This is a genomic window from Streptomyces sp. NPDC050161, from assembly GCF_044460025.1.
Classification (GTDB): domain Bacteria; phylum Actinomycetota; class Actinomycetes; order Streptomycetales; family Streptomycetaceae; genus Streptomyces.
The window spans coordinates 1-47,918 of sequence record NZ_JBITJM010000035.1 but is presented as its reverse complement, the minus strand read 5'-3'; the positions used below and the strand labels follow the sequence as shown (position 1 = coordinate 47,918).

General features: G+C 72.2%; 41 protein-coding genes and 1 riboswitch. Of the genes, 25 read left to right on the top strand and 16 right to left on the bottom strand.

What is annotated here, in order from left to right; all coding sequences use genetic code 11:
- Positions 1 to 480 precede the first annotated feature (480 nt).
- Positions 481 to 981: a hypothetical protein gene (locus ACIBK8_RS34060; protein ID WP_399046369.1), complete on the bottom strand. Its 501-nt coding sequence runs from the start codon at positions 979 to 981 to the stop codon at positions 481 to 483.
- A 602-nt stretch (positions 982 to 1,583) separates the two neighbouring features.
- On the opposite strand from ACIBK8_RS34060, the gene ACIBK8_RS34055 reads away from it, so the two are divergent.
- Positions 1,584 to 2,240: a response regulator gene (locus ACIBK8_RS34055; RefSeq protein ID WP_399046367.1), complete on the top strand. Its 657-nt coding sequence runs from the start codon at positions 1,584 to 1,586 to the stop codon at positions 2,238 to 2,240.
- Positions 2,241 to 2,261: 21 nt separating this feature from the next.
- Here the strand turns inward: ACIBK8_RS34055 and ACIBK8_RS34050 are convergent, their stop codons facing one another.
- From ACIBK8_RS34050 to ACIBK8_RS34040, 3 genes are all read right to left on the bottom strand, one after another.
- The gene (locus ACIBK8_RS34050; RefSeq protein ID WP_399046365.1) at positions 2,262 to 3,707 is read right to left on the bottom strand and encodes an MFS transporter; all 1,446 of its coding nucleotides are present in this window, start codon (positions 3,705 to 3,707) and stop codon (positions 2,262 to 2,264) included.
- A 144-nt stretch (positions 3,708 to 3,851) separates the two neighbouring features.
- Positions 3,852 to 5,045 (bottom strand): lipid-transfer protein, encoded by a 1,194-nt coding sequence (locus ACIBK8_RS34045; RefSeq protein WP_399046363.1) that lies wholly within the window; start codon positions 5,043 to 5,045, stop codon positions 3,852 to 3,854.
- Between the two features lie 43 nt (positions 5,046 to 5,088).
- Positions 5,089 to 7,308: an acyl-CoA dehydrogenase gene (locus ACIBK8_RS34040; RefSeq protein WP_399046361.1), complete on the bottom strand. Its 2,220-nt coding sequence runs from the start codon at positions 7,306 to 7,308 to the stop codon at positions 5,089 to 5,091.
- Between the two features lie 640 nt (positions 7,309 to 7,948).
- Between ACIBK8_RS34040 and ACIBK8_RS34035 the strand changes: the two genes are divergently transcribed.
- The 4 genes from ACIBK8_RS34035 (at position 7,949) to ACIBK8_RS34020 (ending at position 11,797) form a co-directional block, all read left to right on the top strand.
- Positions 7,949 to 8,632, top strand: coding sequence for a class I SAM-dependent methyltransferase (locus ACIBK8_RS34035; protein WP_399046359.1), 684 nt, complete (start codon positions 7,949 to 7,951; stop codon positions 8,630 to 8,632).
- Between the two features lie 19 nt (positions 8,633 to 8,651).
- Positions 8,652 to 9,566, top strand: coding sequence for an N-acetylmuramoyl-L-alanine amidase (locus ACIBK8_RS34030; protein WP_399046357.1), 915 nt, complete (start codon positions 8,652 to 8,654; stop codon positions 9,564 to 9,566).
- A gap of 177 nt (positions 9,567 to 9,743) precedes the next feature.
- A complete protein-coding gene (locus ACIBK8_RS34025; RefSeq protein WP_399046356.1) occupies positions 9,744 to 10,622 on the top strand; it encodes a hypothetical protein in 879 nt (292 codons plus the stop codon).
- 164 nt (positions 10,623 to 10,786) lie between these two features.
- Complete coding sequence (locus ACIBK8_RS34020; protein ID WP_399046354.1) at positions 10,787 to 11,797, top strand: LLM class F420-dependent oxidoreductase; 1,011 nt, start codon at positions 10,787 to 10,789, stop codon at positions 11,795 to 11,797.
- 33 nt (positions 11,798 to 11,830) lie between these two features.
- Here ACIBK8_RS34020 and ACIBK8_RS34015 read toward each other — a convergent pair whose 3' ends face one another.
- The 4 genes from ACIBK8_RS34015 to ACIBK8_RS34000 all read right to left on the bottom strand — a co-directional run bounded on the left by ACIBK8_RS34015 (position 11,831) and on the right by ACIBK8_RS34000 (position 15,946).
- A complete protein-coding gene (locus ACIBK8_RS34015; protein ID WP_399046353.1) occupies positions 11,831 to 12,634 on the bottom strand; it encodes a maleylpyruvate isomerase family mycothiol-dependent enzyme in 804 nt (267 codons plus the stop codon).
- A 76-nt stretch (positions 12,635 to 12,710) separates the two neighbouring features.
- Positions 12,711 to 13,781, bottom strand: a complete 1,071-nt coding sequence (locus ACIBK8_RS34010; RefSeq protein ID WP_399046352.1) for a prenyltransferase — start codon at positions 13,779 to 13,781, stop codon at positions 12,711 to 12,713.
- The gene (locus ACIBK8_RS34005) at positions 13,778 to 14,512 is read right to left on the bottom strand and encodes a class I SAM-dependent methyltransferase (protein ID WP_393679833.1); all 735 of its coding nucleotides are present in this window, start codon (positions 14,510 to 14,512) and stop codon (positions 13,778 to 13,780) included. Before ACIBK8_RS34005 ends, ACIBK8_RS34010 begins: the two co-directional genes overlap by 4 nt.
- Positions 14,513 to 14,578: 66 nt before the next feature.
- Positions 14,579 to 15,946, bottom strand: coding sequence for a glycosyltransferase family 4 protein (locus ACIBK8_RS34000; RefSeq protein ID WP_399046350.1), 1,368 nt, complete (start codon positions 15,944 to 15,946; stop codon positions 14,579 to 14,581).
- A 239-nt stretch (positions 15,947 to 16,185) separates the two neighbouring features.
- On the opposite strand from ACIBK8_RS34000, the gene ACIBK8_RS33995 reads away from it, so the two are divergent.
- On the top strand, positions 16,186 to 16,941 hold the full coding sequence (locus ACIBK8_RS33995; protein WP_399046348.1) for a TetR family transcriptional regulator: 756 nt from the start codon (positions 16,186 to 16,188) through the stop codon (positions 16,939 to 16,941).
- A gap of 189 nt (positions 16,942 to 17,130) precedes the next feature.
- Here ACIBK8_RS33995 and ACIBK8_RS33990 read toward each other — a convergent pair whose 3' ends face one another.
- Positions 17,131 to 17,364, bottom strand: coding sequence for a ferredoxin (locus tag ACIBK8_RS33990; protein ID WP_399046347.1), 234 nt, complete (start codon positions 17,362 to 17,364; stop codon positions 17,131 to 17,133).
- Positions 17,364 to 18,815 (bottom strand): aldehyde dehydrogenase, encoded by a 1,452-nt coding sequence (locus ACIBK8_RS33985; protein WP_399046345.1) that lies wholly within the window; start codon positions 18,813 to 18,815, stop codon positions 17,364 to 17,366. Before ACIBK8_RS33985 ends, ACIBK8_RS33990 begins: the two co-directional genes overlap by 1 nt.
- Before the next feature lie 259 nt (positions 18,816 to 19,074).
- On the opposite strand from ACIBK8_RS33985, the gene ACIBK8_RS33980 reads away from it, so the two are divergent.
- The 6 genes from ACIBK8_RS33980 to ACIBK8_RS33955 all read left to right on the top strand — a co-directional run bounded on the left by ACIBK8_RS33980 (position 19,075) and on the right by ACIBK8_RS33955 (position 26,326).
- Positions 19,075 to 20,181: an MBL fold metallo-hydrolase gene (locus tag ACIBK8_RS33980; RefSeq protein ID WP_399046343.1), complete on the top strand. Its 1,107-nt coding sequence runs from the start codon at positions 19,075 to 19,077 to the stop codon at positions 20,179 to 20,181.
- Positions 20,182 to 20,245: 64 nt separating this feature from the next.
- Positions 20,246 to 20,413: riboswitch (cobalamin riboswitch) on the top strand.
- A 178-nt stretch (positions 20,414 to 20,591) separates the two neighbouring features.
- Complete coding sequence (locus ACIBK8_RS33975) at positions 20,592 to 21,860, top strand: prenyltransferase/squalene oxidase repeat-containing protein (RefSeq protein WP_399046342.1); 1,269 nt, start codon at positions 20,592 to 20,594, stop codon at positions 21,858 to 21,860.
- Positions 21,860 to 22,528, top strand: coding sequence for an SCO2322 family protein (locus ACIBK8_RS33970; RefSeq protein ID WP_399046340.1), 669 nt, complete (start codon positions 21,860 to 21,862; stop codon positions 22,526 to 22,528). Before ACIBK8_RS33975 ends, ACIBK8_RS33970 begins: the two co-directional genes overlap by 1 nt.
- Positions 22,525 to 23,688, top strand: a complete 1,164-nt coding sequence (locus ACIBK8_RS33965; RefSeq protein WP_399046375.1) for a CbiQ family ECF transporter T component — start codon at positions 22,525 to 22,527, stop codon at positions 23,686 to 23,688. Before ACIBK8_RS33970 ends, ACIBK8_RS33965 begins: the two co-directional genes overlap by 4 nt.
- A complete protein-coding gene (locus ACIBK8_RS33960) occupies positions 23,685 to 25,451 on the top strand; it encodes an ABC transporter ATP-binding protein (RefSeq protein ID WP_399046339.1) in 1,767 nt (588 codons plus the stop codon). Before ACIBK8_RS33965 ends, ACIBK8_RS33960 begins: the two co-directional genes overlap by 4 nt.
- Positions 25,448 to 26,326 (top strand): ECF transporter S component, encoded by an 879-nt coding sequence (locus ACIBK8_RS33955; protein ID WP_399046337.1) that lies wholly within the window; start codon positions 25,448 to 25,450, stop codon positions 26,324 to 26,326. Before ACIBK8_RS33960 ends, ACIBK8_RS33955 begins: the two co-directional genes overlap by 4 nt.
- A gap of 71 nt (positions 26,327 to 26,397) precedes the next feature.
- Here the strand turns inward: ACIBK8_RS33955 and ACIBK8_RS33950 are convergent, their stop codons facing one another.
- On the bottom strand, positions 26,398 to 27,567 hold the full coding sequence (locus tag ACIBK8_RS33950; RefSeq protein ID WP_399046335.1) for a steroid 3-ketoacyl-CoA thiolase: 1,170 nt from the start codon (positions 27,565 to 27,567) through the stop codon (positions 26,398 to 26,400).
- A gap of 349 nt (positions 27,568 to 27,916) precedes the next feature.
- Between ACIBK8_RS33950 and ACIBK8_RS33945 the strand changes: the two genes are divergently transcribed.
- From ACIBK8_RS33945 to ACIBK8_RS33930, 4 genes are all read left to right on the top strand, one after another.
- Complete coding sequence (locus ACIBK8_RS33945) at positions 27,917 to 29,149, top strand: cytochrome P450 (protein ID WP_399046334.1); 1,233 nt, start codon at positions 27,917 to 27,919, stop codon at positions 29,147 to 29,149.
- Positions 29,150 to 29,465: 316 nt separating this feature from the next.
- Positions 29,466 to 30,086 (top strand): DUF6230 family protein, encoded by a 621-nt coding sequence (locus ACIBK8_RS33940; protein WP_399046333.1) that lies wholly within the window; start codon positions 29,466 to 29,468, stop codon positions 30,084 to 30,086.
- Position 30,087: 1 nt separating this feature from the next.
- Positions 30,088 to 30,486 carry a DUF6114 domain-containing protein gene (locus ACIBK8_RS33935; protein ID WP_399046331.1) on the top strand — a complete coding sequence of 133 codons (399 nt, stop codon included), beginning with the start codon at positions 30,088 to 30,090 and terminating at the stop codon, positions 30,484 to 30,486.
- A gap of 145 nt (positions 30,487 to 30,631) precedes the next feature.
- Positions 30,632 to 31,321 (top strand): hypothetical protein, encoded by a 690-nt coding sequence (locus ACIBK8_RS33930; protein ID WP_399046329.1) that lies wholly within the window; start codon positions 30,632 to 30,634, stop codon positions 31,319 to 31,321.
- An 18-nt stretch (positions 31,322 to 31,339) separates the two neighbouring features.
- Here the strand turns inward: ACIBK8_RS33930 and ACIBK8_RS33925 are convergent, their stop codons facing one another.
- A complete protein-coding gene (locus ACIBK8_RS33925; RefSeq protein ID WP_399046328.1) occupies positions 31,340 to 31,741 on the bottom strand; it encodes a hypothetical protein in 402 nt (133 codons plus the stop codon).
- Entirely contained in the window at positions 31,738 to 33,393 is a 1,656-nt protein-coding gene (gene ctaD / locus ACIBK8_RS33920; RefSeq protein ID WP_399046326.1) for a cytochrome c oxidase subunit I, read from the bottom strand. The genes ACIBK8_RS33925 and ctaD overlap by 4 nt, the downstream gene beginning before the upstream one ends.
- Before the next feature lie 116 nt (positions 33,394 to 33,509).
- Between ctaD and ACIBK8_RS33915 the strand changes: the two genes are divergently transcribed.
- Entirely contained in the window at positions 33,510 to 34,049 is a 540-nt protein-coding gene (locus tag ACIBK8_RS33915) for an RNA polymerase sigma factor (RefSeq protein ID WP_399046324.1), read from the top strand.
- Positions 34,042 to 35,058 (top strand): CU044_5270 family protein, encoded by a 1,017-nt coding sequence (locus tag ACIBK8_RS33910; protein ID WP_399046322.1) that lies wholly within the window; start codon positions 34,042 to 34,044, stop codon positions 35,056 to 35,058. The genes ACIBK8_RS33915 and ACIBK8_RS33910 overlap by 8 nt, the downstream gene beginning before the upstream one ends.
- Before the next feature lie 19 nt (positions 35,059 to 35,077).
- Here ACIBK8_RS33910 and ACIBK8_RS33905 read toward each other — a convergent pair whose 3' ends face one another.
- Entirely contained in the window at positions 35,078 to 36,076 is a 999-nt protein-coding gene (locus tag ACIBK8_RS33905) for an aldo/keto reductase (RefSeq protein WP_399046373.1), read from the bottom strand.
- Positions 36,077 to 36,637: 561 nt separating this feature from the next.
- On the opposite strand from ACIBK8_RS33905, the gene proP reads away from it, so the two are divergent.
- Positions 36,638 to 38,146, top strand: a complete 1,509-nt coding sequence (gene proP, locus ACIBK8_RS33900; protein WP_399046320.1) for a glycine betaine/L-proline transporter ProP — start codon at positions 36,638 to 36,640, stop codon at positions 38,144 to 38,146.
- Between the two features lie 91 nt (positions 38,147 to 38,237).
- Here proP and ACIBK8_RS33895 read toward each other — a convergent pair whose 3' ends face one another.
- Both ACIBK8_RS33895 and ACIBK8_RS33890 read right to left on the bottom strand, forming a co-directional pair.
- Positions 38,238 to 38,771 (bottom strand): nitroreductase family deazaflavin-dependent oxidoreductase, encoded by a 534-nt coding sequence (locus ACIBK8_RS33895; RefSeq protein WP_399046318.1) that lies wholly within the window; start codon positions 38,769 to 38,771, stop codon positions 38,238 to 38,240.
- Complete coding sequence (locus tag ACIBK8_RS33890) at positions 38,765 to 40,345, bottom strand: FAD-dependent monooxygenase (RefSeq protein WP_399046316.1); 1,581 nt, start codon at positions 40,343 to 40,345, stop codon at positions 38,765 to 38,767. The genes ACIBK8_RS33895 and ACIBK8_RS33890 overlap by 7 nt, the downstream gene beginning before the upstream one ends.
- A 129-nt stretch (positions 40,346 to 40,474) precedes the next feature.
- Here ACIBK8_RS33890 and ACIBK8_RS33885 point away from each other — a divergent pair, with 129 nt between their 5' ends.
- The 6 genes from ACIBK8_RS33885 to ACIBK8_RS33860 all read left to right on the top strand — a co-directional run bounded on the left by ACIBK8_RS33885 (position 40,475) and on the right by ACIBK8_RS33860 (position 47,826).
- The gene (locus tag ACIBK8_RS33885) at positions 40,475 to 41,074 is read left to right on the top strand and encodes a TetR/AcrR family transcriptional regulator (RefSeq protein WP_399046314.1); all 600 of its coding nucleotides are present in this window, start codon (positions 40,475 to 40,477) and stop codon (positions 41,072 to 41,074) included.
- 243 nt (positions 41,075 to 41,317) lie between these two features.
- Complete coding sequence (gene cseB / locus ACIBK8_RS33880) at positions 41,318 to 42,022, top strand: two-component system response regulator CseB (protein WP_399046371.1); 705 nt, start codon at positions 41,318 to 41,320, stop codon at positions 42,020 to 42,022.
- A gap of 5 nt (positions 42,023 to 42,027) precedes the next feature.
- Positions 42,028 to 43,302, top strand: coding sequence for a sensor histidine kinase (locus ACIBK8_RS33875; RefSeq protein ID WP_399046313.1), 1,275 nt, complete (start codon positions 42,028 to 42,030; stop codon positions 43,300 to 43,302).
- A 152-nt stretch (positions 43,303 to 43,454) separates the two neighbouring features.
- Positions 43,455 to 44,291: an ABC transporter ATP-binding protein gene (locus ACIBK8_RS33870; protein WP_399046312.1), complete on the top strand. Its 837-nt coding sequence runs from the start codon at positions 43,455 to 43,457 to the stop codon at positions 44,289 to 44,291.
- A gap of 81 nt (positions 44,292 to 44,372) precedes the next feature.
- Positions 44,373 to 46,910 carry an ABC transporter permease gene (locus ACIBK8_RS33865; protein WP_399046310.1) on the top strand — a complete coding sequence of 846 codons (2,538 nt, stop codon included), beginning with the start codon at positions 44,373 to 44,375 and terminating at the stop codon, positions 46,908 to 46,910.
- A gap of 199 nt (positions 46,911 to 47,109) precedes the next feature.
- On the top strand, positions 47,110 to 47,826 hold the full coding sequence (locus ACIBK8_RS33860) for a hypothetical protein (protein ID WP_399046308.1): 717 nt from the start codon (positions 47,110 to 47,112) through the stop codon (positions 47,824 to 47,826).
- Positions 47,827 to 47,918 lie beyond the last annotated feature (92 nt).

The following is a 47,918-nucleotide window of genomic DNA, read 5'->3' as shown; positions in this document are numbered from 1 at the left end:
TCGCTGGAACAACTCCCACAACTCTTCCGGCACCAACCGCTCAACGATCCCCACCACAACCGACAGCCTACCGAACCAAATGAGATGACTTGTAAGACCGCGACGGAGTTCGGGGCGAATGACTATCGGCGTGTCCACATGGCGATCCCTAGCCCGGTGACCGTGGTCATCAGCGTGACGAGCCACGAGGGGAAGCGGAAGCGCTGAATCGTCAAGTGCATTCCACCGCAACGGAGTTCGAACTGAGGTGGGCTGCTGCGGGTGTCGTTGTTCGCCATGCCTCTATCTCACCGGCACCGCTGCGAGTCCGGCAACTCTGGCACATCTTGGATTCCGCCAAAGCCGGTGACGCCATGCCCGTAAGCCCCGCCCCCATACCGTGTCCCTGGGTGCCCCGAGCTTCCTGCCAGCAGTGGCCGGTGCGGATCTCCTGTCCTCGCAGATATGGGGACGTTGACCCACGGAGTTGGGCAGAGATTTTCAGGTATCGATGCTCAGATCACGACGCAGGGCCTGTTTCAGCGAACCTAGCTGTCCGTGGTAATGGTCCCGCCGTTCGAGATAGGCGGCGTCCTGGAACGAAGCACCCTCTTCGATCGCCATGCGTAGGCGACGCAGCGACTTGTACGCGCCCTCTGTGTGCTGCACAACGGATTCCGGTGCAACTAGTTGGAGCTGAGACCTGAGTTCGTACGCCCCGGACTCCAAAAATACTTTTTGCAGTCGGGCGGATCGCTCCGCCGCGGAAGCCGATTCATCGTGGGCCATCTCGCGAAGACCATTCCTGATGCGCGAAAGAGCAGTTAGATACTCCGCATACATGGCGTGGCGGTTGGTTTGCTTGCGCTCCTCTTCTGCGCGCTGTCGCTCTGCCGTGCGTTCCGCTGTTTCACGTCGCCAGCGGACGCGATCCGCCATGAGCGTGGATCCGGAGCCTATGAGTCCGCCAAGGGCTGCGCTTGCCAGGGGGAGCCAGTCCATAGCTACAGGTTAGGCGACAGTGCTGCATACCGATCGGAAACGCCTGAACAGCCAGGTAGTGAGTACCCGGATACCGCGCAGACCTCGACCCGTGCCCGATCCCCAGGTGTCTCGAGTTAACCCAGGCCGGCGGCCGTTGTGCTGAGCATGAGGTGAACCGGGACCATGCGTCACGAGGCCGCCGGATGCGGTGCGGACCGCTCGGACGCCGGCCCCAGCTGATCGGCACGCGGCGGAGCGTATCCGCGTCGATACTCTCGTGGCATGACGGATGAACCGGAACCCACCGGGTGGGGTACCCCAATTCCCGGCCAGGAGGCCGTAGTTGAGTACGTGCTTGCGCTGTGCGCTCATGAACGTGTGCCTCGCGATATGAGGTGCCACTCCTGCTGGGGCGCACGTCAGATCGTTGTGCGGGGTGCCGCAGGAGAGATCTACGCGCAGCCGTGTATCAGGTGCGCGGGCACGGGACGCCGGTAGCCTCTGCGACTCCAAGCCGGATGGCCGGATGGCCGGATAGCCGGATTTTCCGGCGGGAGCGGTCGGCCGGGCAGGGGTTCGGTTCGCGTCGGCCCCGGCTTCCTACTGGCTAGTCTGGGCCCATGACTGACGTGCCCGACGAGCCCCCCGTGAGCCCCGTGAGCCCCGCGAGCCCCGTGAAAGTTCTTCTCGCCGAGGATCAGGGGATGATGCGTGGTGCGTTGGCGCTGTTGCTCGGGCTGGAAGCGGATATGGAGGTCGTCGCGCAGGTCGCGGCGGGGGATCAGATCGTCGGGGCCGCGTTGGAGACCCGGCCGGATGTCGCGTTGCTCGACATCGAGTTGCCGGGGCGCAGTGGTCTTGACGCGGCGGCCGAGCTGCGGGAGCGGTTGCCGTCCTGCAAGGTGCTGATCGTGACGACGTTCGGGCGTCCTGGGTATCTGCGGCGGGCGATGGAGGCCGGGGCTTCGGGATTCCTGGTGAAGGACGGGCCGGTGGAGGAGCTGGCGGCGGCGATCCGGCGGGTGCTGGCCGGGGAGCGGGTGATCGATCCGGCGCTGGCCGCCGCGGCGTTGAGCGCCGGGCCCAATCCGCTGACGCCGCGCGAGCGGGATGTGCTCACCGCGGCCGTGGACGGGGCGACCGTCGCCGATATCGCGGGCCGGGTGCACCTGTCGCAGGCGACGGTCCGCAACTACCTGTCAGCGGCGATCGGCAAGACCGGCACCCGTAACCGCATGGAGGCGGTGCGGGCGGCCCGGCGCAACGGCTGGCTGTAGCCGAAAGCGCCGGGGCCCGGCTCACCCGTGGGCCGTGTCCGCCCGGCGCCTGGGCAGGGCGACGGCCATCAGCGCGACGGCAGCCAGCAGGATCAGCGCGCCGACGTGGAACGCCAGGCCGTAGCCGCTCGCCAGGGCCTCGGCGCCGTGGCCGGTCAGCGCGCGGGCGGCGGCGACGGTGGACAGGACGGAGAGTCCCAGGGCGCCGCCCATCTGGCGTGAGGTGTTGACCAGCCCGGAGACCAGGCCCTGGTCGCCGGGGGCGGCACCGGATGTGGCGATGGCGGCGGTCGGGGTGGCGGCCAGCCCGGCGCCGAGGGCCATCAGGATGCCGGGGCCCAGGATCGTGCCGAGGTAGGTGCCGTCGGCGCCCATCGCGCCCTGCCAGGCCATGCCGCACGCGGAGATCAACGCGCCGGTGAGGGCGAGGGTCTTGGCTCCCATGCGGTTCATCAGCCGCGGGGCGATCTTCGAGCCGATGACGATGCTCAGCGAGTGCGGGATGAAGGAGATACCGGCCTGGAGCGGCGTGTAGGACAGCACGTTCTGCATGTAGAGGGAGAGGAAGTACCACATCGAGAACATGGCGGCGCCGGACAGCACCATCGCGGCGTTGGCCGATGAGACCGTGCGCAGCCGGAACAGGCCGAGCGGCATCAGCGGCGCCTTGGCGCGTGCCTCGACGGCCACGAACGCGGCGATCACGAGGAGTCCGGCGACCAGCGGCAGCAGCGCGTCGGCCGAGCCCCAACCCGCCGTCTCGGTCTGCACGATGCCGAACGCGACGAGGCCGAGCCCGCCGGTCGCCAGCACCGCGCCCGGTACGTCCAGCCGCCGGCCCGTCTCCCGTCGGCTCTCGGTGAGCCAGAGCACCGCCCCGGCCAGCACCAGCGCCCCGATGGGGACGTTGATCAGCAGCACCCAGCGCCACGACAGGTACTGCGTGAGCACGCCGCCGACCAGGCCGCCCACCGCGCCGCCGCCGGCGCCGACCGCCGTCCAGGTGGCGATGGCGCGGGTGCGGGCGGGGCCGGTGGGGAAGGAGGTGGTGAGGATGGTGAGGGTGGCCGGGGAGAGCACTGCCGCTCCGACGCCCTGGATCGTGCGGGCCGCGATCAGCTGCCAGGGCTCCTGCGCGAGGCCGCCCGCCAGGCTCGCGAGGGTGAACAGCGCCAGACCGACGACGAATATCCGCTTGCGCCCGAAGATGTCGGCGACCCGGCCGCCCAGCAGCATGAAACCGGCGAAGGTGATCAGGTAGGCGTTGACGATCCACTGCAGGCCCAGCTCGCTCAGGCCGAGTCCGGTCCGTACCGCGGGCAGCGCCACGTTGACGACGGAGACGTCGAGGACGACGAGGAACTGGCCCGCGCAGACCAGCAGCGTCACGATCCAGGCGGGTGCCGCCGAACGGCGCGGTGGTGCGGACAGGAGAGCGGGAGCGACTATCGGGGGCATGCGGCCCATGTTCGCACCGGGCCGCCGGGCGCCGCATCGGGATATCGGGGCATCCGTCACCCCGCCCGGGGCCTAGGACTTCCGACGGACGCCGCGGGCCCCGGCGCACCGGCGGATCCGGGTGCCAGGACGCCAACTCCCGCCCCTCCACGCTCACTTGCGGAGCAAGGTCACCACCGCGGCGCCGCCCAGACCGATGTTGTGCGCGAGCCCGGTCCTGGCCCCTGCGACCTGCCGCTCCCCCGCCGTGCCGCGCAGCTGCCAGACCAGTTCCGCGGCCTGCGCGAGGCCGGTGGCGCCCAGCGGGTGGCCCTTGGAGATCAGGCCGCCCGACGGGTTGACGACCCAGCGTCCGCCGTACGTCGTGGCGCCGTCGGCGGCCAGCTTCCCCGACTCGCCGTCCCCGCACATCCCCAGCGCCTCATACGTCAGCAGCTCGTTGACCGAAAAGCAGTCGTGCAGTTCGATGACGTCCACGTCCTCGATGCCGAGACCGCTCGCCTCGTACGCCAGGCGGGCCGCGGCGCGGGAGACCGGCTTGCCGACGACGTCGATGCAGGATCCGGAGGCGAAGCTCTCCTCGGTGTCGGTGGTCATGGCCTGCCCGGCGATCTCCACCGCCCGCTCCTGGAGGCCGTGCGCGCGCACGAACCGCTCGGACGCGACGACGGCGGCGGCCGAGCCGTCCGACGTCGGGGAGCACTGGAGCTTGGTCAGCGGCCGGTGGACGGTCCTGGATTCGAGGATCTCGCCGACCGTGTAGACGTCCCGGAACTGGGCGTTGGGGTTGTGCGCCGAGTGCCGGTGGTTCTTGGCGCCGACCGCGGCGAGCTGCTCCGCCGTGGTGCCGTAGCGGTCCATGTGCTCGCGTGCGGCGTTGCCGAAGATCTGCGCGGTGGGCGGGGTCATCTCGAAGCCGTGCGCCTGCGCCATCAGGCCGTAGTGCCGGGCGACCGGGGACGTCGCGAAGTCCTTGCTGTCCGCGCCGCCGCCGAGCGCGCCGCGCTGCATCTTCTCGAAGCCGAGTGCCAGGACGCAGTCGTTGACACCCGCCTCGACGAACTGGCGCGCCATCATGAGCGCGGTGGCGCCGGTCGCGCAGTTGTTGTTGACGTTGTAGACGGGGGCGCCGGTCAGGCCCAGTTCGTAGACGGCGCGCTGGCCGGCCGTCGATGCCTGGTTGCAGTAGCCGACCGGTACCTGCTCGACCGACTCGTAGCCGATCCCGGCGTCCGCGAGCGCCTTGCCGCCCGCCTCCTTCGCCATGTCCCAGTACTGCCAGTCGCGGCTCTCGGGCTTCTCGAACTTCGTCATCCCGACGCCGACGATGTACGCCTTGCCAGTCATGTGTGTCCTCCTGGGGAGTCACCGGGCGGTTGTGGCCCGGCCGTCAGATCAGGGGGCGGGGCTCCGGGTCGCGCGGCAGGCCGAGCAGCCGTTCGGCGACGACGTTGAGCTGTACCTGTGTGGTGCCGCCCGCGATGGTCAGGCAGCGCGACATCAGGAAGCCGTGCAGGGCCCGGTCGCCTGCGCCCTCGCGCACCGCGCCGTCCGGGCCGAGGAGTTCCAGCGCGAGTTCGGCGGTCTTCTGCTGGTGTGCGGTCTGGACGAGCTTGCGGATGCTGGCGCCGGCGCCAGGTTCCTGTCCTGCGACCTGCTGGAGGGTGGTGCGCAGACCGATGCAGCCCAGCGCGTGTGCCTCGGCCGCCAGGGCGCCGACCCGCGCCCTGACGGTGGCGTCGAGCCCGGCCGCACGGTCGATGAGCGTCCGGAGGCCGGTGTCGAAGGTCATCTGGTCGGCCATGTGCACCCGTTCGTTGTCGAGCGTGGTGCGGGCGACCTTCCAGCCGTTGTCGACCTCGCCGACCACCGCGTCGGCGGGCAGCAGCACGTCGTCGAAGTACACCTCGTTGAACAGCGCGTCGCCGGTGATCTCCGTCAGCGGCCTGATGTCGATACCGGGGCTCTTCATGTCGACGACGAAGAACGTCAGGCCCCGGTGCTTGGGCGCGTCCGGGTTCGTCCGGGCGAGCAGGATGCCGTACCCCGCCCACTGGGCCGCCGATGTCCACACCTTCTGGCCGTTGACCCGCCAGCCGTCCTCGGTGCGCTCCGCCCGGGTGCGCAGCGAGGCCAGGTCGGAGCCCGCTTCCGGTTCGGAGAACAGCTGGCACCAGAGCAGGTCGCCGCGGAGCGTGGCGGGCAGGTAGCGCTCGCGCTGCGCGTCGGTGCCGTGCGCGAGCAGCGAGGGGACCACCCAGGTGGCGATGCCCAGTCCGCCGACCTTGACGCCCGCGGCGGCCAACTCCTGCTGGACGGCGAGCTGTTGGACGGGGCCCGCGCCCAGTCCGTAGGGCTCGGGGAGGTGCGGGGCTGCGTAGCCGGTGGGGGCCAGCGCGCGGCGGGCGGCTGCCGGGTCGAGGCCGCGTACGCCGTCGATGACGGTACGGGCGCGGGCGCGGTGTGCGGCGGCTTCGGCGGGGAGTTCGAGGCGCAGGGTGCGGCGCGCGCCGTCGGCGCCGTGCCGGGCGGCCCGTATCCGGTGGCTGTCGCCGCCGCCGAGCAGCTGGCGGGCGACGGTGGCCCGCCGGAGGTAGAGGTGCGCGTCGTGTTCCCAGGTGAAGCCGATGCCGCCGAGGATCTGGAGGGTGTCCTTGGCGCAGCTGAAGGCGGCGTCCAGGGCGGTGGCGGTGGCCAGCGCGCTGACCAGACCGCGGACGCCGGGGTCGGCGTCGAGCGCCTGGGCGGCGTCCCAGACCAGCGCGCGGGCCTGTTCGCAGCGGACCAGCATGTCGGCGCAGAGGTGTTTGACGGCCTGGAACTGTCCGATGGGGCGCCCGAACTGCTCGCGTACGGCGGCGTGCCGGGCCGCGGTCCGCAGGCTGTGCCCGGCCGCGCCGCAGCTCTCGGCGGCGAACAGCACCCCGGCCAGGTCACGGACCAGCGCGCCGTCGACGGCGAGCACCCGGTCGGCGGGCACCGGCACACTGTCGGCACGCACCTCGGCGGTGTGCCGGGTCGGGTCGGCGCTCTCCTGGACGCGTACGGACAGCGCGGTCGCGTCGACGGCGAGCCAGACGGTGCCGGGCGTCCGCAGCTCGCCGCCGTCCCGGTCCGTCTCCGGTGGCCGGGGCTCGGCGGCCAGCACGATCAGGTCCGCGTCGCCGCCCGCCAGGACGGGGGGCGCGATGCCGTCGATGACGTAGCCGTCGGCCGTGGCGACGGCGGTGAGCGAGCCGGCGCCGAGCGCGACGGCGCCGATCAGGGCGCCGCCCGCCAGGTCGGTCACGAGGTCGCGCCGGCCGCCGCGGCGCAGCAGTTCGGCGGCCAGCGCGCTGGGCAGGTACGGGCCGGGGAACGCGGCGGCGCCCAGTTCCTCCAGGACGACGGCCATGTCGAGAAGGGTGCCGCCGCCCCCGCCCACGGCCTCGGGCAGGTGCAGTCCCAGCAGTCCCTGGGCGGCGAGCGCGTCCCAGTGGGCGGGCCTGCCGCGGTGCGGCGGCGAGGTGTCGAGCAGCTTGCGCACCTCTTCGGGTGGCACGGTCCTCGCGACCCAGCCGCGCGCCGCCACGGCCAAGTCGCGTTGCTCTTGCGTGATTCCGATGCCCATGGCGCGCAGAGTAGAACACGTTTCAATATGACGGAAGGTCAGTGGGCGGGTGGAGGGAGAGACCGGGGAGGCGGGGTGCGGGGCGGGGCTTCGCCGCCGTGGGGCCGTGCCCGTGGGGCCCTGCCGTGGGCCGTGCCGCGCGGTCCCTGAGCGCGCACGCCCGCCGACGGGAATCCCGCTGCCGGACGCATTCCGTCAAAACACCGCGATGGCGAACGGCGAGAACACTCCGGCGAATTCCGTCCCGTCCGCGTATTTCCACACCGGCCCTTCCCACCCTCGTCGTCACGCACCTCACGTCCGCGAATTCCGCACCTCCCGCCCCGGAAGGAACGGAAGGAACGGAAGGAACGGGAGGAGAGAGACGGATAGCGGGGGGCAGGAGCGGGGGAACGGAGAGAATCGCGGGTGGTGTCACCGCGCGGGGAGAAGGGCGGGGAAACGGCCGCGCTCTCCGGAATGCGAACTCCGGTTTCCTCTTTTCGTGCGGTGCCGCCACGAACGCACCGGCCCTGTGCACACCTCCCGCCGCGCCACCCGCACTTCGCGCCTCCCGCCCCGTACGGCACGATGAGCCACCGGACCGCACGGCGCACCGGACCGCCCGGTCCGCCGGACCCGCACGACCAGGAGGAAGCCCATGGCCGCTCCCACCGCTCCCCCGCCCGAGCAGCAGCCGGCGGGCGCCGGGCCAGGACCGGAGATCCTCGCCGCCTTCGAGGCGGCCAAGGGCTTCATGCCGGTGGACGAGGGCCTCGCGCTGTACGCCGCCGCGGCGCGGGCGGCGGCGCTCGGGCTGCCTCTGGTGGAGGTCGGCACCTACTGCGGGCGTTCCACGATCCTGCTCGCCGACGCCGCCCGCGCCGCCGGGGTCGTCGCGGTCACCGTCGACCACCACCGGGGCAGCGAGGAGCAGCAGCCGGGCTGGGAGTACCACGATCCGGCGGTCGTCGATCCGGAGGTGGGGCGGATGGACACCCTGCCCACCTTCCGGCGCACCCTGCACGCGGCCGGTCTTGAGGAGCACGTGATCGCGCTGGTCGGGCGGTCGCCGCAGGCGGCGGCGGTCTGGCGGGCACCGGCCGGTCTGGTCTTCATCGACGGCGGGCACACCGACGAGCACGCCACCGCCGACTACGAGGGCTGGGCGCCGCACGTCGCGGACGGCGGGCTGCTCGTGATCCACGACGTCTTCGCCGACCCGGCGGACGGCGGCCAGGCGCCGTACCGGATCTACCGCAGGGCCCTGGAATCCGGCGCGTTCACCGAACTGTCGGCCCACCGTTCCTTGCACGTACTGCAACGCACCGGGCCCGGCATCTGAGCGGGCTACCATCGCCGACGTGTTCAACGGCAGCCCTCGTCCCGCACCCCGGCGCCCGCGTGGTGTCCTCGTCGTCACGCTGGTGGCCCTGGTGGCCGCCGGGGTCGCGAGCTGGCTGATCTGGCGCCCGGCCGCCGGGAGCGAGCCGCCGCGGGCCGCGCCGGGAGCGTCCGGGACGCCGTCCGGCGGCGCCTCGTCCGGCGCGGACGCGCACGGCGGTAAGGGCGGTAAGGGGAGCGACGGGCAAGGCGGCGGGCCCGGCGCGCTGCGCGGCAAGGTCGTCGTCATCGACCCCGGCCACAATCCGCGCAACCGTGACCACCCGGAGCGGATCGCCCGGAAGGTGGACGTCGGCAACGCCCGCAAGGAGTGCGACACCACCGGCACGTCCACCGACGACGGCTACGCCGAGGCGTCCTTCACGCTGGATGTCGCCCGCCGGGCCCGCGCCCTGCTCCGTCAGGAGGGCGCGAAGGTGGTGTTCACGCAGGACGGGGACCGGGCGTACGGGCCGTGCGTGGACGAGCGGGCCGGAGCGGGCAACGCGGCGGGCGCCGATGCCGCGGTCTCCGTGCACGCGGACGGTTCGGCAGCCGGCAACCGCGGCTTCCACGTCATCCTTCCGGCGCGGGTCAGGGCGGGCGCCGCCGACACCTCCGCGATCGTCGGTCCTTCCAGGGATCTGGGGCAGCGGCTGGCGGACCGGTTCGGCGCGGTGACCGGAAGCGCGCCGTCGAATTACCTCGGCCACGGAACGGGACTCGATGTCCGTTCCGATCTCGGCGGCCTCAACCTCTCGAAGGTGCCGAAGGTGTTCATCGAGTGCGGCAATATGCGCGACCCGAAGGACGCGGCGCAATTGACCGATCCGCAATGGCGGCAAAAGGCGGCGCGCGGGATCACCGAGGGCATTACGGACTTCTTGGCGCGATGAACGCGGACGCGGGCCGCGTTCTCGATACCGTGCCGATACCGCTTCCCGACCAGCGGGACGACCCGACCACCCGGGCGATAGGTTCCCCTTTACGATGGTGGGCCACCGCCGTGCCTCGCACCGCGCACACCAGTGACAGCGACGACCAGCACTTCGAAACCGACAAAGGACCTTTACGTGAACATCCGCTCCCTCACTAGAGGCGACGGCGTGGTGATCGGAGCAGCGGTGTTGCTGTTGATCGCCTCGTTCCTGCCTCTCTACTCGACGAGCGCGTCCAACTGCGTCGGCAAGTTCTGCCCGGCGCCCGCCGCCAGCCCGATCGCCTGGGACGCACTGCCGCTGCTGATGAGCGTGTACCTGGCAGGTGTGATCGCGGCGGTCCTGATCGTCCTCGCCCGCGCCCTGCCGCAGCCGCCCAAGGTCGTCGGCCTGGAGCTGAGCCAGGTGGGTGTCGCGCTGTCCGCGTTCGTGGTCTGGAACGCGTTCTGGTGGATCGTCAACGGCGGCGGCCCGTCGATCGGCCTGATCCTCGGCCTGCTCGCCTCGCTGGCGCTGGCCGGCGGGGCCATCGCCACCCCGCTGGTGCCCGCGCTGAAGGCCGCCCTGATCGGCGCGCCCAAGCCGCAGGCCGCCGCGCCGTACGGCGGCCCGCAGCCCGGTTACGGCTACCCGGGTGCGCAGCAGCAGCCGCAGGGGCACGGCTACGGCTACCCCGGCGGCCAGCAGCAGCCGCAGCCGGGCCAGCCGCAGGCGGGCCAGCCCCAGCAGGGGCAGAGCTACGGCGGGCAGCAGCCTCCGGTGGACGCCACCGCGGGCGGCCCGCAGGGCGCGTCCCAGGCGGCCGGTGCGCCCGCGGACTTCGCGGCGTTCTGGTTCGCGGTGCCGGTCGCGCGTCCGCTGTACGGCGAGGACGGTTCACCGTCGCCGATCGCCGAACTGGCGCCCGGCACCTGGTACCTCGCGGTGGAGCAGCGCGGCCAGGCCCTGATCGCGCAGACCCAGGACGGCCGTCGCGGCGTCCTCCAGGACACCACCGGGATCCAGCGCGGCTGACCCGGCGCGCACTGCGTTCCGCACGGCCCCTCGCCTTCGGGCGGGGGGCCGTTGCGCTGCCGGGCGCCGGGCCGTACAGTGCGCCGACAACCGCCCCTGACGGTACGTCAGATATAGCCGGGGTGGCGGGCGCGCGGGCGGCGGGGCATCCGGGAGGGGTGGGCATGCGACTGGGTCTGGCACTCGGCTACTGGGGGCGCGGCCCCGATCCCCGGCATCTCGAACTGGCCCGCGAGGCGGAGCGCCTCGGCTACGGCTCGGTGTGGACGGCGGAAGCCTGGGGCTCGGACGCGTTCACCGCGCTCACCTGGATCGCCGCGCACACCTCCCGCATCGAACTGGGCACCGGCATCGCGCAGATGGCGGCCCGCACCCCGACGGCCACCGCGATGCAGGCGCTGACCCTCGACCATCTCTCCGGCGGCCGGATGCTGCTCGGCCTCGGCCTGTCGGGGCCGCAGGTCGTCGAGGGCTGGTACGGGCGGCCGTTCCCGAAGAGCCCGCTGACCGCGACCCGTGAGTACGTCGACGTGATCCGCCAAGTGCTGCGCAGGCAGGGCCCGGTGGAGGTGGACGGGCGTTTCCATCCGCTGCCCTACCGTGGCGCGGACGGCACCGGTCTCGGCAAGCCGCTCAAGCCGATCACCCATCCGCTGCGGCCCGATCTGCCCGTCCTGCTGGGTGCGGAGGGCCCGAAGAACATCGCCCAGACGACCCGGATCGCGGACGGCTGGCTGCCGCTGTACTGGTCGCCGCTGCGTACCGACGTCTACCGGGCGTCTCTTGAGGGCGCGCCGGACGGCTTCCGTATCGCCCCGATGGCGCGGGCGGTGGTCTGCGACGACATCGCCGAAGGGCTGCTGCCGGTCAAGGCGATGCTGGGCTTCTACATCGGCGGGATGGGGCACGCGGCGAGGAATTTCCACGCGGACCTGATGGCGCGGATGGGCTTCGCGGAGGCGGCCGGGCGGGTGCAGGAGCTGTTCCTCCAGGGCCGCAGGCAGGAGGCGGTGCGTGCGGTGCCGGACGCGTTCGCCGATGAGATCTCGCTGGTGGGGCCGCGGGAGCGGATCGCGGAGCGGCTGGAGCTGTGGCGCGCGGGCCCGGTCACCGATCTGCTCGTCACGGCCCCGGACCCGCACACCCTGCGGGTCCTGGCCGAGCTGACGAGCTGACGACCTGCAACCGGCCCTGCCTCGGCCTCCGCCTCAGCCGAAGGTGGCGTACTCCAGCCACTGGTCGAGCAGCGCGCGGTCGCCCACGACATCGACCAGTTCACTGTCGGCGGGCAGCCTGCGGTAGAAGACCCGCAGCACCTCGGTGAGCGGGCCGCGCAGGGCGACGGTGGCCTTTTCGTGCCCGCGGCGGTGGAGCAGCCGGTCGCCGCTCAGGTCGAGGAACCACTCGGCGTTCAGCTCGGGCGGCGTATCGGTGGCGTGCAGGTGGATGCTGCGTCCTGGCCCGAACAGCGGCTCCCCCTTGGCCGCCAGGTGTTCGGCGAAGGCCGGCAGGGCGCACAGTTGGAGCCACTCCTCCACGCAGTCGGCGGCGACCTCGGGGCCGACCTCGAAGGGCACCCCGGCGGCCAGTGCCGCGTCGGCGCGGTGGATCACCGTCTCGTGCACCATCCGCCGCGCCCAGAACCCGGCCGTGTGCACCGGCGACCAAGTCCACACCGCGGTGCCGGGGCCCGCCTCACGCAGTGCCCTTACGGCCAGGTCGGCGCCATCGGCGAGCCAGGCGTCGAGGGTGTCAGGGGTGACGTCGTCCGGCCCTGTGGCCCCGGGGATGCCCGCCGGGTCGATGTTCTCGGTGGCGCGGACGGCGACCAGGGCACCCGCCCAGCGGTGCGCGCCGCCGACGTGCAGGGCGAGGTCGGCCAGGGACCAGTCGGGGCAGGTGGGAACCGTGGCCGCCAGGTCCCCCGCACGCAGAGCGGCGCGCAACGCGTCGGTCTCGGCGAGGAGTTCGGCGCCATAGCGCTCGTGGGTGAGCGAGCCGTCGAGTGTCATGGGCCGCACAGTAATGCAGGAAACGGCCGGTCAGCTCGGCTTTTGCGGCCCGCGGCGGCCGGCCGTGCGGTGTGGGTCAGCGGCAGCAGTCCGGGGCGAGGCCGGTCGGCAGCAGGTCGCCGCCGAAGACGGAGGTGGTCGCCTCGTCGCCGCCCAGCGCCGCCACCGCGAGGAGCAGCGATCCGGCGGTCCAGGAGGTCCGTTCGACCGGCCAGATCGCGTCGTCGTCGAAGACGTAGCCGGTCCAGTACAGGCCGTCGTCCGCCCGCAGGTGCTGCATCCACTTGAGGATCTGCACCGCGCGGTCGGACTCGCCCATCGCCCAGAGCGCGAGGGCGAGTTCGGCGCTCTCGCCGCCGGTGACCCAGGGGTTGGGCAGCACGCAGCGGACGCCGAGTCCCGGCACGACGAACTGTTCCCAGCTCGCGTCGATCCGGTCGGTGGCGGCCGTGCCGCGCAGCGCGCCGCCGAGCACCGGGTAGTACCAGTCCATGGAGTAGCGGGACTTGTCCAGGAACCGTTCCGGGTGGCTGCGTATCGCGTGGCCCAGGCGGCCGAGTGCCAGCTCCCAGTCGGGCTGCGGCTCCTCGCGCTGCTCGGCGAGTGCCAGTGCGCAGCGCAGCGCCTGGTGGACGGATGACGAGCCGGTCAGCAGCGCGTCGTTGACGGGGGTGCCGTCGTCCTCGCGCTTCCAGCCGATCTGGCCGCCGGGCTGCTGGAGTGCGAGTACGTACTCGACGGCGGCGTAGACGGCGGGCCACATCCGGTCGAGGAAGGTCTCGTCGCCGGTGGACAGGAAGTGGTGCCAGACGCCGACGGCGATGTAGGCGCAGAAGTTGGTCTCGCGTCCGCGGTCGGTGGGGGCCGCGGCGTCGCCGTCGGCGTAGGCCGCGTACCAGGAGCCGTCGGGGTTCTGGGCGCGCACCAGCCAGTCGTACGCGGCCTCGGCGCGCTCGTGTTCGCCGGCCGCGTCCAGGGCCATGGCGGCCTCGGTGTGGTCCCACGGGTCGAGGTGGTGTCCGCGGAACCACGGGATGCCGCCGTCCTCGCGCTGGGCGGCGATGATGCCGGCGACGGTGCGGGCCGCCTGTTCGGCGGTGAGCACGCCCGGCAGGACGAGCCGCTCGGTACGTCCTGGACTCGTCACTTGGCAGCCGCCTCGGGGAGGTGCGGCTTGGTGGCGTAGGCGACGAAGCTCTTGCCGATGAGGGGGTTGAGTGCCTGCTCGGCGAGCCGGGTGGCCAGCGGCTTCTTCATGATGTCCCAGACCAGCAGCTTGTGGTACGCCTTGACCGGCAGCGCCTTGTCGTTGTCGACCCCGAAGGCGCACTTCAGCCACCAGTAGGGGCTGTGCAGTCCGTGGGCGTGGTGGGTGCCGTAGGGCTTGAGTCCCGCGGCGCGCATCTTGGTGAGGAGTTCGTCGCCGCGGTAGATGCGGATGTGGCCGCCCTCGACCTCGTGGTAGGCGTCGCTCAGCGCCCAGCAGACCTTCTCCGGGCCGTAGCGCGGGACGGTGACGGCTATCCGTCCGCCGGGGCGCAGCACCCGCACCATTTCGGCGAGCACGCCCTTGTCGTCCGGGATGTGCTCCATGACCTCGGAGATGATGACGACGTCGAAGCTGTCGTCGGGGAACGGCAGGGCCAGCGCGTCGCCCTCCATGGCGGTGGCGGTGGCGCCCGCCGGGGCCTCGCCGGCCTCCTTCATGGCGGCGAACCACTTGGCGACCTCGCGGATCTCCTCGCCGTTCTGGTCGAGGGCGACGACCTGCGCGCCGCGCCGGTAGCACTCGAAGGCGTGCCGGCCGGCGCCGCAGCCCAGGTCGAGCACGCGGTCGCCCGGGGCGAGCGGGAAACGGGAAAAGTCGACGGTCAGCACGGCGTTCTGCTTTCGTCCGGCGGGTCGGGGCGGTGGTGGTCGCGGGGTGGGTCCGGGGTGGCGGGGCTAGCTCGACGCGGCTGCGGTGCGGCGTCCTGCCGCGGCCTTGTCGTTCTGGAGGGCGATGGCCTCGCGGTAGCGCTCGGCGGTGCCGATGGCGGCCTGCCGCCAGGTGAAGCGGGCCAGGACGCGGGCCCGGCCGGCCGCGCCGAGGCGGGCGCGCAGCGGGGCGTCGCCCAGGAGCCGCAGGAGTCCGGCGGCGAGCGCGTCCGCGTCGCCGGGCGGCACCGCGAGGCAGGTCTCCCCGTCGGGCCCCGCGACCTCGGGGATGGCGCCGCCGGTGGTGGCGAGCAGCGGGGTGCCGGTGGCCATGGCTTCGGCGGCCGGAAGTGAGAAGCCCTCGTAGAGCGAGGGGACGCAGGCGATCTGGGCGCCGCGGACCAGGTCGACGAGTGCGGCGTCGCTGATGCCCTTGACGAACTCGATGGCACCTGACAGGCCGTGCCGTTCGATGGCGGCGGCGACCGGGCCGTCGTCGGCGCGCTTGCCGACCACGACGAGATGGGCCTCGGGGTTCTCGGTGCGCACCTTGGCGAGCGCTTCGACGAGGTGGATGAGGCCCTTGAGGGGCACGTCGGCGCTGGAGGTGGTGACGATCCGGCCCGGCACTTCGGGGACGGAGGGGTCGGGCGCGAACAGGTCGGTGTCGGCGCCGATGTGGACGACGTGGATCCGTTCGTCGGGCACGCCGAGGTCGTCGGAGATCTCCTGGCGGGAGGAGCCGGAGACGGTCAGCACGGAGGGCAGCCGACGGGCCACGCGCTTCTGCATGCGGGTGAAGCCGTACCAGCGGCGGACCGATGCGCGGCGCTTGACGCTGTCGGCCGCGGCGAGGTCGAGGCGGCGGTCGACGGTGATGGGGTGGTGGATGGTGGTGACCAGCGGGGCGCCGATGGCGCCGGGGCCGCCGAGCAGGCCGTAGCCGAGCGTCTGGTTGTCGTGCACGACGTCGAACTGGCCGCGGCGGGCGGCGAGATGGCGGCGGGCCCGCAGCGAGAAGGTCAGCGGTTCGGGGAAGCCGCCGGTCCACATCGTGGCGACTTCGAGTGCGTCGATCCAGTCGCGGTACTCGCCGCGTCCCGGGGTGCGGAACGGGTCGGGCTGGCGGTAGAGGTCGAGGCTGGCCAGTTCGGTGAGCGGCACGCCTTCGTCGAGCACGGGGTAGGGCTGGGCGCCGATCACCTCGACGCTGTGGCCGAGGCGGGCGAGTTCGCGCGAGAGGTGGCGTACGTAGACACCCTGCCCGCCGCAGAACGGGTTCCCCTTGTACGTGAGCATCGCGATGCGCAGCGGGCGGTCGCCAGGTGGCTGGGCGGTGGCAGAGAGGGCCTCGGCGGGGCGAGGCGCGGCTGCCTGGACGGCCTCTGCGGTCACGCGCGGCCCCCTTCTCACTGGACTTTCGCCGGAGCGTAACCGCTGGCGGTAATCTAGAACAAGTTTCAGAACTGCTGGGCTACTCATCAGTTCACGGAGCTGCGAATCTACCGGCCGAGGACGGGACGCGAGGAGCCGCATCAGGTGATTCGCGCCACGACCGGAGCCCCTGCCATGCTGTGCCGATCACACCACCGGTACTCACCGCATCGCGGACGGGATGCCACGGAATGGGACATATGACTACGGAATCCAAGGCGGCCAGGCCGGCGCTTCCCGCGAGTCCTCCCCTGACCGAGCGTCAGGAGGCGCGGCGCCGCCGCATCCTGCACACCAGCGCCAGGCTGGCGAGCCGCGGCGGCTTCGACGCCGTCCAGATGCGCGAGGTCGCCGAGTCGTCCGGCGTCGCCCTCGGCACGCTCTACCGCTACTTCCCCTCCAAGGTGCACCTGCTCGTCGCGACCATGCAGGACCAGCTCCAGCACATGCACGAGACGCTGCGCAAGCGCCCGCCGTCGGAGGAGGACCCGGGCGCGCGGGTGGCGCAGACCCTGATGCGGGCGTTCCGCGCCCTCCAGCGCGAGCCGCATCTGGCGGATGCGATGGTGCGCGCCCTGACCTTCGCCGACCGGTCCGTGAGCCCCGAGGTGGACACCGTCTCCCGGCTGACGACCGCGATCATCCTCGACGCGATGGGGCCGCCCGCCGCCCACCGCAGGCCCCAGGGCCCCGGGGGCACCGCCGCCCCCACACCCGCCCAGCTCTCCGCGGTCCGGGTCATCGAGCACACCTGGCACTCGGCCCTGATCACCTGGCTGTCGGGCCGGGCATCGATCGCCCAGGTGAAGATCGACATCGAGACGGTCTGCCGGCTGATCGACCTGACGGCGGCGGGGGCCGCGGATACGGCTTCGGAGGCGACCGGGAAGGCGCCCGCGGCGACGGAGACCGCTCCGAAATCGGCTGCGGCGGCATCGCGGGGCAGGAAGCGTTAACGGAGCGGGGCGTGTCAGCGGCGCAGGACGTGTAACGGAGCAGGGTGCGCCGACGGCAGAGGAAGCGTCAGCGGCAGAGGAAGCGTTAACTCCGCCTCCGCCTCGGGTAGTTGGCCCGCAAGGGGCCCACCCGCCCCCTACGGGACCACTCCCCCCACCCCCTACGGACCCACCCCTCCCGCCCCCCGCTCACTCCTCCGGCGGAAACACCACTTCCCCGCTGTCGGCCAGGGTCAGGGTGATCGCCTCGACGGGGCAGCTCTCGGCCGCCGCCAGGACGTTCTCGGCGGCGTCCGCCTCCGGTGCCACGGGGTGCGACTGCCGGGCCGAGTCCAGCCGGAAGCCGTCCGGCGCCGCCCCCGCGCACATCCCGGACCCGATGCACACGCCCCGGTCCACCTCCACCCGCCAGCGGTCCGCCATCACGCACCCGCCGGCAGGTGGATCATCTTGTGCTCCAGGTACGCGTCGAAGCCCTCGGGGCCGAACTCCCGGCCGATACCGGAGTTCTTGTAGCCGCCGAAAGGCCCGAGCATGTCGATGCTGAAGGTGTTCACCGAGTACGTGCCGGTGCGCACCTGCCGTGCGATGTCGATGCCGCGTTCGGTGTCGGCGGTCCACACCGAGCCGGACAGGCCGTATTCGGAGTCGTTGGCGATGCGGACCGCCTGCGCCTCGTCCTCGTACGGCAGCAGGCAGATGACCGGGCCGAAGATCTCCTCGCGGGCGATCCGCATGGAGTTGCCGACGTCGCCGAAGAGCGTCGGCTCGACGTACCAGCCTGTCGGCTGTCCGGCCGGTTTGCCGCCGCCCGCAAGGACTTTGGCGCCTTCCTGCTGTCCGAGTGCGATGTAGTCGAGGGAGCGCTGCTGCTGGCGGCGGGCGACCAGCGGGCCGAGTTCGGTGGCCGGGTCCAGCGGGTCGCCGATGGTCAGCGCGTCGGCGGCGGCGGCGAACCGTTCGGCGATCTCGTCGTAGCGGGAGCGCGGTGCGAGGATCCGCGTCTGGGCCACGCACGCCTGGCCGTTGATCATCCAGGCGAACGGCACGATGCCGGCGACGGCCGCGTCCAGGTCGGCGTCCGGGAGGATGACGGCGGCGGATTTGCCGCCCAGTTCCAGCGTGACGCGGCTGAGGTTGCGGGCGGCGACCTCCATGACGCGGCGCCCGGCGGCGACCGATCCGGTGAACGACACCTTGTCGACGCCGGGGTGCCCGACGAGGTACTCGCTGACCTCGCGGTCGGCGGGCAGGATCGACAGCACGCCGTCGGGCAGCCCCGCTTCGGTGGCGATCTCGGCGAGCAGGTACGCGTCGAGCGGCGTTTCGGGCGAGACCTTGAGGATCACCGAGCAGCCGGCCAGCAGGGCGGGCGCGAGTTTGGCCGCCGCGGTGAACTGCGGGACGTTCCAGGGGACCACGGCGGCGACCACTCCCGCCGGCTCCCGGCGGATCAGCAGCGGCCCGAGTATGCCGTCGCGGCGTTCCTCGAAGGGGTGGTCGGCGGCGACCTTCAGGGCGGCGTCCCAGACCAGCATCGCGGCGAGCGACTGCACCATGATCCCGGACGTGAGGGGGGTGCCGTTCTCGGCGCTGATGACCTTGGCGATCTCCTCGCTGCGGACCGCGAAGGCGTCCTTGATCCGGGTGATCACCGCGATCCGTTCGTCGAGCGGGGCGTTCGCCCAGACCCCGGAGTCGAAGGAGGTGCGGGCCGCGGTCACCGCGCGGTCGACGTCGGCCCGCGAGGCGTGCGGGACGCGGCCGATGACCTGTTCGGTGTGGGGTGAGACCACCTCGATCGTGTCGCGTCCTGCCGGATCGACCAGCTCACCACCGATGTAGAGCTTTCCGTACTCGACGAGGTCGCTCATCGCTGCCGCCTCCCGCGGATGGGCCGCCTTGGCCGCCTTGGCCGACCGGAACTGCTGCTCCCGCCGGTTCCTGACGCTGCATCAGAAACTGATACCACCTCCCCCGGGAGGAGTCCACGGCGAGGGCCGAATCCCTCCGCGCCGCCCGTAACGGCCGTTCCACGGTCACCAACTCCGGCCCGGCAGAAGGCCACTTCACGCCGCACTGAAACCGGTTCTAGTTATAGTGGGCCGCCTGGCTGCGCCGAAAGGGGACCGGATGACGCAGGTGACCGACCACAGGGGCGGCGTGTGGAGCATCGCCGTCCCCATCCCCGACAACCCGCTCGGGCACACCCTCGTCCACCTCCTGGAGACCGACCGCGGCCCGGTACTCGTCGACACCGGCTGGGACGACCCGGACTCCTGGGACACCCTCGTCGCCGGCGTCGCGGCCTGCGGCTTCGCCGTCCCCGACCTGCACGGCGTCCTGATCACCCACCACCACCCCGACCACCACGGCCTCTCCGCCGCCGTACGGGAGGCGTCCGGCGCCTGGATCGCGATGCACGAGGCGGACACGGACGTGGTCCGCCGCACCCGCGAGGCCGAACCGGGCCGCTGGCTCGACTACCTGACCGCGAAGCTCACCGCGTCCGGCGCCCCCGACGACCACCTGGCGCCGCTGCGCGCGGCCCGCGCCAGGAAGTCCGGCACCCGCGCGCTGCCCGGCCGCAGCCCCGCGCTGCCCGACCGCCCGATCGCCCCCGGCGAGCTGCTCGACCTGCCGGGCCGCAGGCTGCGCGCCCTGTGGACACCGGGCCACACGCCGGGCCACGTCTGCCTGCACCTGGAGGAGGCCCACCCGGGGCAGGCCGCCCCTGGCGCGCCGCAGGGCCCGGCGGACGGCTTCGGGCGGCTGTTCTCCGGCGACCACCTGCTGCCCGGCATCACCCCGCACATCGGCCTGTACGAGGAGCCGGACGACGCGACGGGCACCGGCAATCCCCCTGGCTCCCGGCGCCCCTCCAACTGGGCAGACCCCCTCGGCGACTACCTCGCCTCCCTGGAGCGGGTCGCCCGCCTCGCGCCCGCCGAGGTGCTGCCCGCCCATCAGTACGCGTTCACCGACGCCGCGGGCCGCGCCAGGGAGCTGATCGCGCACCACGAGGAACGGCTCGACGGGATCCACGCCCTGCTCGGCGAACCGCTGACCCTCTGGCAGCTGGCGGTGGCCATGGAGTGGAACCGGCCCTGGGAGCAGATCCCGCACGGCTCCCGGAACATCGCGGTGTCCGAGGCCGAGGCACATCTGCGCCGTCTGGTGAAGCTCGGGCGGGCCGAGCAGCTGCCGGGCGCCGACCCGGTGCGGTTTCGCGCGATGTGACCGGGGCGGCGGCCCGCGGGCCCGGTCCCGGCGGGCCGCCGCTGGCCCTGCCGTGGCGACCGCCCGCTAAAGTGTGCGGATAACTTCATCCGTGCCCGATCGGGGGAAGCCGGTGGAAATCCGGCGCTGACCCGCAACCGTCAGGGCGGGCCCGTCCCGCGCGCCGCAAGCACGCGCGCGCCGCACGGAGCCCGTACGAGCCGGAGCACCCGGTGGGGCACACCAAGGCTCCCGCCACCGGATCCGCCGCCCGCGGCCGGCCGGTGCGCGGCACCGTCGAGGTATACGGAGCTGAGCCCGGTGCCACCGCGTACGGTCACCACGGCCGCCGACGCGGCGGCCGGCCGAGCGTGGCTGCGTAGGGCGTGCCCGACCACCACCGCTGCGAACCGACCGAGAGGCACCGACCGATGGCCCCCATGGCCCCCTCCTTCGCCGTCCTGGCGCGCCGTGTGGCCGCCGCGCTGGCGGCTGCCGCCGTGCTGGGCACCGCCGCCCCGGCCGCGTTCGCCGACTCGCCGCCGCCCGCCCCGAAGAAGCTGCCCGCGGGCCTGTACGGCTCCGGGGACGCGCAGTACGACGGGGTGTGGCGGCAGTCGCTCGCGCTGCTTGCCCAGCACACGGTGGGGGTGCGTCCTGCCGCGTCCGCCGTGGACTGGCTGGCGGGGCAGCAGTGCGCGGACGGCGCCTTCGCCGCGTTCCGCGCGGACCCGGCGAAGGCGTGTGACGCCAAGACGATGCGGGACACCAACCAGACGGCGGCTGCCGTGCAGGCGCTGGCCGCGCTCGGCGGGCACGACGAGGCCGTGCACAAGGCGGTGGGCTGGCTGAAGTCGGTGCAGAACGACGACGGCGGCTGGCCTTCGACGGCCGGTTCGCCGAGCGACGCCAACTCCACGTCCGTGGTGATCGGCGCGCTGACCGCGGCCGGTGAGCGTCCCGAGTCGGTGACGAAGGGCGGCAGGTCTCCGTACGAGGGGCTGCTCACCTTCCGGCTCGGCTGTGACGTGAAGGAGGGCGAGCGGGGCGCGTTCACCTTCCAGCTCAAGGGCGCGGCGGCGAACGCGGACGCGTCGGCGGCCGCGGCGACCGGCGCCCTGGGCAAGGGCTTCGTCGTCGGCCCGGCGGGCAAGGACGCCGGCGCACCTGCGGCGCCGTCCTGCGAGGACGGCGGGAAGGCCGGTGCGGCGGACCGTGAGGAGGCCGCGGAAGGCGCGGACGCCTACCTCGTGGCGCAGCTCGGCAAGAACGGGCAGCACCTGCCGTCCGCGATGCCGGGGGCGGAGAAGCAGCCCGACGTGGGCAACACCGCCGACGCGGTGGTGGCGCTGGCCGCCGGCGGGCACCGCGCGGCGGCCCGCGAACCGCTGGCGTGGCTGGAGAAGAACGGCGCGCCGTGGGCGAAGACGGGCGGCCCTGCGGCGTACGCGCAGCTGGTGTTCGCCGCGCACGCGACCGGCGCCGACCCGCGGGACTTCGGCGGCAAGGACCTGGTCGCGGGGCTCAACGCGACGGGCCCGAAGCCGGCCGGTGACGGGCAGTCCGTGTCGCCCGCCAAGGATCCGAAGGACACCGGGTCGGACGGCGGCTTCAACGTGTGGTGGGTGATCGTGATCGGTCTCGCCGTGGGTGCCGGTATCGGCTTCCTGATCAGCGGCCGACGGAAGCGCGGGCTGTGATGCGGCGTACGCGCCTCGCCTGTGCCCTGCTGCTCGCGGCGGCCGTGACCGGTCTGGGCGCGGGCCCCGCCCAGGCGCAGGAGTACCGCTACTGGTCTTTCTGGGACGGTGACGGCGGGTCCTGGGCGTACGCCACGCAGGGCCCGGCCACGATGCGTCCGGCCGACGGCGCCGTCACCGGTTTCCGCTTCACCGTCAGCACGGACTCGGCCGCCGCGGGCAAGCCACGTCCCGCGGCCGGTTTCAAGGCGCTGTGTGCCGGTACGCCGGCGAAGGACGGCACGAAGCGGGTCGGGGTCGTCATCGATTTCGGTACGGCGGCGGATGCGCCGAAGGGCGAGCAGCCGCCGAAGCCGCGCGAGGAGTGTGCCCGGGTGCCCGATGACGCGTCGGCGGGTGACGCGCTGGCGGCGGTGGCCACGTCTCTCCGGTACGACGCGCACGGGCTGCTGTGCGGCGTCGCTGACTATCCGAAGGCGGGGTGCGCGGAGCAGGTGAGCGGGTCGGGTGCGTCGGCCGGTGCGTCGCCGTCGTCGGGGAAGCCGGCTGCGGGCGCGGACGGGGGCGGGGACGGCGGTGGTCCTTCCGCCGGGCTGCTCGGCGGGATCGGCGTCGTCGTCGTGCTGGGTGTGGCCGCCGGGTGGCAGGCACGCCGCCGGCGCGGATGAGCGCCCCGCAGGCGACCCGCAGCACGGCCCTGCACGCGGGCGCGTGGTGGCTGTGGGCGCTCGGTCTTGCGACCGCCGCGTCCCGCACCACCAATCCGCTGCTGCTGTGCCTGCTGGTCGGCGTCGCGGGTTACGTCGTCGCGGTGCGCCGTACGGATGCGCCCTGGGCCCGTTCCTACGGGGCGTTCGTGAAGCTGGGGCTGCTGGTGCTCGGTATCCGGCTGGTCTTCGCCTTCCTGCTCGGTTCGCCGATTCCGGGGACGCACACGCTGGTGACGCTGCCCGAACTGCCGCTGCCCGACTGGGCGAAGGGGGTGCGCATCGGTGGCCGGGTCACCGCCGAGGGCATGGTCTTCGCGCTGTACGACGGTCTGAAGCTGGCCACGCTGCTCATCTGCGTCGGCGCGGCCAATGCGCTGGCGAATCCGGCGCGGCTGCTGAAGTCGCTGCCCGGCGCGCTGTACGAGGCGGGGGTCGCGGTGGTCGTCGCGATGACCTTCGCGCCGAATCTGGTCGCCGATGTGCAGCGGCTGCGGGCCGCCCGCCGGCTGCGCGGCCGTCCCGACCGCGGGGTCGCGGCGCTCCTCCAGGTGGGCCTGCCGGTGCTGGAGGGCGCGCTGGAGCGGTCGGTCGCGCTGGCCGCGGCGATGGACGCGCGTGGCTACGGCCGCACCGCTCATGTGCCGCGCGCGGTACGGCACACCACCACCGTCCTGACCCTGGGCGGGCTGCTCGGGGTCTGCGTGGGGACGTACGGGCTGCTGGCCGACGCGGGTGCGGGTCTCGGGCTGCCGCTGCTACTCGTGGGGCTCGCCGCGGCGCTGGCCGGGTTGTGGCTGGGCGGGCGCCGTACGGTGCGCACCCGTTACCGGCCGGAGCGGTGGGGGGTGCGCGCCTGGCTGGTGTCCGGTTCCGGGATCGCCGTCGCCGCCTTGCTGATCGCGGCGAACGGTTATGCGCCCGGCGCGCTGCACCCGTCGGCGGTCCCGCTGACCGCGCCGCAACTGCCGCTGTGGCCCGCCCTGTCCGTGCTGGTGGGGCTGCTGCCCGCGTGGGTGGCGCCGCTGCCTGCCGTGCCGGGCGGCGGGGCGGGGTCCTGCGGGGCGGGGGCGTCGGTGTCCGGCCGGAGTGGCCGGCGGAAGAAGGAGTCTGCGCAGTGATCCGGTTCGAGCAGGTCTCGGTCAGCTACGACGGTGCGGCGCAGCCCGCGCTGCGTGGTGTCGATCTGACCGTGCCCGAGGGCGAGTTGTGTCTTCTCGTCGGCCCTTCGGGGGTCGGCAAGTCGACGCTGCTGAACGCGGTCTGCGGGCTCGTGCCGCACTTCACCGGGGGCACCCTCAGCGGCCGGGTGACCGTCGCGGGGCGTGATACGCGTACCCATGCGCCGCGTGAACTGGCCGATGTCGTCGGCACGGTGGGCCAGGATCCGCTGGCGCATTTCGTCACCGACACCGTGGAGGACGAACTCGCCTACGGGATGGAGTCGCTGGGTCTCGCCCCTGATGTGATGCGCCGCCGTGTCGAGGAGACGCTGGATCTGCTGGGTCTTGCCGGTCTCCGTGACCGTGCGCTGCCCACGTTGTCGGGTGGGCAGCAGCAGCGGGTGGCGATCGGCTCGGTGCTGACCGCGCACCCGCGGGTGCTGGTCCTGGACGAGCCGACGTCGGCGCTCGATCCGGCGGCGGCCGAGGAGGTGCTGGCCGTCCTTCAGCGGCTGGTGCACGATCTGGGTACGACGGTGCTGCTCGCCGAGCACCGTCTTGAGCGGGTGGTGCACTACGCGGACCAGGTCGTGCTGCTGCCGGCGCCGGGTGCGCCGCCCCGGCAGGGCGACCCCGCCGCGATCATGGCGGGCTCGCCGGTGCAGCCGCCGGTGGTCGCCCTCGGTGAGCTGGCGGGCTGGTCGCCGCTGCCGCTGTCGGTGCGCGACGCCAGGCGCCGGGCCGCCCCGCTGCGCGAGCGGCTGGCGGGGCTGGCCCCGGAGGCGGCGCCCGTTCGCGTCGGGGCGGGTGTGGTGCCAGGGCCGGTGGCGCCGGCTGCCGGTGCGCCGGAGCCGGGCCGTCCCACCGGCCGGTGGTGGCGGCGGCGCGGCACGGCGACGCCCGATACCGCGCCCTCACCCGCGCCCGCGCCTGCTTCCGCGCCTGCTTCCGGCGACGCGCACCCGCCCGCCGTCGTCTCGGCGCTGGCCGTCCGCCGTGGCAGGACCGAGGCGCTGCGCGCCGTGGACCTGACCGTACGCGCCGGGGAGACGCTCGCCCTGATGGGCCGTAACGGTGCCGGCAAGTCGACGCTGCTGACCACTCTGGTGGGGATGCACGAGCCGTCGGCCGGCGGTGTGCGGGTCGGCGGCGTGGTCCCGCACCGCACCGCTCCCGGCGCGCTGCTGCGGCACGTCGGGCTGGTTCCGCAGGAGCCGCGCGACCTGCTGTGTGCGGACACCGTCGCCGCGGAGTGCGCGGCGGCCGACCGGGACGCGGGGGCGGCGCCCGGGAGTTGCCGTGCTCTGGTCGCCCGGCTGCTGCCGGACGTTCCGGAGGCGGTTCATCCGCGCGATCTGTCCGAGGGGCAGCGTCTGGCCCTCGCGCTGGCGGTGGTGCTGACGGCGGGGCCGCCCCTGCTGCTGCTCGACGAGCCGACCCGCGGTCTGGACTACGCGGCGAAGGCCCGTCTGGTGGACGTGCTGCGCGGTCTCGCGGCCGAGGGGCACGCCATCGTCCTGGCCACCCATGACGTGGAGCTGGCCGCCGAACTGGCCAGGCGGGTCGTCATCCTGGCCGACGGGGAGATCGTCGCGGACGGGCCGACCGACGAGGTCGTCGTCTCCTCCCCCGCGTTCGCCCCGCAGGTCGCCAAGATCCTCGCCCCGCTGCCCTGGCTCACCGTTCCCCAGGTCGCCCGCGCCCTGGAGGCCGCCTCATGACATCCGACGCTCCGGAGCGGGCCGTGCGCGCGGGCCGCAAGGTGCGGGCCGTCCGGCTCGGGCCGCGTTCCGTCGCGGCGCTGACGCTGGTCTCGGCGATCGGGGTGATGGCGTTCGGCTGGCCGCTGCTCGCCGACTCCGCTTCGGGGCTGGCCCATTCCCGGGACGCGCCGTGGCTGTTCGCGGCGCTGCTGCCGATGTTGCTGGCCGTGGTGGTGGCGACCATCGCCGACAGCGGTCTGGACGCGAAGGCCATCGCGATGCTCGGGGTGCTGGCCGCGGCCGGCGCGGCGATGCGCCCGCTCGGCGCCGGGACGGCCGGTATCGAGCCGATGTTCTTCCTGATGGTGCTGGCGGGCCGGGTGCTGGGTCCTGGGTTCGGGTTCGTGCTGGGCTCGGTGGCGATGTTCGCCTCCGCCCTGCTGACCGGCGGTGTCGGTCCCTGGATGCCGTTCCAGATGCTGTCGATGGGCTGGGTGTCGATGGGCGCGGGGCTGCTTCCGGGGCCTGACCGGCTGCGGGGCCGCCGCGAGCTGGTCCTGCTCGCCGGGTACGGGGCGGTGTCCGCGGTCCTCTACGGGCTGGTCATGAACCTTCAGGGCTGGCCGTACATCGGCGGGATGGCCTCGGGTGTCTCGTTCGTCCCCGGCGATCCGCTGCCCGACAACCTGGCCCGTTATCTCGCGTACTGCCTGGCCACCTCGCTGGGCTGGGACCTGCCCCGTGCGGTGGTCACGGTGCTGCTGACGCTGACGCTGGGCGGCACGCTGCTGAAGGCGCTGCGCCGGGCCACCCGCCGCGCGGCCTTCGACACACCGGTCTCCTTCGACGTGCCGGACGCCGGGGGTGCGCCACGAGGGGGCGCCCCCGGCTGAGGCGACGCCGCGGAGATCCGTCAGCAGCGCCCTGACCGCCGTCCGTCAGGCGCTCCGGGCGGGCGTCCGCATCAGAGCCGCTGGATGATGGTGCCGGTCGCCAGCGCGCCGCCCGCGCACATGGTGATCAGTGCGAACTCCTTGTCCGTGCGTTCCAGTTCGTGCAGCGCCGTGGTGATCAGGCGGGCGCCGGTGGCCCCCACCGGGTGGCCCAGGGCGATGGCGCCGCCGTTGACGTTGACCTTCTCCAGGTCCTGTTCGAAGACCTGCGCCCAGGACAGGACGACGGAGGCGAACGCCTCGTTGATCTCGACGAGGTCGATGTCCTTGAGTGACATCCCCGCTTTGCCCAGGACCGCGCGGGTCGCGTCGATCGGCCCGTCGAGGTGGTAGTGCGGGTCCGAGCCGACCAGTGCCTGGGCGACGATCCGGGCCCGCGGCTTGAGTTTGAGTGCCCGCGCCATCCGCTTGGACGCCCACATCACGGCGGCGGCGCCGTCGGAGATCTGCGAGGAGTTGCCCGCGGTGTGCACGGCGTTCGGCATGACGGGCTTGAGGCGGCCCAGTGCGTCCGTGGTGGTGTCGCGCAGCCCTTCGTCCCGGTCGACGAGCCGCCACATGCCCTGGCCGGCGGCCTGTTCGTCCTCGGTGGTGGGGACCTGGACGGCGAAGGTCTCCCGCTTGAAACGTTCCTCGGCCCAGGCGGCGGCGGCCCGCTCCTGCGAGCGCAGTCCGAGTGCGTCGACGTGTTCGCGGGTCAGTCCGCGGCGGCGGGCGATCCGTTCGGCGGCCTCGAACTGGTTGGGCAGGTCGACGTGCCACTCGTCGGGCCAGGGCTTGCCGGGTCCGTGCTTGGAGCCGCTGCCCAGCGGCACCCGGGACATCGCCTCCACGCCGCAGCCGATGCCGATGTCGATGACGCCGCCCGCGATCATGTTGGCGACCATGTGGTTGGCCTGCTGGGATGATCCGCACTGGCAGTCGACGGTGGTGGCGGCGGTCTCGTAGGGCAGGCCCATGGTGAGCCAGGCGTTGCGTGCCGGGTTCATCGACTGTTCGCCGGCGTGCGTGACGGTGCCCCCGACGACCTGTTCGACGCAGTCGGGCTGGATGCCCGTACGGCCGAGGAGTTCGCGGTAGGTCTCGCCCAGGAGGTAGGCGGGGTGGAGGTTGGCGAGCGCTCCTTGGCGCTTGCCGACCGGGGTGCGTACGGCTTCGACGATGACGGGTTCCGCGGCCATGACTGACTCGTCCTCTCCTCGCGTCCGCGGGGCGTCCCGGCACCCACGGAAGAAGAACTAGTACGCGTTCTAGTTCTGCGCTCAGTCTCGTGAGCGGTCCCCCGCCGCGCAAGGGGCGCGCACCCTCGTTGTCCGATCCCCGGCGCCCCGGAATCGGCCGCCGAAGCGCCCTCGTCCGCAACAGGTGCCGCCGCGACCCTTGCCAGTTGGAGGACTCGTCACTACCTTCACCGCGACATCTGATGAGCCGTCAGAACCCGCAGCGGAGCCGGCACTCCCGGCCCCGGTCCGCGCCCGGCCGGACACGGGACGGGCCCGCGCCGGAGCCGGACCTGACCAGGAGTCGCCGATGCCATGCCCAGCATTGCCCGAGGGATTCGACTTCACCGACCCCGACGTCTACCAGTCCCGCGTCCCGCTCCCGGAGTTCGCGCAGCTGCGGCAGACCGCGCCCGTGTGGTGGAACGCCCAGCCGCACGGCATCGCCGGATTCGACGACGACGGCTACTGGGTGGTGACCCGCCATGAGGACGTCAAGGAGGTGTCCACGAAACCGGACATCTTCTCCGCCCACCTCAACACCTCGATCATCCGCTTCCACCCGTCGATGACCCGCGACCAGATCGACGTCCAGAAGCTGATCATGCTCAACATGGACCCGCCGGAGCACACCCGGGTGCGCCAGATCGTCCAGCGCGGCTTCACCCCGCGGGCCATCCGCGCGCTGGAGGACGCGCTGCGCGACCGCGCCGCGAAGATCGTCACCGAGGCGCGCCGCCGGGGCTCGGGCGACTTCGTCACCGACATCGCCTGCGAACTGCCCCTCCAGGCCATCGCCGAACTCATCGGCATCCCGCAGGCCGACAGGTCCCGCATCTTCGACTGGTCGAACAAGATGATCGCCTACGACGACCCCGAGCTGGCCATCACCGAAGAGGTCGGCACCAACGCGGCGATGGAACTGATCTCGTACGCGATGAACCTCGCCGCTGCCCGCAAGGAGTGCCCGGCCAAGGACATCGTCAGCCGGCTGGTCGCCGCGGAGGACGAGGGCAACCTCGGCTCGGACGAATTCGGCTTCTTCGTCCTGCTGTTGGCGGTGGCGGGCAACGAGACGACCCGCAACGCGATCACCCACGGCATGCACGCCTTCCTCACCCACCCCGAGCAGTGGGAGCTGTACAAGCGCGAGCGCCCGGACACCGCGGCGGAGGAGATCGTGCGCTGGGCGACGCCGGTGGTCTCCTTCCAGCGCACCGCGACCCGGGACACCACCCTGGGCGGCGCGCGGATCGCGAAGGGCCAGCGGGTCGGCATCTTCTACTCGTCCGCCAACAACGACCCCGAGGTCTTCGACCGCCCGGAGTCCTTCGACATCACCCGCGACCCGAACCCGCACCTCGGCTTCGGCGGCGGCGGACCGCACTTCTGCCTCGGCAAGTCGCTGGCCGTCCTGGAGATCAACCTCATCTTCCAGGCCATCGCCGACGCCATGCCGGACATCTCCCTCACGGGCACACCCCGCCGGCTGCGCTCCGCGTGGCTCAACGGCGTGAAGGAACTGCGGGTGCGGTACGGGTGAGGGTGCGCCGGGCGCCGGTGGTCGGCGGCGGCGTAAGTCGTCCGAAAACCGTCGGGCGCCCGGCCTTGCCTGCGATGAGTGGCGGAATTACATTCAACTCGCCGGTAACACCCGGCAGTACAGCGCACCGCCCGTACCGCCCGCCCGGCGCAGCCCGCGTCGGCGGTCCGCCCGGCACAGCGCGTTCGGCACCCCTCATCGCTGCATACCACCGCGCCGCCCCACAGGACGCCGTGCGTAACACCCCTGTGCAGCGCCCTTGTTCGCCCCCCATGTGATCGACAGCGCGCGCCACCGCTCTTCGAAGGGGACTCGTATGAAGGACGCACACGGCAGACAGGTCACGGGACGCATCAGCTGGCGGCGGTTCGCCGCGCTGTCCGTCCCGGCGCTCGCCTGCACGGCAGCACTCGGCATCGCCCTGGCCAACGGAGCCCTTGCGGCCTCGTTCGCCGTCTCGGGACAGCAGTTCAAGGTCTCGGCCGACCGCCTCACGGGCGACGGCTTCGCGCAGTACGGCAGCGTGGACGCCAACGCCAGGGGCGACCTGCTGCCCGTCGCCGTCACCGCCATCAAGTCGGCCGAGCTGCACAGTCTGTGCCAGTCGGTCGTCACGCACCTGCCGGTCATCGGCGACATCTCGCTCAACCTCAGCGCGGGCACGGGGAAGACGCCGGTCAAGGCCGACGACCTCTTCGTGGACGCCACCCAGCTGTCCGGCAACGCGTCCTTCCACCGCATCGAGATCGGCCGGGACGCCTCCACCCTCACCAAGGGTCCTGACGGCGCCCAGGGCCTCCAGGACCTGTTCGCCCAGCAGGCCGACGACGTCGCCATCGATCACCTGCGGCAGACGGCCTGGGCGACCAACGCGGGCACGTTCCGGCTGTCCGGGCTGAGCATGAAGGTCTCCAAGGGCAAGAAGGAATGCTTCTGACATGGCGGCCGGCATCCGGCTCCGCCTGCGGCGCTGGCGCACCGGCCGCCCGTTCTGGGGCGGTCTGGCGGCGGTGCTGGCCGGCGCCGAGATCTGCGCCATCCCGCTCGCACCGCTGAAGATCATGCTCCAGCAGGGCATCGCGGGCATCCCCTCGGTGCTGATGGGCCTGGTGATGATCCTGATGGGCCTGTCGGCCTGGTTCACGCCGCACTACCGGGGCATCGCCGGCATCCTCACGGTGCTGTTCTCGGCCGCCGCGCTGGTGCTGTCGAACCTCGGCGGCTTCCTGATCGGCACCGTGCTCGGCATCATCGGCGGCGCGCTGATCTTCGCCTGGCAGCCGCTGCCCGCCACCGGGGAGCGCGCACCTGGCATCCCGGCCGGCGACACCGCCTAGACACGCAAGCCCGTCCCACCGTTCCGCGGTTCACGGCGGGCCCGTACGCGTACCGCCACGCGCTCGTACGCGTACGGGGCCGTCGTGCCCGCGCACCTTCCCCCTCGCGCCCGGATTCCCGGGCACCCGCAGAAGGAGACCTGACATGACATCCGACGTGAGACCTGCCATGAGATCCGCCCGCACCCCACGTACCGTGCTCACCGCCGTGACCGGCATCGCGGCGGCCGTCGGGCTTCCGCTCGCGGTGGCCGGGCCCGCGGGGGCGGCAACGGCCGCCGCTGCGGCCACCACCGTGACGCCGGCCGGGCACGGCTTCAGCGCCGCGCTCAGCGGCAGCGCCACCTTCTCCGCGGGGTCGGTGACCGTGACCTGTACCGCGTCCGGATCCACCGGCCAGGTCCCGGCGGCCCCCGGCAACCACAACGCGGCCGGGCCGGTGAGCAGCGCCATCTCCGCGCCCACCTACGGCTCCTGCACCACGAGCATGCCGGGGGTCGGCGCCACCGTCAGCACCACCGGCACCTGGGGCGTGGCCATGCAGAACGGCACGCAGGTGACCGCCGGTCTCGCGATGCCGTCGGGCGGCTTCGTCCTCAAGACCAGCGGCCTGGCCAACTGCACGGTGACGGCCGCGCCCACGGCGGCTGCGACCGTCAACGGCACCTGGGCCAACGGCGCGCCGTCGACCCTGAAGTTCACCGACGCGAAGGTGCCGGTGAAGGTGGAGGGCGGGTTCGGCTGCCCGACGACGGCGACCAGCTCGACGTTCAACGCCACCTACAAGGTCACCGACACCACCGATCCGGCGTCCTCGATCACCGTCACCGGCTGATCCTTCCGGCCGTTGTCCTCAGCGCGCGGTGAGGACAACGGCCACCGCCGTCGCAGCCGCCGCCACCGCGACGCTGCCCGCGGCGAACGCGGTGAACAGGCGCCTGCGCAGCACCTGGTAGACACCCGAGTACTCGGCCCGCAGGGAGGCGCTGCGGGTGGCGATGCGTTGCAGGTACGCCTTCGACAGCTCCGCCTGGTCCTGGCAGTAGAGGCGTTCGACCTCGGCGCGCTGACTGTCGGTGAGCCAGGGCAGCCCGGCGCAGAAGGCTTCGGCCCGGGTGCGTGCCCGGCTCTTCTCCGCCTCCCAGAGCAGATAGCCCTCGATTTCGTTGATGGCTTCGTCGGTACGCATTGTGCCGCTCACCTCGCCCATGCCGCTCGGATTGCTCAGGTCGCTCACCCCGCTCCCGCCGCTCATACCCGGGCGCTCCGCTCACCGTCGCGGTCCAGGGCAGCACGGTCGCCCTGCCCCAGCGCGTCGCCTTCCGCGGCGATTTCCGGGTGGTGCAGGTCGAATGCCGGGGATTCGGAACGGATACGGGGAAGGGAAATGAAGTTGTGCCGCGGGGGCGGGCAGGAGGTCGCCCACTCCAGCGAACGGCCGTAGCCCCAGGGGTCGTCGACCTCGATCTTCTTGCCGTACTTCGCGGTCTTCCAGACGTTGTAGAGGAACGGCAGCATGGACAGGCCGAGGAGGAAGGAGAAAATGGTGGACACGGTGTTGAGCGCGGTGAATCCGTCGGCCGCCAGATAGTCGGGGATGCGGCGGAGCATTCCTTCGGCGCCCAGCCAGTGCTGGACGAGGAAGGTGCCGTGGAATCCGATGAACAGCGTCCAGAACGTGATCTTCCCGAGCCGTTCGTCCAGCATCTTGCCGGTGAATTTCGGCCACCAGAAGTGGAATCCGGAGAACATCGCGAAGACGACGGTGCCGAAGATGACGTAGTGGAAGTGGGCGACGACGAAGTAGGTGTCCGTGACGTGGAAGTCGATCGGCGGCGAGGCGAGGATGACGCCGGTCAGACCGCCGAAGGTGAAGGTGATCAGGAAGCCGATCGCCCACAGCATCGGTGTTTCGAAGGACAACGATCCCTTCCACATCGTGCCGATCCAGTTGAAGAACTTCACGCCGGTGGGCACCGCGATGAGGAAGGTCATGAAGGAGAAGAACGGCAGGAGTACGCCGCCGGTCGCGTACATGTGGTGCGCCCAGACCGTGACCGAGAGACCGGCGATCGAAATCGTCGCCGCGATCAGACCGATGTAACCGAACATCGGCTTCCGGGAGAAGACCGGAATGACCTCGGAAATGATGCCGAAGAACGGCAGCGCGATGATGTACACCTCGGGGTGGCCGAAGAACCAGAAGAGGTGCTGCCAGAGCAGTGCCCCGCCGTTCGACGCGTCGAAGACGTGCGCCCCGAATTTACGGTCCGCCTCCAGGGCGAACAGCGCGGCGGCGAGCACCGGGAAGGCCAGCAGGACCAGCACGGCGGTCAGCAGCACGTTCCAGCAGAAGATCGGCATACGGAACATCGTCATGCCGGGTGCGCGCATGCAGATGATCGTGGTGATGAAGTTGACGGCACCGAGGATCGTGCCGAATCCGGAGAAGGCGAGGCCCATGATCCACAGGTCGCCGCCGATACCCGGTGAATGCACGGAGTCGGTGAGCGGCGAATACGCGAACCAGCCGAAGTCCGCCGCGCCTTGCGGCGTGAGGAATCCGCCGACCGCGATCAGCGAGCCGAAGAGGTAGAGCCAGTACGCGAACATGTTCAGCCGCGGGAACGCCACATCGGGCGCGCCGATCTGCAGCGGCATGATCCAGTTGGCGAATCCGGAGAACAGCGGCGTCGCGAACATCAGCAGCATGATCGTGCCGTGCATCGTGAACGCCTGGTTGAACTGCTCGTTCGACAGGATCTGGTGGCCCGGCCTGGCGAGTTCGGCGCGCATCACCAGCGCCATCAGGCCGCCGATGCTGAAGAACGCGAACGAGGTGACGAGGTACATCGTGCCGATGGTCTTGTGGTCGGTGGTCGTCAGCCACTTCACGGGTTGTTTCATGCCTGCTAGGTGTCCGCAGCCCCCTCGGACTTCACTCCTGCGGCCTTTTCGGGGCCGTGTGAAGGATCACCGGAAGAGGGTGTGAAGATCGGGGGCATGCCGGACACCAACGGATCATGAGCACGGACGAAGCCTTCGCCGATGCCTATCGCACGCACTACTGGGCGGTCAGCCGCTTCGTGGCGCGTCGGCTGGACGGGCAGGCAGACGAGGTCGAGGAAGTGGTCGCGGAGGTCTTCTCCATAGCCTGGAGACGCCGCGCCGACCTTCCCGACTCACCCCTGCCCTGGTTGTACGGGGTGGCCAGGAACTGCCTGGCCAACACGGTGCGCGGGCTGGGCCGCTACCGGCGGCTGCTGAACCGCCTGGGCAATCACGAGATCGCGCACCGCCGGGGAACCGTGGAGAGCCCGGACACCGAACGGCCCGGCTCCTGGGTGCACGAGGCGCTGGCCCGCCTCTCCCCCGCCGACCAGGAGGTCCTGCGGCTGACGGCCTGGGAGGAACTGACCATCGAGGAGCTGGCGGTCACCCTCGGGTGCAGCCAGAGCGCGGCGGCGATGCGGCTGCACCGGGCCCGCGGCCGGCTCCGTACGCAGATCGACCGGATGCGGGCGACGGTGTCCGTGCGAGCAGGAGGCTACAGCGATGCGTGACGACGAACTGGACCTGCTGCGCGCCGTCGATCCGGTGTCGTCCCACGAGGGCCCGTGGCGCGAGAGGCCGCTGGACCACCGGGCCGAACGCGCCCTGAACCAGCTGCTGTTCACCACCCGCCGCAGGAAGGTGCGGCGCCGCCTGGTGGTGCGCGCCGAGGCCGCCGTGCTCGCGATCGTCGCGGTGCTCGCGTACACCTTCTCGGGCCCCGGGGCGCAGACGGCCGCCGCCTTGCCCACCGCCCTCCATCTGCGGACCGACGCGCCGTCCGTCTCCCTCGACGTCCTGGCGCACCGGGCCGCGGCCCGTGCGAAGGCGGCAGGGCCCGAGGACGGGCCGCGCCGCGGCAGCCACCTCCAGAGCTGGTACATGAGCATGGAGTCAGGCCCGGACGCGGCGCCGCCGGTCACCGTCCCCGAGGAGCGGATCACCCGGTGGAACGCGGACGGCGGCGGCTCCGAGATGGTGGTGGCGACCGATCCGCGGCACCCGGGCCGCCCCGTGATCCACGCCGACGACAACGGGCGCTGGCGCACCGTCAACGACGGCAAGGTGTTGCACCGCAAGGTGTACCCGGCCGGTTCCGAGGCGCAGCGCGGTGGCCTCGCCTCCCGCACGAAGCCGCCGACCGACCCTGACGACCTGCGCGAACTCCTCCGCATGCTCTACGGAAGCGGCACCGGCGACACCCCGGAGCTGCTCCAGGCGCTGTCCTCGTACCGGCAGGAGTGGACGCCGGGGCCGCGCGAGACCGCCGCCATCGTCGAGCTGCTGGCCTCGGCCGGCGGCCTGCGCCCCGCCGGGATCGTCACCGACCGGCTCGGCCGCCGCGGCCAGGCGTACGTCTACACCGGTCACGACGGTTCGGTGGCGGGCTCCCGCCAGATGATCATCCTCGACCCACTGACCGGCACCCTGCTGGGCAGTGAGATCACGTTCACCAAGGACGTCCCCGACTACAAGATCAAGGCGGGCGATGTGATGTCGTACGAGGCGTGGATGCCGTAGGAGGGCCGGGGCCGCCGCGTCAGTGGCCGAGGCGGCGCAGCGCCTGCTCCGGGTAGCGGGCGCCCGCGACGGCCGTGTCCGGCACGGCGGCCCGCAGCCGTGCGGTCTGCTCGGCCGTCAGCTCCACGGCGAGGGCCCCGGCGTTCTCCTCGACGTACCGCACCCGCTTGGTGCCCGGGATCGGCACGATGTCGTCGCCCTGCGCCAGCAGCCAGCCGAGCGCCGCCTGCGCGGGGGTCACGCCGATCTCGCGGGCGATCCGCCGTACCTCGTTCACCAGCGTGAGGTTGCGGGTGAGGTTCTCGTCGGAGAACCGCGGCCAGCGCAGGCGGTTGTCGCCTTCGGTCAGCTCGTCGCGGGAGGCCAGCGCCCCGGCGAGCATGCCGCGCCCGAGCGGCGAGTACGCCACCACGGAGATCCCCAACTCCCGGCAGGTGGCGAGCAGTTCCCCTTCCGCCACGTCCCGCGTGAACAGGGAGTACTCCACCTGCACCGCGCTGATGGGATGGACGGCGTGCGCGGCCCGCAAGGTGGCCGCACTCACCTCGGACAGTCCGAGATGCGCCACCTTCCCCGCCCGGACCAGCTCCGCCATCGCCCCGACGGTGTCCTCGACCGGTGTGCCGGGGTCGCGCCGGTGCGCGTAGTAGAGGTCGATCCGCTCCACGCCGAGGCGGCGCAGCGACGCGTCGCAGGCGGCCGGTACGTACCCGGGCGAGGTGTCGACCCGGTCGACCCGTCCGGTGGCGGGGTCGTGGCGCAGCCCGAACTTCGTCGCCAGGAAGACGTCCGCGCGCCGCCCGCGGTCACCGAGCCAGCCGCCCAGCAGTTCCTCGTTGGCGCCGCGCCCGTACGCGTCGGCCGTGTCGAGGAGGGTGACGCCGAGCGCCGCCGCCCGGTCGAGCGTGCGGAGCGCCTCATCCGCGTCGGCCGGCCCGTAGGCGACCGACATCCCCATGCATCCGAGGCCGATCGCGGAGACCTCCGCGGGGCCGCTGCCGAGCCGTCGCGTCTTCATCATCGAGTGATCGTAACGGAGCGAACGGGCTCCGAATGATGCCGAATCAGCCATGGAACGGCCCGAGTTGGCGCGCTGCGGCGACGTACGGCCGGGCAGTGCGGCCGTGGTGAGCGGACGTCGGAGCGCACTCCTCGCCGCGGCCCGGGTGGCGACACGGCGCCGCGCGGCGGATCCTTGAAGTCGCGACGATCCATCGGCGCGGCGGCGAGAGGTGCCGCCGCGCCGTTCCCGTGCGCAATGCGGCGTACGGAAACGGCGCGCAACAGGGCAACGCACTCCGTGACGCACCTCACGTGCCCTTCAGGTTTACCCGTGCTGCGCACGTCACATCGGCGCGCAGTTGCAGTCGTTCACCGCGATAAGGATCACAGACAAAGGTCCCGCACATTCCTTTGCAAAAAGACGTTTGCCCTGTCAGGAGCGGGTATACGGGCGACTGCGCGGTCAACCGTGCACCGTCCGTGATGACCAGGTCTGCCCCTATGGTCGACTTTTGCCCGTCACGCCATGACGGGTTTGTCCTTGTAGTCGTCCCAGAGAGCGCAGGCGAGCGAACACGTGCCGACGCAGTCCCCCGTCGCACCCGGGAACCCCGTCCCCGGCGGCAACCGCAAGGACGCCGCACCCGATCTGGAGAAGCGGTCCCAGGGCCGGTCCGCCGGCGAGTCGTCCTCCGAGGTCACCGTCGTCGAACCCGCGATGGTCAAGCGTGCGGTGTCGGCTGCCGCCCTCGGCAATGCGATGGAGTGGTTCGACTTCGGCGTCTACAGCTACATCGCGGTCACCCTCGGCAAGGTGTTCTTCCCTTCCGGGGACTCGACCGTGCAGTTGCTGTCGACGTTCGGCGCGTTCGCCGCGGCGTTCCTCGTGCGCCCCATCGGCGGCATGGTCTTCGGGCCGCTGGGCGACCGGATCGGCCGCCAGAAGGTCCTCGCCATCACCATGATCATGATGGCGGCCGGCACCTTCTGCATCGGCCTGATCCCCTCGTACGCCTCCATCGGCATGGGCGCGCCCATCCTGCTGCTGGTCGCCCGCCTCATCCAGGGCTTCTCGACCGGCGGTGAGTACGGCGGCGCTTCCACCTTCATCGCCGAGTACGCGCCGGACAAGAAGCGCGGCTTCCTCGGCAGCTGGCTGGAGTTCGGCACCCTGGCCGGCTACGTCGGCGGCGCGGGCCTGGTCACGCTGATGACGGCGCTGCTCTCCTCCGATGACCTGCTGTCCTGGGGCTGGCGGATCCCGTTCCTGATCGCGGGCCCGATGGGCATCATCGGCCTGTACCTGCGGATGCGTCTTGAGGAGACCCCGGCGTTCGCGCAGCTGGAGAAGGAAGCGCGGACGAAGGAGAAGGAGCGCAGGGACGCCGAGAAGCGGATCGGCATCCGCGAGATGATCTTCGGCCAGTGGCGCTCGATGCTGCTCTGCGTCGGCCTGGTCCTGGTCTTCAACGTCACCGACTACATGCTGCTGTCGTACATGCCGAGCTACCTGACATCGGAGCTGAAGTACGACGAGACCCACGGGCTGCTGGTCGTGCTCGCGGTGATGGTCGTGATGATGTGCATCCAGCCGTTCGCCGGCCGCCTCAGCGACCGCTTCGGCCGCCGCCCGGTGATCGCCGTCGGCTGCCTCGGCTTCCTGGTCCTCTCGGTGCCCGCGCTGCTGCTGATCCGGCAGGGTTCGCTGGTGGCCATCGCGCTGGGCATGACCGCGCTGGGCCTGCTGCTGGTCTGCTTCACCTCGACGATGCCGTCCACGCTGCCCGCGCTCTTCCCGACCAAGGTGCGCTACGGCTCGCTGTCGATCGGCTTCAACATCTCCGTTTCGGTCTTCGGCGGCACGACCCCGCTGGTGGTCACCGCGCTGATCGGCGCGACCGGCAACCGCATGATGCCCGCCTACTACATGATGGCCGCGGCCGTCATCGGCGGCGTCGCCGTCTGGCTGATGTCGGAGAGCGCCCGCAAGCCGCTGCCCGGCTCGCCCCCGGCCGTGGAGACCGAGGCGGAGGCCGTCGAGGTCGTCCGCACCGCACGCCTCGCAACGGCCGCGTCGACGGCCTGAGGCGGACGCCGCACAGGGCGGCGGAGACGTACGGCAGGAGCCCGGTGCGGGTACGGCACCGGGCTCCTGCGTTACGGGTGCGCTTCTGCGGTCAGCGAAGGGGCGTCCCGGGGCCGTGGCCGGCGATGCCCCCGGGCGGATCCTCCGCCAGCCGGACGAACGGGATGTCCCGCCCGACCCGGCGGTAGTCCGCGACACTGCCGTCGGCATCGAAGCCCATGAACGCCGACAGCCTCTTCGCGGCCTTCGGGTGCCGGGGCGCGTAGCGGGCCATGACCTCGCCGCCCTCGTCCGGCGTGAGGAAGTGCGCGGTGACGGCGTGCCGACGCCGGCCGACCTGGATGGTGACGTGCGGCTGCGCCCTGAGATTGCGGTACCACTGCGAGGCGGGGCCGAAGCCCGAAGCCAGCGTCCAGGTCCGCGCCTCCCGGTCGTGCGCGACGACCTCCAGGACCACCTGCCGGGCGAGGCCCGACGTGCGGCCGATGTGGTGCAGGCACAGCAGCCGTTGCCCGAAGACACCGCCGAGACCTGCCCGGTAGAAGTGGATCGGCAGACGGAACGCCAGCCTCCGCAGCCCTGTGGGACGGGCCGGACGCCGCGGCCCCGAATCCGAATTCACCATACCGGCACGCTACTTGCCCGCCCCGTCCAGGGGCGGGGCGGGATCTCAGCCCCCGGGCCGAACCAGCGGACGAGGGCCGCCTTCAGCCCGTCGGGGTCGGCGCCCGCCCAGGCGACGTAGCCGTCGGGCCGGATGAGCAGTGCGGGTGCCGGGGCCTCGTCGGCGGTCGCGGAGACGCGGCGCACCCGGTCGCTCCAGGGCTCCGCGACGGCGGACGGCTCACTTCCGCCGGTGAGGTCGACGAGCAGGGGGCGGGCGTCGCGCAGCAGCTCGGCGAGGCGCCGGGGGTGTCCGTCGTCGGTGGTCAGGTCGAGAGGCGGCACGAACCAGCCGGTGGGCGCGGCGGGGTGTTCCTCGCCCATGTCGTAGCGGACGTCGGCGCCCGCCATGGTGGCGGCGACCGTGCGCACGTTCTCGGTGCGGTCCAGGAGTTCCGCGAAGAGCCCGCGCAGGGCGGTGACATCGGCTCCGGGCGCCAACAGGGCGGACGCCGCCTGCGTATGCCTGAGCACCCGCTCGCCGGACGCACGGCGCTCGGTCCCGTAGCTGTCCAGGAGTCCTTCCGGTGCCCACCCCCGCACTGCCGCGGCGAGCTTCCAGGCCAGGTTGGCCGCGTCCTGCAACGCCGCGTTCAGGGTCGGCCCGTGGCTCACGTGTGCGGCGTCACCGGCGAGGAAGACCCGGCCGTCGCGGTAGCGGTCGGCCTGCCGGGAGTTCCGGTGGCACAGGCGGCGGAGCAGGGTGGGCGCGCCTTCGGGCGGCGGGGTCAGGGGCAGGCGCACGCCGATGACCCGCTCGATGCTGTCCGCCATCTCGGCGAGCGTCATGGGGGCGCCCGGCCCCGGGAAATCACCTGCCGGGTGCTCCTCCCATTCGGCGGTGTTGACGAGCGGTCGCTGCGGGTCGTGCGCGAGGAGGCTGAAGACGCCCTTGCCGGTGCGGTGGAACATCGCCGGTATCTCGCCGAGCCCCTCGATCACGACGCGTCCGCCCGGTACGAAACGGACCTGCTCGCTCGGCCCGATCAGCGCCGACCGGTCGACGACGTGATCGGTGGTGCCGGGAAAGCCGATGCCCGACTGCTTGCGGACCAGGCTGTTGCCGCCGTCGCAGCCGACGAGGTACCGGGCGGCGCATGTCGTCTCCGCTCCGTCCGCACCCCGCACGACGACATCGACCCGGTCATCGCTCCGGCGGAACGAGACCACGTCCCGGCCTCGCCGGATCTCCGCGCCGAGTTCGGCCGCCCGCTCGCTGAGCACCCGTTCCAGATCGCGCTGGTTGACCGGCAGGAGATACATCGGGTTCTCCTTGCCGAGCACGTGCAGCGGCAGCGGCATCCCGGCGTAGAAGAACCCGGGCGCGGGCTCCGGCGTGCCCTGGCCGCCGCAGCGTTCGAAGAGCCCCCGGTTGTCCAGCAGCCGCACGACCTGCCCGGTGAGGCCGTGCGCCTTGTCCGTCAGGTCCGGTTCCGTCCGTCGTTCCAGCACCAGGGTCTCGATCCCCGCGAGACGCAGCTCGCAGGCGAGGAAGAGACCGGCGGGCCCACCGCCGACGATGACGACATCGAACATCACTGACCACTCCTGAGCGACTCTTCGGAATGCGCGGGCAGGGGGAACGACGTCTTCGGCACCGACGCCATGAGATACACGCCCGTATCTAATGGCGGACACGGTAAACCGCCGCGATAAGATACACAAATGAATCTCCACCGCAGTGGCGCGACCCGTCGGCGCGGTCCCGAGCTGGAGAACGCGATTCTCGGCGCCGCGTGGGACGTGCTGACCGAGCACGGATACCCCGGCTTCACCTACGAGGCGGTCGCCGCCCGCGCCGCCACGAGCCGCCCCGTGCTCTACCGGCGCTGGCCGCAGCGCGAGGACCTGCTGCTGGCCACGCTCACCAAGTTCTGGCAGCCGATCGCGGTACCCGACACCGGCAGCATCCGCGACGACGCGATCGGGTTCCTGCGCAACACTCACGCCGCCCGCACGCACATGATCACGATGATGAGCGTGCAGCTGGTGGACTACTTCCGCGACACCGGCACCAGCTTCGGCGAGCTGCGCGAAGCCCTCATCCCGCCGGGACTGGCACCCCCCTTCGAGACGATCGTCGCCCGCGCCGTCGAGCGCGGCGAACTGCCCGACGCACCGCGCTCGCCCCGCGTGGTGAACCTCCCCTTCGACCTGCTGCGCCACGACCTGCTGCTGACGATGCGCGAGGTGTCGGACGAGTCGATCACCGAGATCGTGGACGCGGTGTGGCTGCCGCTGCTGGCGGTTCCCGGGACGGCGTGAACGCGGCGTGGTGCGCCACCCCGGGCGGGTTGTGTATCGGGCGGGTATCAGGGAGCGCTTGGTTGTCCGTCGGATCCGCCCGCCGGCCATGGGGCGGTTGCCGCGCCCGGTGTCTGCCCTATCGTTTCTTGCAGGTCACCGTCTGCGCGTGCATACACACGGGGCCTGCGCCTGCCGACCGTCCGCAACAGGAGCCAGCTGCCCGTGTCCCCGTCCGCCCCGGATCCGGCCCCTCCGCAGCCTGTGCGTGTGCTGCTGGTGGAGGACGACGAGCTGATGCGCCGGTCCTTCACCGTCGCCCTTGAGCGCTACGGCTACCGGGTGAAGGCCGCGGCCGACGGTCTCACGGGTCTTGAACTCTTCCGCGACGAAGGCTTCGACCTGCTGATTCTGGACGTGATGCTGCCCGGTCTCGACGGGATCGGCCTGTGCCGCAGAGTCCGGGAGACCAGCCTGGTGCCGGTCTTGATGATGTCCGCCCGCGGCGACGGGCTCGACGTCGTCGCCGGTCTGGAGGCCGGGGCGGACGACTACGTGGTCAAACCCGTGGACACCTACGTGCTCGTGGCCCGGATCCGTTCGCTGCTGCGGCGGGCGACCTACGCGCCCGCCCCGGTGTCCGGGCGCACCGCCGACGTCGACGGGCCGCCGCCACCCGAAGGGGAGCCGCTGGTCTTCGGGGACCTGACCATCGACACCGCAGGTCTGGAGGTGTCCGTCTCCGGAAACCCCGTGGCGCTGACCCCGACCGAGCTGAAGCTGCTGCTGGAGTTCGCCGCCCACCCCGGCACCGTGCTGGAACGGCACACCCTGCTGCGGGACGTGTGGGAGTACGGCTGGGACGGCGACAGCCGGGTCGTGGACCTGTGCGTGCAGCGGCTGCGCAAGAAGCTGGGCCGGGACCGGATCGAGACGGTCCGCGGCTTCGGCTACAAGCTCAGGCGCTGAGGCGGGTGCGCCCGTTCCGCCGGTCGCGGCCCGCCCGCGTGCCCCTGCGCTGGAAGATCGCCGCGCTGGCCGCGGCCACCGCCTGCCTGGTCGCGGCGGCGGTGGGGCTGCTGGTCCATGTGTGGACCGCGCACGACATCAGGCACCGGGCCGAAAGGCAGGCCCTCGCCGGTGTGACCTCGGCCATGGACGTCTACCGGCGCACCGGAACCCTCACGGACAACGCCCGGCTCGATCCGGCCGAGCTGCCCTACGCGCTGCAGAACCCGGACGACGGTGACCGGCACGTGTCCTACGGCGGGAACGTCCCCGGGAGCATGGACCCGACCGTCTGGGGTGCCCAGCGGGTCGGCGGTCCCGGCAGCCCGGTGCTGGCCGTCCGGGTGACCATCTACGCGGAGTTCCACGAGCTGTACCGGCTCGACCTGACCATGGCGGTGGCCTCGCTCATCGCCCTCGCGGCGGCCACCCCCCTGGCGATCTACGGGGCCGGGCTGCTCGGCCGCCGGCTGCGGCGGGTCTCCGAGACCGCGGGCCGGATCTCCGCCGGGGATCTCGACGCCAGGACCGGGCGCACCAAGGGCCGCGACGAGGTGGCCGACATCGCCACCACCGTCGATCTCATGGCCGACAGTCTCAGCCAACGGCTGCGCACCGAGCGGCAGTTCACCGCGGACGTGGCCCACGAGCTGCGCACCCCCGTCGGCGGTCTGCTGGCCGCCGTCGACCTGCTGCCGCCCGGCGAGACGGAGGATCTGCTCCGGGCCCGGGTGCGTGACCTGCGCGGACTGGTCGAGGACCTGCTGGAGATCTCCCGGCTCGACGCCGGCGCCGAACAGCCGGTCCGCGCCCGTGTCCCGCTCGGCGCGGTCGTCCGTGAGGCCGTGACGCGTACCGGCCTCGACACCGAGGTCACCGCCGAGGTCACCGCCGCCGGCACCCGGCACGAAGCGGCCGGGCGGACCGTCGAGACCGACCCGCGCCGCCTCGAACGGATCGTCAGCAACCTCGTCATCAACGCCCACCGGCACGGGGGCGCCCCGGTACAGGTCACCGTCGACGGCCATACCGTCGTCGTGCGCGACCACGGCCCCGGCTTCCCCCCTGACCTGCTGCGGGGTGGCCCGCGCCGCTTCCACACGGGCGCGGCGGAGCGCGGCTCGGGCCACGGCCTCGGCCTGACCATCGCCCTGGGCCAGGCCCGGCTGCTCGGCGCCGAACTGCGCCTGGACAACGCCCCGGACGGCGGGGCCGTCGCCACCCTGCGCCTGCCGGCCTGACCGCCCGGCCGCCACGGAACCGCTACGGGAAATACCGCTACGGGCAGAACTGCTACGCAGCGGAGCGGGCGCCGATACACGACGGCTGCGGTCCTGATACGTCCGCCGGACACCTTGGGTGTGCACCCTTCCGCACCCGAAGAGGAGTCCCCGTGACCGCCGAACCCGTTGCCACGCTCACACCGCACCCGACCACCGGAATCGCGGCCGACGTCACCGACCTGTCGAAGGTCTACGGCAGCGGCGACACCCGCGTCGTCGCCCTGGACGGTGTCAGCATCTCCTTCCGGGAGGGCGAGTTCACCGCGATCATGGGCCCGTCCGGCTGCGGCAAGTCCACCCTGATGCACTGCGCCGCCGGGCTCGACGCGTTCGACTCAGGATCCGTCCGCATCGGCACCACCGAACTGGCCACGCTCAACGACCGGCAGCTCACCCAGCTGCGCCGGGACCGGATCGGCTTCATCTTCCAGGCGTTCAACCTGCTGCCGACGCTGACCGCGCTGGAGAACATCACGCTGCCGCTGACCATCGCGGGACGCCGCCCCGACCAGCGGTGGCTGGACCGCGTGGTCTCCCAGGTCGGCCTCTCCCAGCGCCTGGACCACCGTCCCGGACAGCTGTCGGGCGGGCAGCAGCAGCGCGTCGCGGTGGCTCGCGCCCTGGCCTCCCGCCCCGCGATCATCTTCGGCGACGAGCCCACCGGCAACCTCGACTCCCGGGCCGGGGCCGAGGTACTCGGCTTCCTGCGCGACTCCGTGCGCGAGCTGGGACAGACCGTGGTCATGGTCACCCACGACCCCGTCGCCGCCGGCTACGCCGACCGCGTGGTCTTCCTCGCCGACGGCCGCCTGGTCGACGACATGACGCGTCCCACATCGGACCGGGTCCTGGACCGGATGCTGCACCTCTCCGGCGGCGGTCACACCAGCGGCTCCGCAGCGCGGCACCGGCCCTCCGCGCTCGGCACCCGCTCGCGCACGCGCTGACCCACCCGCACGTCAGCCGTCAGCCCTGAACCAGCCGCCCGCTCGCATCCGCCGAGCCCGCCTCCCAGGATCCGCACCCCCATGTTCCGTACCGCTCTGCGCAACGTGTTCGCGCACAGGACCCGCCTGCTGATGACCGCCTGCGCGGTCCTGCTCGGCGTCACCTTCATCACCGGCAGCCTCGTCTACGGCGACAGCCTGAGCCGGGCCTCAGCCGCCCGTGCGACCGACGGTTACGAGCGCATCGCCGTCGACGTCGCCGCCGATACCGCCCCCGCCAACGGCGGCCGTCCCGGCACCCTCGGCGCCCGCACCGTGGCCACCCTGGCCGAGCTTCCCGGCGTTGCCGCCGCCGCGGGCCGGGTCGACGGCTTCGCCGCCGTCGCCGACCGCGACGGCAAGCCCGTCGGCCACGGCACGTCCGCCCGGGGCGGCAACTTCGCCCCGGGAACGGACGGCAAGGATCCCGCCTACCGCTTCACCCAGGGTTCGGGACCGGCAGGCAACGACACGATCGCCCTCGACGAAGCCACCGCCACCAGCGGCGGCTACCGCACCGGGGACACGGTGCGCGTCGGCACGGGCAAGAGCGCCGCCTCCTACACCCTCAGCGGGATCTTCCGCACCGACGGAACCAAGCTCCCCTCCGGAGGCAGCCTGACGCTGTTCACCAACGCCACCGCCCAGCGCCTCTTCCTCCAGCCCGGCCGCTACCAGCACGTCGAGCTGACGGCCACCCCCGGCACCGACGTGCCCCAGCTCCTCAGCCGCGTCGAAGCGGCGCTGCCCCAGGGCACCAGCGCGGTCACCGGGGCCCGGATCGCCCAGATCAAGGCGAACCTCGCCACCAGCGACAGCGGCACCATGAGCCAGATCCTGCTGGGTTTCTCCGCGGTCGCCCTGTTCGTCGCCACCTTCCTCATCTCCAACACCTTCACCATGCTGGTCGCCCGGCGCACCAGGGAGCTGGCCCTGATGCGGGCCATCGGCGCCACCCGCAAGCAGGTGCGCCGCATCCTGCTGGCCGAGTCCCTCCTCGTCGGCGCGCTCGCCTCCGTGGCCGGCCTCGCCGTCGGCACCGGCGTCGCCGCCCTGCTCCAAACGCTCTTCGCCCCCGCCGACGCCCCGGCCGCCCCGCTGGTCCTCACCCCGGGCACCGTGCTCGTCTCCCTGCTGGTCGGCACGCTCCTGCCCATGGTCGCCGCATGGCTGCCGATCCGCCGGGCCATGGCCATCCCGCCCGTCGCCGCGCTCAGCGCCGCCGAGCACACCGCGCCCGCCCGCGTGGGCTCCCTGCGCACCGGCCTCAGCGCCGCGCTGACGCTCACCGGCACCGCCGCCGTGGTGTACGGGGCGCTCACCACGGGCAAGGACGCCAGGACCGTCATCGGCATCGGCGCCGCCCTCGCCCTGACCGGGACGATCGGCTTCATCCCCCTGCTGTCCCGGCCGTTCACCGCCCTGTTCAGGCCGCTGCTGACCCGCCTCTCCCCGGTGCAGGGCGACCTCGCCGCCCGCAACACCGTGCGCGACCCGCGCCGCACCGGCGCCACCGCCGCCGCGCTCGCCATCGCCCTCACCCTCGCCTCGGGCCTGTCCGTCCTGGGGGCCTCCGCCACCCAGTACCTCGACCGCGCGACCACCCACGCCTTCACCGCCGACTACCAGGTCAAGCCCGCCGAGGGCGGCCCGCAGCTGACTCCCGCCACCGCCGCGCCCCTCAAGAAGCTGTCCGGCGCCGTCTTCAGCCCGCTCAACCAGTCCACCGGCTACCGTCTGGCCGGCACCAACTCCGTCCTGACCGGCGTCGACCCCACCACCATCGGCCGACTGCTGCGCTACGACGTGGTCGACGGCTCCCTCGACCGCCTCGCCGATGGCCAGATCGCCGTGGCCGACTTCAAGGCCGACAAGGAGGGCTGGCACGTCGGCCAGACCCTCCCCCTGGAGCGTCAGAACGGCCGGCGCGGCAGCGTCACCATCGGCGCCGTCTACCAGGCGGACGAGCAGAGCGACCTGATGCCCAGCATCACCGCACCCGACTCCCTCGTCGCCCGCTACGACTCCGCCCCGAGCACCTACGCGGTCCTCGTCGCCACGGACGGCGGGCCCAGCAGGGCAGCGCTCGCAGGTGTCACCCACGCCCTCGGCGACAACCCCGCCCTCGCCGTCCTCGACCAGGCCGGCATCCGCGCCCAGGACAGCGGCGGCATCGGCGACCAACTGAACGTCTTCTACGCCATGTTGAGCATGGCCCTGGCCATCGCCGCGCTGGGCATCGCCAACACCCTCGCGATGTCCGTCCTCGAACGCCGCAAGGAGATCGGCACGCTGCGCGCCCTCGGCCTGGACCGCGCCGGAGTGACCCGGATGATCCGCCTGGAGGCCCTGCTCCTCGGCGCGCTCGGCGCGACCCTCGGCACGGCCATGGGCATCTTCCTGGGCTGGGCGCTCGGCCGCACCCTCCAGGAGAGCGTCGTGGGCTACGAGTTGGTCCTGCCCTGGGGGCGCCTCGCCATCGGCGTGCTCATCGCCCTGGCAGGCGCGCTGGCCGCCTCCCTCTGGCCGGCGCGCAGGGCCGCCCACGTCGACCTTCCCACCGCACTCACGGCCCGGTAACCACCCGCCCGGACCGCCGCACCTGCCCAACCAGCCGACTGCGGCCCGGCCTTCGAGTTCCTCCGGCACCACGCCTGCCCTCACACCATCCGTGTTAGCCGGAAGTTAGGGGAGCGGCAGCCCGCCGATAGCGCCCCCGGCCAAAGTGGGTGACGTACCGAGGAAACAACGACACCAACCGCCCCGGGGGGAACCCGAAATGAGCTCCAGCACCACCGTCCGCACCGCTCGCCGCCGCACCCTGCGCATCGCCGCCGCGGCCCTGACCGCAGTCGCCGGCCTCACCCTGACCGCCTGCTCCGGATCGGACACCGCCGACGCGAAGTCCGCGGGCCACACGAGCACGAACTCGGCAGCCGCCAACTCCAGCGCCTCGGGCTGGTCCGGAATACAGAGCACCGACGACAAGGCGAGCGCCGACGCCAAGGGCGGCAGCAAGCCGGACGCCGCGGACAAGCCGTCGGGCAACGCGCCCGCCGCCGACGGCGGCAAGGAGGCGTCCCCGGTCCGCACCAAGACCCTGGTGGACGGCAGCAAGGCCGAGATCTACGACCTCGGCTCCCAGCGCTACCGCGCCAAGATCATCAGCGACGGCGCGGTCGTGGCCACGATGGAGACGACAGGAGAGAACGCCGACGCCGGGCTCGACGCCAACGGCATGTACGTCGTGCTCACGATGGGCGGCGAGATCCACTCCTGGATGGGCGGCGAGCACCGGGGACCGGGCACCTTCAAGCTCGCGGGCGGCTGGAAGGCCAAGGTCACGAAGATCGGCGAACTGCGGTACCGCGCCCAGATCATCGGCTTCGACGGCGTGGCCGCCACGCTGGAAACAAAGGGCCACGACGTCGGGGTCGACGCCAACGGCGTGTACATCGTGCTCAGCACCGGCGGCGTGATCAGCGCCCACGAGTAACAAGTCATCTCATTTGGTTCGGTAGGCTGTCGGTTGTGGTGGGGATCGTTGAGCGGTTGGTGCCGGAAGAGTTGTGGGAGTTGTTCCAGCGA

Coding starts and splice junctions, on each gene's coding strand:
- ACIBK8_RS33935 (WP_399046331.1), top strand. CDS start 30,088: ATGGCGGCCGGCATCCGGCTCCGCCTGCGGCGCTGGCGCACCGGCCGC.
- ACIBK8_RS33925 (WP_399046328.1), bottom strand. CDS start 31,741: ATGAGCGGCGGGAGCGGGGTGAGCGACCTGAGCAATCCGAGCGGCATG.
- ACIBK8_RS33940 (WP_399046333.1), top strand. CDS start 29,466: ATGAAGGACGCACACGGCAGACAGGTCACGGGACGCATCAGCTGGCGG.
- ACIBK8_RS33915 (WP_399046324.1), top strand. CDS start 33,510: ATGAGCACGGACGAAGCCTTCGCCGATGCCTATCGCACGCACTACTGG.
- ACIBK8_RS33955 (WP_399046337.1), top strand. CDS start 25,448: ATGACATCCGACGCTCCGGAGCGGGCCGTGCGCGCGGGCCGCAAGGTG.
- ACIBK8_RS33950 (WP_399046335.1), bottom strand. CDS start 27,567: ATGGCCGCGGAACCCGTCATCGTCGAAGCCGTACGCACCCCGGTCGGC.
- ACIBK8_RS33975 (WP_399046342.1), top strand. CDS start 20,592: ATGGCCCCCATGGCCCCCTCCTTCGCCGTCCTGGCGCGCCGTGTGGCC.
- ACIBK8_RS33890 (WP_399046316.1), bottom strand. CDS start 40,345: ATGTTCGATGTCGTCATCGTCGGCGGTGGGCCCGCCGGTCTCTTCCTC.
- ACIBK8_RS33895 (WP_399046318.1), bottom strand. CDS start 38,771: ATGGTGAATTCGGATTCGGGGCCGCGGCGTCCGGCCCGTCCCACAGGG.
- ACIBK8_RS34060 (WP_399046369.1), bottom strand. CDS start 981: ATGGACTGGCTCCCCCTGGCAAGCGCAGCCCTTGGCGGACTCATAGGC.
- ACIBK8_RS33930 (WP_399046329.1), top strand. CDS start 30,632: ATGACATCCGACGTGAGACCTGCCATGAGATCCGCCCGCACCCCACGT.
- ACIBK8_RS34035 (WP_399046359.1), top strand. CDS start 7,949: ATGGCCGCTCCCACCGCTCCCCCGCCCGAGCAGCAGCCGGCGGGCGCC.
- ACIBK8_RS33885 (WP_399046314.1), top strand. CDS start 40,475: ATGAATCTCCACCGCAGTGGCGCGACCCGTCGGCGCGGTCCCGAGCTG.
- ACIBK8_RS33990 (WP_399046347.1), bottom strand. CDS start 17,364: ATGGCGGACCGCTGGCGGGTGGAGGTGGACCGGGGCGTGTGCATCGGG.
- ACIBK8_RS33965 (WP_399046375.1), top strand. CDS start 22,525: ATGAGCGCCCCGCAGGCGACCCGCAGCACGGCCCTGCACGCGGGCGCG.
- ACIBK8_RS34040 (WP_399046361.1), bottom strand. CDS start 7,308: ATGGGCATCGGAATCACGCAAGAGCAACGCGACTTGGCCGTGGCGGCG.
- ACIBK8_RS33860 (WP_399046308.1), top strand. CDS start 47,110: ATGAGCTCCAGCACCACCGTCCGCACCGCTCGCCGCCGCACCCTGCGC.
- ACIBK8_RS34050 (WP_399046365.1), bottom strand. CDS start 3,707: ATGGGCCGCATGCCCCCGATAGTCGCTCCCGCTCTCCTGTCCGCACCA.
- ACIBK8_RS33945 (WP_399046334.1), top strand. CDS start 27,917: ATGCCATGCCCAGCATTGCCCGAGGGATTCGACTTCACCGACCCCGAC.
- ACIBK8_RS33970 (WP_399046340.1), top strand. CDS start 21,860: ATGCGGCGTACGCGCCTCGCCTGTGCCCTGCTGCTCGCGGCGGCCGTG.
- ACIBK8_RS33995 (WP_399046348.1), top strand. CDS start 16,186: ATGACTACGGAATCCAAGGCGGCCAGGCCGGCGCTTCCCGCGAGTCCT.
- ctaD (WP_399046326.1), bottom strand. CDS start 33,393: ATGAAACAACCCGTGAAGTGGCTGACGACCACCGACCACAAGACCATC.
- ACIBK8_RS34045 (WP_399046363.1), bottom strand. CDS start 5,045: ATGACTGGCAAGGCGTACATCGTCGGCGTCGGGATGACGAAGTTCGAG.
- ACIBK8_RS33865 (WP_399046310.1), top strand. CDS start 44,373: ATGTTCCGTACCGCTCTGCGCAACGTGTTCGCGCACAGGACCCGCCTG.
- ACIBK8_RS34015 (WP_399046353.1), bottom strand. CDS start 12,634: ATGACACTCGACGGCTCGCTCACCCACGAGCGCTATGGCGCCGAACTC.
- ACIBK8_RS33905 (WP_399046373.1), bottom strand. CDS start 36,076: ATGAAGACGCGACGGCTCGGCAGCGGCCCCGCGGAGGTCTCCGCGATC.
- ACIBK8_RS34055 (WP_399046367.1), top strand. CDS start 1,584: ATGACTGACGTGCCCGACGAGCCCCCCGTGAGCCCCGTGAGCCCCGCG.
- ACIBK8_RS33980 (WP_399046343.1), top strand. CDS start 19,075: ATGACGCAGGTGACCGACCACAGGGGCGGCGTGTGGAGCATCGCCGTC.
- ACIBK8_RS33985 (WP_399046345.1), bottom strand. CDS start 18,815: ATGAGCGACCTCGTCGAGTACGGAAAGCTCTACATCGGTGGTGAGCTG.
- ACIBK8_RS34020 (WP_399046354.1), top strand. CDS start 10,787: ATGCGACTGGGTCTGGCACTCGGCTACTGGGGGCGCGGCCCCGATCCC.
- ACIBK8_RS33910 (WP_399046322.1), top strand. CDS start 34,042: ATGCGTGACGACGAACTGGACCTGCTGCGCGCCGTCGATCCGGTGTCG.